This window comes from Streptosporangium heterodermiicola (genome assembly GCF_051390675.1).
Taxonomy (GTDB): Bacteria; Actinomycetota; Actinomycetes; order Streptosporangiales; family Streptosporangiaceae; genus Streptosporangium.
Genome location: NZ_JBPJSR010000001.1, coordinates 114,753 through 172,423, shown reverse-complemented (window position 1 = coordinate 172,423; position 57,671 = coordinate 114,753). Strand labels below are relative to the sequence as shown.

At 72.8% G+C, this 57,671-nt stretch carries 29 protein-coding genes (1 of these 29 only partly in view); 22 read left to right on the top strand and 7 right to left on the bottom strand.

The features are described 5' to 3' along the window. Positions 1-402 precede the first annotated feature (402 nt). The 5 genes from ACSC1Q_RS00600 (at position 403) to rfbC (ACSC1Q_RS00580) (ending at position 5,630) form a co-directional block, all read left to right on the top strand. The gene (locus tag ACSC1Q_RS00600; RefSeq protein WP_436756648.1) at positions 403-1,227 is read left to right on the top strand and encodes a hypothetical protein; all 825 of its coding nucleotides are present in this window, start codon (positions 403-405) and stop codon (positions 1,225-1,227) included. A gap of 13 nt (positions 1,228-1,240) precedes the next feature. Further along, complete coding sequence (locus ACSC1Q_RS00595) at positions 1,241-2,506, top strand: sensor histidine kinase (protein ID WP_436756647.1); 1,266 nt, start codon at positions 1,241-1,243, stop codon at positions 2,504-2,506. Further along, positions 2,503-3,168 carry a LuxR C-terminal-related transcriptional regulator gene (locus ACSC1Q_RS00590; protein WP_436756646.1) on the top strand — a complete coding sequence of 222 codons (666 nt, stop codon included), beginning with the start codon at positions 2,503-2,505 and terminating at the stop codon, positions 3,166-3,168. The genes ACSC1Q_RS00595 and ACSC1Q_RS00590 overlap by 4 nt, the downstream gene beginning before the upstream one ends. A 532-nt stretch (positions 3,169-3,700) precedes the next feature. Further along, positions 3,701-4,822 carry a DUF1996 domain-containing protein gene (locus ACSC1Q_RS00585; protein ID WP_436756645.1) on the top strand — a complete coding sequence of 374 codons (1,122 nt, stop codon included), beginning with the start codon at positions 3,701-3,703 and terminating at the stop codon, positions 4,820-4,822. A gap of 208 nt (positions 4,823-5,030) precedes the next feature. Further along, positions 5,031-5,630: a dTDP-4-dehydrorhamnose 3,5-epimerase gene (gene rfbC / locus ACSC1Q_RS00580; protein ID WP_436756644.1), complete on the top strand. Its 600-nt coding sequence runs from the start codon at positions 5,031-5,033 to the stop codon at positions 5,628-5,630. A 134-nt stretch (positions 5,631-5,764) separates the two neighbouring features. On the opposite strand, the gene rfbB is transcribed toward rfbC (ACSC1Q_RS00580), so the two are convergent. Beyond that, positions 5,765-6,748, bottom strand: a complete 984-nt coding sequence (rfbB, locus tag ACSC1Q_RS00575) for a dTDP-glucose 4,6-dehydratase (protein WP_436756643.1) — start codon at positions 6,746-6,748, stop codon at positions 5,765-5,767. Positions 6,749-7,128: 380 nt separating this feature from the next. On the opposite strand from rfbB, the gene rfbA reads away from it, so the two are divergent. Together rfbA and ACSC1Q_RS00565 are read left to right on the top strand one after the other, a co-directional pair. Continuing rightward, a complete protein-coding gene (gene rfbA, locus ACSC1Q_RS00570; protein WP_436756642.1) occupies positions 7,129-8,001 on the top strand; it encodes a glucose-1-phosphate thymidylyltransferase RfbA in 873 nt (290 codons plus the stop codon). A gap of 94 nt (positions 8,002-8,095) precedes the next feature. Beyond that, a complete protein-coding gene (locus ACSC1Q_RS00565) occupies positions 8,096-8,398 on the top strand; it encodes a DUF5988 family protein (protein ID WP_436756641.1) in 303 nt (100 codons plus the stop codon). A 110-nt stretch (positions 8,399-8,508) separates the two neighbouring features. Here ACSC1Q_RS00565 and ACSC1Q_RS00560 read toward each other — a convergent pair whose 3' ends face one another. Next, positions 8,509-9,198: a TetR/AcrR family transcriptional regulator gene (locus ACSC1Q_RS00560; protein ID WP_436756640.1), complete on the bottom strand. Its 690-nt coding sequence runs from the start codon at positions 9,196-9,198 to the stop codon at positions 8,509-8,511. A gap of 526 nt (positions 9,199-9,724) precedes the next feature. Here ACSC1Q_RS00560 and ACSC1Q_RS00555 point away from each other — a divergent pair. After that, entirely contained in the window at positions 9,725-11,251 is a 1,527-nt protein-coding gene (locus ACSC1Q_RS00555; RefSeq protein ID WP_436756639.1) for an MFS transporter, read from the top strand. A gap of 158 nt (positions 11,252-11,409) precedes the next feature. On the opposite strand, the gene ACSC1Q_RS00550 is transcribed toward ACSC1Q_RS00555, so the two are convergent. Then, on the bottom strand, positions 11,410-14,196 hold the full coding sequence (locus tag ACSC1Q_RS00550) for a helix-turn-helix transcriptional regulator (RefSeq protein ID WP_436756638.1): 2,787 nt from the start codon (positions 14,194-14,196) through the stop codon (positions 11,410-11,412). A 616-nt stretch (positions 14,197-14,812) separates the two neighbouring features. Here ACSC1Q_RS00550 and ACSC1Q_RS00545 point away from each other — a divergent pair. After that, positions 14,813-15,607: a thioesterase II family protein gene (locus tag ACSC1Q_RS00545; protein ID WP_436756637.1), complete on the top strand. Its 795-nt coding sequence runs from the start codon at positions 14,813-14,815 to the stop codon at positions 15,605-15,607. A gap of 592 nt (positions 15,608-16,199) precedes the next feature. Here ACSC1Q_RS00545 and ACSC1Q_RS00540 read toward each other — a convergent pair. The 3 genes from ACSC1Q_RS00540 to ccrA are packed head-to-tail and all read right to left on the bottom strand — an operon-like array spanning position 16,200 to position 19,453. Further along, on the bottom strand, positions 16,200-17,060 hold the full coding sequence (locus ACSC1Q_RS00540) for a 3-hydroxybutyryl-CoA dehydrogenase (protein WP_436756636.1): 861 nt from the start codon (positions 17,058-17,060) through the stop codon (positions 16,200-16,202). Continuing rightward, on the bottom strand, positions 17,057-18,076 hold the full coding sequence (locus ACSC1Q_RS00535; RefSeq protein ID WP_436756635.1) for a 3-oxoacyl-ACP synthase III family protein: 1,020 nt from the start codon (positions 18,074-18,076) through the stop codon (positions 17,057-17,059). Before ACSC1Q_RS00535 ends, ACSC1Q_RS00540 begins: the two co-directional genes overlap by 4 nt. Further along, positions 18,077-19,453, bottom strand: coding sequence for a crotonyl-CoA carboxylase/reductase (ccrA, locus tag ACSC1Q_RS00530; protein ID WP_436757220.1), 1,377 nt, complete (start codon positions 19,451-19,453; stop codon positions 18,077-18,079). It lies immediately after the preceding gene. A 1,465-nt stretch (positions 19,454-20,918) separates the two neighbouring features. Between ccrA and rfbC (ACSC1Q_RS00525) the strand changes: the two genes are divergently transcribed. From rfbC (ACSC1Q_RS00525) to ACSC1Q_RS00510, 4 genes are all read left to right on the top strand, one after another. Then, entirely contained in the window at positions 20,919-21,530 is a 612-nt protein-coding gene (rfbC, locus tag ACSC1Q_RS00525) for a dTDP-4-dehydrorhamnose 3,5-epimerase (protein ID WP_436756634.1), read from the top strand. A gap of 28 nt (positions 21,531-21,558) precedes the next feature. Beyond that, positions 21,559-22,683 (top strand): DegT/DnrJ/EryC1/StrS family aminotransferase, encoded by a 1,125-nt coding sequence (locus ACSC1Q_RS00520; RefSeq protein WP_436756633.1) that lies wholly within the window; start codon positions 21,559-21,561, stop codon positions 22,681-22,683. A gap of 244 nt (positions 22,684-22,927) precedes the next feature. Continuing rightward, the gene (locus tag ACSC1Q_RS00515; protein WP_436756632.1) at positions 22,928-23,827 is read left to right on the top strand and encodes a proline iminopeptidase-family hydrolase; all 900 of its coding nucleotides are present in this window, start codon (positions 22,928-22,930) and stop codon (positions 23,825-23,827) included. Between the two features lie 4 nt (positions 23,828-23,831). Then, complete coding sequence (locus ACSC1Q_RS00510; protein WP_436756631.1) at positions 23,832-24,782, top strand: ACP S-malonyltransferase; 951 nt, start codon at positions 23,832-23,834, stop codon at positions 24,780-24,782. Between the two features lie 96 nt (positions 24,783-24,878). Here the strand turns inward: ACSC1Q_RS00510 and ACSC1Q_RS00505 are convergent, their stop codons facing one another. Beyond that, entirely contained in the window at positions 24,879-25,127 is a 249-nt protein-coding gene (locus ACSC1Q_RS00505; protein WP_436756630.1) for an acyl carrier protein, read from the bottom strand. A gap of 264 nt (positions 25,128-25,391) precedes the next feature. On the opposite strand from ACSC1Q_RS00505, the gene ACSC1Q_RS00500 reads away from it, so the two are divergent. The 9 genes from ACSC1Q_RS00500 to ACSC1Q_RS00460 all read left to right on the top strand — a co-directional run. Next, positions 25,392-26,936: an AMP-binding protein gene (locus tag ACSC1Q_RS00500; RefSeq protein WP_436756629.1), complete on the top strand. Its 1,545-nt coding sequence runs from the start codon at positions 25,392-25,394 to the stop codon at positions 26,934-26,936. A 468-nt stretch (positions 26,937-27,404) separates the two neighbouring features. Then, positions 27,405-28,931: an AMP-binding protein gene (locus ACSC1Q_RS00495; RefSeq protein WP_436756628.1), complete on the top strand. Its 1,527-nt coding sequence runs from the start codon at positions 27,405-27,407 to the stop codon at positions 28,929-28,931. Further along, entirely contained in the window at positions 28,928-30,178 is a 1,251-nt protein-coding gene (locus ACSC1Q_RS00490) for a type III PLP-dependent enzyme domain-containing protein (protein ID WP_436756627.1), read from the top strand. The genes ACSC1Q_RS00495 and ACSC1Q_RS00490 overlap by 4 nt, the downstream gene beginning before the upstream one ends. 127 nt (positions 30,179-30,305) lie before the next feature. Continuing rightward, positions 30,306-43,451, top strand: a complete 13,146-nt coding sequence (locus ACSC1Q_RS00485) for an SDR family NAD(P)-dependent oxidoreductase (protein ID WP_436756626.1) — start codon at positions 30,306-30,308, stop codon at positions 43,449-43,451. A gap of 152 nt (positions 43,452-43,603) precedes the next feature. Then, positions 43,604-44,404 (top strand): ABC transporter ATP-binding protein, encoded by an 801-nt coding sequence (locus ACSC1Q_RS00480; protein ID WP_436756625.1) that lies wholly within the window; start codon positions 43,604-43,606, stop codon positions 44,402-44,404. Beyond that, positions 44,404-46,962, top strand: coding sequence for an ABC transporter permease (locus ACSC1Q_RS00475; protein ID WP_436756624.1), 2,559 nt, complete (start codon positions 44,404-44,406; stop codon positions 46,960-46,962). Before ACSC1Q_RS00480 ends, ACSC1Q_RS00475 begins: the two co-directional genes overlap by 1 nt. A 412-nt stretch (positions 46,963-47,374) precedes the next feature. Continuing rightward, the gene (locus tag ACSC1Q_RS00470) at positions 47,375-48,673 is read left to right on the top strand and encodes an activator-dependent family glycosyltransferase (RefSeq protein WP_436756623.1); all 1,299 of its coding nucleotides are present in this window, start codon (positions 47,375-47,377) and stop codon (positions 48,671-48,673) included. A gap of 144 nt (positions 48,674-48,817) precedes the next feature. Beyond that, positions 48,818-55,408, top strand: a complete 6,591-nt coding sequence (locus tag ACSC1Q_RS00465) for an SDR family NAD(P)-dependent oxidoreductase (protein ID WP_436756622.1) — start codon at positions 48,818-48,820, stop codon at positions 55,406-55,408. Between the two features lie 50 nt (positions 55,409-55,458). Continuing rightward, positions 55,459-57,671: the beginning of a type I polyketide synthase gene (locus ACSC1Q_RS00460; protein ID WP_436756621.1), read on the top strand. The gene runs 4,387 nt beyond the window's last position; only the first 2,213 of its 6,600 coding nucleotides appear in the window; its start codon is at positions 55,459-55,461; its stop codon lies off the right edge, out of view.

Sequence of the window (57,671 nt, the reverse complement as noted above, 5' to 3'; positions counted from 1 at the left end):
GTGAGCGGGAATCCGATGCGGGAATCCGATGAATGCCACGGAACGCCGATGTTACGCGTCCTCGGTCTCGTACGGCCGCCGGGGCGTGCCGGGCGGAATCGCGGACCGGCACCCTAGCAGCCCGTCCCGCCCGGACGACCAGGACGAAAGTCCCGGTTTCCGGAGCGGACGGGTCCCGGTTTCCGGACCGGGAGGGCCGGGGTGGGACCGGGTCGTAGAGCTCCCGTGAGAGGAGAGTGAGACGCGGTGAAAATGGTGTTTACTGCAGGTCTGCGCAGCGCGGACGGGACCGTCGCTCGTGGCGTGTCAGGGGACAGGAGGATCACCGTGGGAACAGGCCGCCGGGCGAATCGTGAACGCGGGTTCCCGGAGCGTCACCCCTGGGGCCGGCAGACGAGGTACGTGGCCCTCGCCGTCGCCGTGGGGGCCGTCGCGGTCGGGGTCCCGCCGCTGCTGATCCCCGAACAGGGCGGCCTTTTCACCGCGCGGCCCCGGAACGTCCCGTCCGGAGCGACCACGCCGCCGGCCCCGTCCCCGTCCCCGTCCGAGGAAGGCGCCGAACCCACCGCCGAACCCACCGCCGGGGGGCCCACCGCCGGGTCCACCGCCACGCCCGTGGTCTCCCCGAGCGCGTCGCGGAGCCCCCGGCCGGCCGTCCGGCCGGAGGCCTCGCCCACCGCGCGGTCCGTTCCCCGCTCCTCCGGTTCGCCGGGGCTCTCCTGCGCGGCCCCCGCCGGGTCCGGCTCGGGCGGCACCGTCGAGATCACCTCCGCCCGGCCCTCCTGCGCCGTCTACACCACCGTCCTGAGCACCGGGTGGCAGGCCCTCGGCACCGGGACGAACGTCACCCCCGGCCAGAGGCTGCCCGACGGCGAGCAGACCGCGATGAGGGTGCAGAAGAGGGTCAAGAAGCGGGAGGACCCGGCGACGGTGACGCTGCTCGCCTCCTCGCCGTTCACGGTCGGCCGGAACACCACGCTGCGCCTGCGGATCTTCGGCGGCAGGGAGTTCGGCACGATCCTGCGAGTCTCCGCCTCACCGTCCGCCGATCGCGCGGGCACCCGGACCATGGTGCTCGAAGCGCCCCCGCTCCGCTGGTCCAGCTTCACGCTGCGCGTCGGGGCGCTGTCCCCCGAGCGGCTGCGCCGGGTCGATCTGGCCATCGCCACCGACCAGATGCCGCAGGCGTACGAGTTCTTCGTCGACGACATCGTGTTCAGGGGCTGAGGGGGGCCGGACGGTGACACGCTTGCACGCCTACGCGGTGGACCCCGTGGTGGCGGCGGCGGCACTGTGCCGCGCGGTGATGCTGGGCCGCGCCGCGGTCGTGCTGACCGCGGCCGGAGCCGGCCTGCTGCTGGTGACCGACCGCTGGCGGGTGCTGGCCGTGCTCGCCGTGACCGTCCTCGCCACGGTCGCCGAGGTGACGGTACTGACCCGGTGGCAGGCCGTCGTGCGCAGGGCCCTGCCCGTGATCGCGGCCGACTGGCTCGTCGCCCTCGCCATCCTCGCGCTCAGCAAGGGCGGGATGGCCTACTTCTGCTACGCGGCGGGCTCGGCCGCCCTGGGGGGCGCTTTGCTGGGGATGCGGGCGCTGGCCATCTGGGCGGCCCAGGCCGCGTGCGGCTTCGCGGCCGCGGCCTGGGCCCTGCGGGAGAGCACGCCCCCGCCGGACGTCGCCGCCTTCGTGATGGCCTTCCCGATGACCAGCGTCCTCGCCGGGGTGGGCGGCGCGGTGGCCACCGCCGCCCTGGTCCGCTACATGGACCTGGCCGTGGAGGTGGTGGCCTCCGCCCAGCGCTCGGCGGCGGCCGACGAGCGCGCCCGGCTGGCGAGGGAGCTGCACGACTCCGTCAGCAAGACGCTGCGCGGGGTGTCCTTCGCGGCCCTCGCGCTGCCCTCCTCGCTGCGCCGCCAGCCCGCTCTCGCCGAGCAGCTCGCCGACACCGTCTCCCGGGGCGCGGAGGCCGCGGCCAGGGAGGCCCGGCAGCTGCTGGAGGGGCTGCGGAGCGACGTGCCCGACCAGGCGTTCGAGGACACGATCCACGGTCTGTGCCGCTCCTGGTCGCGCGACTCCGGTGTCGGCGCCAGGATCACCGCCGCCCGCTGCGACCCCGGGGTCGCGGTGCGCTACGAGGTCACCCGCATCCTGCAGGAGGCCCTGGCCAACGTGCAGCGGCACGCCGGCGCCCGGGAGGTCGTCGTACGGCTGACCCCGTTCGACGGTTTCCTGGAACTCACCGTCGCCGACGACGGCGTCGGCTTCCACGTCCCGCGCGAGCTGGGCGGGCTGCAGGCCCGCGGGCACTTCGGGATCGTCGGCATGTCGGAGCGGGCACGAGCCCTGGGGGGCTCGCTGCGCGTCGTGTCCGGCCCGCGCGGCGGTACCGTGGTGACGCTGCGGGTGCCGATCTCCGAGGACGGGCCGGACGCCGGCGAGTTCCCGCGCCGCGCGGTCTCTCCCGCCCCCTTCACGTCGCCGAACCCCGTGGAGCCGTCCCTGTGATCGACGTGCTGGTCGTCGACGACAACCCGATCGTCCGCGCCGCGATGTGCGCCTTCCTGGACGCCAGCGAGGGGGTGCGGGTCGTGGGCGAGGCGTGCAACGGCCACGAGGCGCTCGCCGCCGCCCAGCGGCTGAACCCGGCGGTGACCCTGCTGGACCACCGCATGCCGATCGCGGACGGGCTCTCCGTCCTGGGCGAGCTCGCCCTCCACACGACCGTCCTCGTGCTCACCAGCGACTCCGGGGAGGAGCTCATCACCGCGATGCTGCGCGGCGGGGCGCGCGGTTACCTGGTGCACGGCCAGTTCGACCCGCCGGACCTGCTCCGCGCGGTCCAGGCCGTCGCCGCCGGACGGGGCTGGCTCTCGCCCGCCGCCGCGTCCGTGGCCACCTCGCTCTTCCGCAGCCAGGCGGAGCAGGAGCGCGAGCAGCGCGAGCGCGCCGAGCGCCGTCGCGCGGCGCAGACCCGCTACGGGATCACCCGGCGCGAGCGCGACGTGCTGACCCTGCTCTCCCAGGGGCTGTCCAACGCCTCCATCGCGGTGCGCCTGGGGCTGACGGAGAAGACCGTCAAGAACCACCTCAGCCAGATCTTCGCCAAGCTCGGGGTGAGCAGCAGGACCGAGGCGGTCATCGTCTGGGCGGGGGACCCCCCGGCCTGACGCCCCGCCGGGCACGCGTCCGGGAAGCAGGCGTGGACCCAGGAGAAGGCGCGTACCCGGGAGGCGGGCGCGTATTTCTGAAGAGGCCGCGTACCCGGGAGGCGGTGCGCGCTTCGGAGGCGGGCGCGGGCCCCGGAGCGGGCATGTACTCCGGAGGCGGGCCCGGACCCGGGAAGTAGGCCGTGGTCATCGGCCGGACCGGGACCTTTGGCCCGGTTCGTAGCCTTCCGCTCGCCGTTAGCGTACGACCCGCCGCACGGGACGCCCGCTCACCGGACGCTCGCTCAGCCGGACGTTCGCTCAGCCGGACGTTCGCTCACCAGACGCCGCAGGGTGTCTCCGGTGATCGGCGGACCACGGGACGGTGATCGGCCGGCCACGGGACCGGGGCCGCGCGGCGGCCCCACGTTCCGCCGGAGGGCCCGCGAGCCCGCCGGGTGCCTCGTGTCCCGTGCCTTGTGTCCCGTGCTTCGTGTCCCGTGCTTTGTGTCTCGTACCTCGTACCTCGTAACAGTCATCCGAAAGGACCTTCATGGCCGACCAGAAGCGACGACCGGTTCGGGCCGCCGCCGATACGCCGGGTGCCTCCGAGTCCCGGGCCCTCGCGCCGCGGGGACGTCGCCTTGGCCGGATCGCCGCGGCCGCCCTCCTCGCCGCCGGTCTCGCCGTGGCGGTGAGCCCGCCGGTCCCGTCGCCGGACGCGGTCCTGGCCGCCGGGACGACGGAGCTGGCCGCCGCCGCGTCGCCCGCGTACCTCGCGAAGGGGGAGCGGGCGCCCGCGTCCCCGGCTCCCACTCCCAAACCCCCCGCGTCCCCGGCTCCTACCCCTAAGCCCACCGCGTCCCCGAGCCCGGCTAAGCCCACCGCGTCCCCGAGCCCGGCACCCTCCGGGCCGCCGCCGCGGGCGCAGTATCGGGAGTTCGCGGCGAATTGCACGATCTCGCATTATCTGCCGGACGACCCGATTGTTTATCCAGGTCTGGCGGGCGCGGCGCATAATCACACGTTCTTCGGCAACAAGGGGACGGACGCGGGATCGACGAACGCGTCCCTGGTTTCCGGGGTGACGAGTTGCCAGGATCCGAAGGACGGTTCGGCGTACTGGTCGCCGACGTTGTTGCGGGACGGTAAGCCGGTCAAGCCGGAGATGGCGACGATCTATTACAAGTCGGGTGTCTCGGATTACCGGACGGTGAAGCCGTTCCCGGCAGGGTTCCGGTTGATCGTCGGTGACACGAAGATGACGTCGGCCGCGGATTTCAAGGGTTACTGGAGTTGCGGCAACGCGAAGTCGAAGGATTTCCCGGCGTCGTGCCCCTCGGGATCGTCGTTGATCATGCGGCATCAGGATCCGAGTTGCTGGAACGGCACCGATCTCGACACCGCGAACCACAAGAGCCACGTGACGTACCCGGTGCGCGGGGTGTGCCCGGCGAGTCACCCGGTGGCGGTGCCGATGCTGGAGATGAAGATCCCCTACAAGCTTCCCGGGGGCAGGACCGAGGGGTTGTCGTTCTCCTCGGGGGTGAGCTACTCCTTCCACTACGACTTCATGAACGGCTGGGACCAGCAGCGCCAGGCGGCTCTGGTCAAGCACTGCGTCAACGGCGGACGTCAGTGCGACGGCGTCGGCTACGACCGGCACAAGCCGTGACCGGGGTCAGGTAACGCCGTCCCGACCGGCGCGGGGGTGTCACGCGGGCGCGTGACACCCCTGTTCGCGTCCGCAGATGAGGGGTTCCCAACGTGCGTACGGAACTGAAGACTCCGCTGGGAGGAGGCCCGCGGCGCCCACGGCCTCACCGTCGCACGCCATCCGCCCATCGGCGGGACGGGGCGTGATACCCCGGGAGGAGACAGCGATGAGCATGCGCCCGCTTGGCATCGAAGGTGCGTGGGTGTTCGAGCCGAAGGTGTTCCCCGACAGTCGCGGCAGCTTCCACGAGTGGTTCCACGGGGACGACTTCCGCGAGACCACCGGCCAGGGCCTGGCCCTCCTGCAGGCGAACCACTCCGTCTCCCGCAGGGGGACGCTGCGGGGCGTGCACTTCGCCGACGTCCCGCCCAGCCAGGCGAAGTATCTCAAGTGCGTCAGGGGAGCGGTCTTCGACGTGATCGTCGACATCCGCGTCGGATCGCCCACCTTCGGGCAGTGGGAGTCGGTCCTCCTGGACGACGAGCGGCACCGCGCCGTCTACATCTCCGAGGGGCTCGGCCACGCCTTCATGGCCCTCACCGACGACGCGACCGTGGTCTATCTCTGCTCCGAGGGGTACGCGCCCGGCCGCGAGCACGGGATCAACCCGCTCGACCCGGAGCTGGGGATCGAGTGGCCCGCCGGGGTGGAACCCCTGCTGTCGGAGAAGGACGCGGCGGCGCCGACCCTCACGCAGGCGCGGCGCGCGGGCATGCTCCCCACGTACGAGGAGTGCCTCGGTTTCTACGCCAAGCTCCGCGCCTGAGCAAGCTCCGCGCCTGAGCGTCGGCGCCCCCGTCCCCCCTGGTCCCGACCCGCTTCACTCCGCCCCGAGCCGGCAGCCGACGGCCCGGGGCGGAAGGTCTCACGCGAGGATCGTGAGGACAGCGAATACGGGGCTCAGCCGACGCCGGCCCCCGCCTTGAGGGGTTCCCACCAGGCGCGGTTGTCGCGGTACCAGGCCACGGTCTCGGCCAGGCCCGTCGTGAAGTCCTTGCGCGGGCGGTATCCCAGCTCGTCCTTGATCTTGGTCCAGTCGACCGAGTAGCGGCGGTCGTGGCCCTTGCGGTCCTCCACGTAGTCGATGCTGCTCTCCCCGGCGCCGAAGGCCTCCAGGAGGAGGCCGGTGAGCTCCCGGTTGTTCAGCTCGGTGCCGCCGCCGATGTTGTAGACCTCGCCGGGGCGGCCCCCCGCGCGGACCAGCTCGATGCCCCTGACGTGGTCGTCGACGTGCAGCCAGTCGCGGACGTTGAGGCCGTCGCCGTACAGCGGGACCTTCAGCCCGTCGAGCAGGTTGGTGATGAACAGCGGGATGACCTTCTCAGGGAAGTGGTGGGGCCCGTAGTTGTTGGAGCAGCGGGTCACCCGCACGTCCAGGCCGTGGGTGCGGTGGTAGGAGAGCGCGAGCAGGTCGCCGGCGGCCTTGGAGGCGGCGTAGGGGGAGTTGGGGCTCAGCGGGTCGGTCTCCGGCCAGGAGCCCTCGGCGATCGAGCCGTAGACCTCGTCGGTGGAGACGTACACGAAGGTCGCCAGCCCGCTGTGGAGCGCCGCGTCCAGGAGTGTCTGGGTGCCCACCACGTTGGTCAGCACGAACTCGGAGGCACCGAGGATCGACCTGTCGACATGGGACTCCGCGGCGAAGTGCACCACCTGGTCGTGCTCGGCCACGAGCTTGCCGGCGAGCTCCGCGTCGCGGATGTCGCCGTGGACGAACTCGAACCGGGCGTCGTCGCGGACCGGGTCGAGGTTGGCCGGGTTGCCCGCGTAGGTGAGCTTGTCCAGGACGGTGACCGTGTCCAGGCCGCCTGGACCGTCCGGGCCGAGAAGGGTGCGTACGTAGTGGGAGCCGATGAAACCGGCGCCTCCCGTGACGAGAATCCTCATCTGAGATCCACCTCGCTGTGGTCGCTGGGCGGGGGAGATCCGGCCCTGCGGCCGGGGGCGTCGCAGGGGCGGTGCCCTTCCGTGAATGCGCGGGTCCTGGAATTCCGGCACGCGCGTCGTATTCCGGTACGCGCGCCGTGGTTCGTTTTCCGGCCGTGATTCGCCATGGTGGAATTCCGGCCCGCGGCTTCGACTGTAGGGGCGGGATCCGATGCGAGAAACCCTGATTGCGCCGGTCAAATATTCGACGATAAGTAGGGGGACAGGGGCGCCGGTAGGGGGTTGATGGCGTTTATGCCCCCTGCGAGTCTTTCCGTTACCTGCCGGCTCGCCGCCCGATTGACCCTCACGCGCCGGCCTCGTCATGAAGGGCTTTTTCCGTGAAAGGTATCATTCTCGCAGGTGGTCACGGCACGAGGCTATATCCGCTGACGCTCGCGGTATCCAAACAGCTCCTGCCCGTGAACGACAAGCCCATGATCTACTATCCGCTGTCGGCGCTCATGCTCGCGGACATCAGGGAGATCCTGATCATCTCCACGCCGGCCGACCTGCCGCAGATCGCCCGCCTGCTGCGGGACGGATCGCACCTGGGCCTCGACATCACCTACGCCCAGCAGGACGAGCCGAGGGGACTGGCCGACGCCTTCGTCATCGGCGCCGACCACATCGGCGGCGACCCGGTGGCCCTGGCGCTGGGCGACAACATCTTCCACGGCAACTCCTTCTTCGACCTCCTCCAGGAGAGCGTCACCGACCTGGACGGCTGCGTGCTGTTCGGCTACCCGGTCAGTGACCCCGAGCGCTACGGAGTCGGGGAGACCGACGAGAACGGCATGCTCCTCTCGATCGAGGAGAAGCCGGCCAACCCCCGTTCCAACCGGGCGATCGTCGGCCTGTACCTCTACGACAACGACGTGATCGACATCGCCAAGAACCTCCAGCCCTCCGCCCGCGGCGAGCTGGAGATCACCGACGTCAACCTCACCTACCTCGAACGCGGCAAGGCGCGCCTGCGCGACCTGGGCAGGGGGTTCGCGTGGATGGACGCCGGAACGCCCGAGTCGATCCTCCAGGCCAGCCAGTACGTGCAGGTGCTGGAGAACCGGCAGGGGGTGCGGATCGCCTGCGTCGAGGAGATCGCGCTGCGCATGGGCTTCATCGACGCCGAGGCCTGCGACCGGCTGGGGGCCCAGCTCTCCACCTCCAGCTACGGCCGCTACGTGCGCGCCGTCGCCGCGGAGTTCCGCTGAGCCGTTCCGCGGCACGGGCGGCGCGGGAGCGGCCCCACCGGTCGCGGGCCCCGGCGGGTCACATCGGCCGAACACACCGACCGGAGGTATTCAGGTGAGCGTTTCCATCGGTTCCATCGACTCCATCGACCAGGGCGGCCAGGAGGGCGCGACGGCCGTCCCGGCACCGCCCGACCCGGCGTATGTGGAGGTCGTCCTCGAAGGCGGCCCCGTGGACATCCCGAGGACCGTCCGGGTCGACGAGGCGGTCTTCGCGTACGGGAAGATAAAGATCCCCAGGAAGAACGGCTACGAGCACTTCGAGCGCACCCTCACGCCGCCGGTTCCCGGCGACGCGATCCCCGAAGACGACGCGCTGGTTTTCCGGTGGACGACCCGCACGAAAATCGCCGAGTAGCCGGGAGGCGGGCCCGGCGCGGCGTCGTTCCCCGGTGGGGCGGCCCTCCGGTGAAGGCGCCCCCGGAGGGGCCGGAGCGGCTCGCGCCCCGGACCCCCGCCGGGCCGCCCCTATCTCGCCAGGTCGCGCATCGACCCCTGCTGCACGCCGTACGCCGCCCCCTTGTCGCGGTCCTCGATCAGGACGGCGAGACCGTCGAGAAGCCGTCGCAGGCTGAACTCGAACCACTTGTCGATGTCGATCGCGTCGCCCTGCTCCGCGTAGAGCCTGGACAGCATCGGGAACTGCCCGGACTCCAGGATCTCCAGCAGCATCGGTGTCTTGGAGGCGCGCCACTGCCTCGTCGTGACGCCGGTGCGGCGTTCGGCCTCCACCTCGTTCACCAGCAGCAGGGCCGCGCCCTGCACCTGGGCGCTCACCATGATGGCCACCCAGTGCATGGTGGTCGGGTCGAGGCCGAGGCCGTCCATCGCGCGCATCGCCCACTCGACGTCGGCGAGCACGTTGGGCCCGATCGGCGGCTGGGGGGTGGCGATGACCCGCAGCGCCCAGGGGTGCTTGGAGTACATTCCCCACTCCCGCCTGGCCGCGACCTCCAGCCTGGTGCGCCAGCCCCCGGGGACGGGAGAGGGGTAGGAGGTCTCGCCGAAGACGGACTCGACCATCAGCTCGACGAGCGCGTCCTTCCCCGACACGTAGCGGTACAGCGACATTGTGCCCGCGCCCAACTCGGCCGCGACGCGGCGCATCGACAGCGCGTCGAGCCCCTCGGTGTCGGCGATGTGAACGGCGGTGCGCACGATGCGTTCCGTGCTCAGGCCGCTCGGAGGTACGTAGTGCTCCGCCAGCCCCCCGGCGCCCCCGGCATGACCGGACGCGGCGCGGCCCCCGGAGCCGTTGCCGGACGAAGCGGTGGTGGTAGTGGTGGAAGGAGCGGGCGGAGTGGCCCGCTCGGCGGTGCGAACCCGGTAGGCCCGCGCTTGACAGGCACGGGAGCAGTATCGCGGGCGCCGCCCCCGTGGCGCGGCGTTCAAAGGCTTGCCGCACTGTGCGCACGTCAACATGTGGTCCTCGTCCGATTCCGGCCTAACCAGCTGTGTGACGAAATCCTAACACATGTTTTTTGTGACGTAATGAATGTCTCAGCGTGACGATATTTGGCCGTGAGGACGCGTTCTCCGATGCTGATCTGCCCGCCCTCTCGGTCGTTCAACTGCCGATTATTGTCTATGATCACAGTTCCCGGTGAATCATTGCGTGGGCCCAAGAATTGTGCGTACGATGTATGCACCTGACACCGTACGATGTACCTGAGGAGTTGTGCTCATGACACAGGGCGTAGTCACGGCCGGGCGGAGGGAGTGGCTCGGTCTGGCGGTGCTGGTCCTGCCCGTCTTGCTCATCTCCGTCACCGTCACCGTGCTGTACTTCGCGTTGCCCTTCCTCAGCGCCGACCTCACGCCGACCGGCTCCCAGCTGTTGTGGATCGTCGACATCTACGCCTTCCTGCTGGCGGGCCTGCTGATCCCGATGGGCACCCTGGGCGACAGGATCGGCCGCCGCAAGCTCCTGCTGCTCGGCGCCACCGCGTTCGGCATCACGTCGGTCGTCGCGACGTACGCCCCCAACGCCGAGCTGCTCATCGCGGCCCGCGCCCTGCAGGGCGCGGCGGCGGCGAGCCTGATGCCGCCCACCCTCGCGCTGATCCGCAACATGTTCCACGACCCGCAGCAGCGCCGGATGGCCGTCGCCATCTGGGCCGCCAGCTTCGCCGGGGGCAGCGTGCTGGGGCCGATCGTGGGCGGCTGGCTGCTGGAACGCTTCTGGTGGGGATCGGTGTTCATGATCAACGTGCCGGTCATGGCCCTGCTGCTGATCCTGGGGCCGATGCTGCTGCCGGAGTACCGCGATCCGAAACCGGGGCGGTTCGACCTGCTGAGCGCGGTGCTGTCGCTCGCGGCCGTGCTGCCGACGGTCTACGGGATCAAGCAGTTCGCCGCCGACGACTTCAGCCCCCAGGCGCTGCTCAGCGTCATCGTCGGGCTGGCGTTCGGCGTCGTGTTCCTGCGCAGGCAGCGGTCCCTGCCCGACCCCATGCTCGACCTGCGGCTCTTCTCCAGCCGGGGCTTCAGCATGTCCCTGATCACGAGCACGCTCTCGATCTTCGCCCTCGTGGGACTGTTCTACTTCATCGCGCAGTATCTGCAGATGGTGCTCGGGCTGCGGCCGTTCGTCGCGGGCCTGCTGACCCTGCCCGCCGCGGGCACCGCCCTCGTCGGCTCGATGCTGGCCGCCGTGGTCGCGCGATGGGTGCGCCCCGGATACATCATCGGCGCCGGCATGATGCTCGCCGCGGCCGGCTTCGCGGTGATGAGCCTGATCGAGGTCGACTCCGAGCGGTGGCTGCTCATCACCGGCCTGCTCCTGCTGGGGTCCGGGGTCGGGGCGGTGCAGGCGCTGGCCTCCGACATGATCGTCGCGGTGGCCCCGCCGGAACGCGCGGGCTCGGCGTCGGCGGTCATGGAGGCCTCCACCGAGCTGGGCGGCGCGCTCGGCATCGCGATCCTGGGCAGCATCGGCCTGGCCGTCTACAGCGAGGAGTTCGCCGAGGCGAACTCCGTGGCGCTGGCCGGGGAGGACGCCCGGGCGGCGCACGAGACCATCGGCGGCGCGCTCGGGGTGGCCGCCCGGCTGCCCGAGCAGGCAGGGGCGGCCCTGCTCGACGTCGCCCGCTCGGCCTTCACCAGCGGCATGCAGGTCGCCGCCATCCTGGGCGCCGTCATCATGGCACTGACGGCGGTCCTCGCCACGATCCTTCTCCGCTCGGTACAGGTGGACAGCCACACCGAGTGAACCGCCCGCCGCCCGCGCCCCCGGTCGCCCCCACCGGCGCGCGGGCGGCGGGCAGGTTCGATCGGGGAACGCCATGGAGGAACGCCGGGGGGCGACGGGTCAATCGAAAAAGCGCGGTTCCCCGGAATCCGGGAGAACCGCGCCCTGGCGTGAGCGGGTCAGGAGAACTGCGCCGGCAGGTCCCTGCGCCCCTTCACGTTGAGCTTGCGGTAGATGCGGGTCAGGTGCTGCTCGACCGTGCTGACGGTGATGTAGATCTTCCTGGATATCTCGCGGTTGGTGTAGCCCAGCGCGGCGAGGGAGGCGACGCGCTGCTCGGCGTCGCTGAGCACGTTCATCCCCTCCAGGCCGCCGGCGTTGTCGTAACCGTCGGTGTTGTGCCGTACGGCCTGCCGCAGCGGCTCGGCCTGGCACTCGCCGGCCACGCTGACGGCCCGGTGGCCGACCATCCGCGCCTTGTTGGGCTCGCCGAGTTCGGTGAGGGTGTGGGTGAGGTCGACCAGCGCGTAGGCCATCTCCAGGCGGTCGCCCGAGGCCTGGAGCATGTCGATCGCCTCCCGGAGCATCGACGGACGCTGCCTGAGGTCACTGGCCGCGGCGAGGAGGCGCTGCGAGATGCCCCTCGCCCTGAGCGAGTCACCGCTGGGCAGGTCGTAGGGTTCGTTCAGCAGGGCCCTGGCCTGTTCCCGCTGGTCCGTCTGGAGCAGCGCCGCCGCGGCCCCGTGACGCCACGGCACCAGGGCGGGCGTGTCCAGCCCCCACGAGCGCATCAGCCGCCCGCACGTGGAGAAGTCGTCGAGCGCGGCGTGCGAGTGGTTGGTCGCCAGATAGTAGTGGGCGCGGGCCTGCAGGTAGTAGAGCCCGAACCGGGTCTGGAAGATCGTTTCGGGTACGGGCCGCCTGAGGTGGTGCGCGGCCACGTCGTACTTGCCCATCTCGGTGTTGGCGCGGATCAGCACCGCCAGCGGCAGCCCGACGAGGACCCCCAGGCTCCGGGGCGGCACGATGTCCAGGGCCAGGCGCGCGTACTCCTCCGCGAGGACCAGGTCCCCCTGGCGGATGGCGATGCTCGCCCGCAGGGAGGCGAGCATCGCGCGCCAGGTGGGCGCGCGGTGCATCACCGCCTCCGAGTACATGACGTCGCACCAGGGCGCCGCTATGTCCGGGCGATCGGAGTAGATCAGGGCGAAGAGCGCGGACTCGACGGTCTCCAGGTTCGTGTCGTCCAGCGAGATGGAGTGCAGGACGCGTTCGGCGATCCCGAGCGTCCTGTCGTCGGGGCCGTCGCGCAGGACGGCCGCCAGCAGCGACGCGGCCTGCGCGTGCGGGCCGCTCCCGGTGGCCGTCCACGCCGTCCTCGCGGGGGGGACGGCGCCCGTGACGGTTCCCATGGCCGCGCCCGCGCCCGCGACCGCGCGGGTGCGGGAGAGGATGAGCGGGTGGGAGCAGGCCAGGCGCCGGTGGAGGACATCGAGCCACGCCGCCTCCTCGTCGGCTTCCGGCTCGGTGGCCAGCACGTCCATCTGTTCGAGGACCTCCACCGCCTCGTCGTGCCGCCCGTTCCAGAGCAGGTATCTCAGCAGCGCGTCCAGCTCCTGGAAGTCCAGTCCCTTCTGGCGGGCGGTCGCCATGAGCCGGTTGACGTGCCGGTTGGCGGCGGCGGGGTTGAGGCGCCACTCGGCCCGCGCGAGCATCGTCGTCGTCAGCGTGCGCTGCCGCTCGTCGTCGCACAGTTCGAGGGCGAGTTTCAGGCACCGCACCGCGAACTCGTGCCGGTCGTTCGTGAGCGCCTGCTCGGCGGCCTCGCGGAGCTCGGCCAGCGCCCAGGACTCCTGGAAGAAGTGGGACGCGCCGATCAGGTGCTCGGCGACCACCGTGGCGGCGGCCCCCTCGGCGTGCAGGAGTTGCGCGGCGCGCCGGTGCATTTCCTCACGGCTGTGCGGGTCGAGGTCGTCGAGTACGGCCTCGCGGGCCCTGGCGTGTCGAAAACGCAGGGAATCGAGGATGCCGATGACCCCGAGGCAATTCAGCGCCTGGTTCACCGTTGTCGTCGTGAGGTCGAGCAACTCGGCCAGAAGAGCCGGCAGAGCGTATTCCCCGAGGATCGCGAGGCCGCGGGCGACCATCAGCATGGTGGGGTCGCTACGGTGCAGGAGAGCGCGGACGGACCGTGAGAAAACGTCGGAGACGACGAGTTCCCCCAGGTCGCCGCCGCCCTTCACGGCGTCCTCCACCAATGCCTTGACCAGCAGGGGGTTACCCCCGCTGACCCTGTGGCACGCCGCCCCGAGTTTGACCGCCGCGGCGTCCCCCCTGGAATCGGATATTATCTTCACGACACTCTGCAAAGAGAAAGGCGCCAACCTGATGCGTTCGTAGTGGGGATGACGCATGAGGTCTATCTCAATATGGGGGTTCATTCCCTGAAGGCCCTCCGTGGCCGTCAGGACAATGAAGACGTTGGCGCTTTTCAATCTGTGCACGAAATTCAGCAGAAGCTGCCACGACATGGAGTCCGCGTATTCGACGTCGTCCACGGTGATGAGAACGGTGTTCGACTTGGAGAGTTCGAGAATGATGGCCCACAGGCCCTGGGTGACGCGGAGCCAGTCGGATTCGCCGGGACGCTCGCCCGGCGGTCTTCCCCCCGGTGCCGCGTCCTCGATGAGCCGCGCCGCCCGTGAGGCGTGGGCGATCGGCAGCGCCGCGTTGTGGAAGATCTGGCTCACCACGCCGAGCGGCACGTTCTGGTCGTTCTGCGAGCAGGTGGCGCTCAGCCAGATGACCCCCGAGTCGACGGCGCGCCGGCTGAAGGCGTACACCAGTTCGGTCTTGCCCGTCGCGGTGGGCCCGATGATCGTCGCGACGCGGCCACGGCTGTGCGTACAGTCCGTTAATAGATCGGTAAGAAACGTGATTTCACTATCGCGCTCGATTAATATCATCGGGCTCCCCGTTCGCCCCGGTGTCCCTAGATGAAAGCAGATGGTGGAACGACAACATCTGACGCATAAAGGCAGGACTCGGCGGGAACCTACCTTTGGTCAGGGGTGCTGTCAAGTTTTTCCCTCGCCGATGCCCCGGGACGGGAGGGAAGACGACCCGATGGATTTCATCACATGGGTAAGTGTGATTTCATCATTCCCCCTATGGCTAGTTTCATCACGGCATCGTGTATATGATGTCGGGGTGGCCCATATGCACCCAGCGAGATCATGTACTTCTCCTGCGAAAAATGCAAACCCCCTATCAACCCTTATGTGGGGAGCTGATTTAGGGGGTCGCATGGGCACGTTCCGCTGGATCCGCGCAGGTGGCTTTGGATATCGTGTCGCATGTCGGCGGCCATGTATTACCAATTTGTGATTGGCGGATCACGTTCGGTGGTGAATGAATCCGTGCGAATGACGGTGATCTGGATCACTCTTCTTCACACGCAATTGTGAAACGGATTCATGACTTCCGGGGTTCGTGACGGCCGAAATCGGTTGTTCGGAGATCGGCGCGGGGCCGGCGAACCGGCCGTGTGCCCGGCGGGGAAACTCAGAGTGGGACGGTGTCATGGACGACGTCAAGAGCGGTGACGACACGTGGATCCGGCGTCTCCTCTTCGGGCCGGCCGGGACCGAGGCGGCCGGCGCGCCGGCCGCGCTGGTGTGCTTTCCGCACGCCGGAGGGGCGGCCAGCTTCTATCTCCCGGTGGCCCGCCTGGCGCCGCCCGGCGTCGAGGTGCTCGCGGTGCAGTACCCGGGCAGGCAGGACCGGCGGGCCGAGAGGTGCCTGGACGACATCGGCGAGCTGGCCGACCGGATCGCCGACGCGCTCCAGGTGTGGACCACCCGCCCCCTGGCCCTTTTCGGTCACAGCATGGGGGCTCTCGTCGCCTTCGAGGTGGCCCGCAGGCTGCAGGAGCGCGGCACCGTGCCGCTGGTGCTGTTCGCCTCCGGGCGGCGGGCCCCGTCGATCCACCGTGACGAGCGGGCGCACCTGAGGCCGGACGACGGGTTCCTGGCCGAGCTGCGCGGGCTGGGCGGGACCGCCGCGAAGGTACTCGGCGACGACGACTTCATGCGGGCGGTGCTTCCCATGGTGAGAAGCGACTACCGGGCCGTCGAGACCTACCGCTACCGGCCGGGCCCGGGGCTGTCGTGCCCGGTCGTGGCCCTGTCGGGCACCGACGACCCGAAGGCGCGGCCCGGCGACGTGGGGGTGTGGCGCGACCACACGGAGGCCGGGTTCGAGATGCGGCTCTTCCCTGGCGGCCACTTCTATCTCACCGACCATGTCGAGGAGATCGTCGGCATCGTCGCCTCCCGCGTCTCCTCGGCCCTGGCCGCCGGACACCCGAGCCGCTGAGCCCGCCGCGCGGGCGCCGGGAAACGTTCCCGGCGCCCTGCGGAACGCCCTGTCGCCTCGTTGAGGCCCCCGTGGAAGGCCCTGTGAACGCCCTGTGGAACGCCGTGTGGCGGCGTGTGGCGGCGTGTGGCGGCTTGTGGTCGGCGTGTGGCTCATCACGGGCTCGTGTCCGTGGGGCGGCGCCTGTGACTCACGGGCTCGCGTCCACCTGACGGTGTGCGGCCTCCGTGCTCTCCGTGGTCTCCGTGCTTTTCGTGGTCTCTGTGTTCTTCATGGTCTTCGTGCTCTTCGTGTCGAAAGACGTTTTCCTCATTCCGTACACCGTCCACCCGTGTCGAAATGACTGTCATCGCGTCGGAACCGCTCCGGTGCCCGCGTCGAAATGTTTCCGCGCCGCCGCTCCCGGACGTCCTTCCCGGGGCCCGGGCCGGGTTCCTCGGGCCCGTGCCGTGTCCTGTTCCCGCCCTGTTCCGGGCCCTCGCCCGAGCGCCGAAGACGCGTCCACTCCGTTCATCTCGCGTTCACCCGGGAACGCGAGAACGGCGCCCGGACCGTGTCCGGGCGCCGTTCTCGGGGGTCGGAGGAGAGGAACCTACGTGTAGGTGTGGAACCCCCGGCCGGTCTTCTTGCCGAGGAGGCCGCCCTCGACCATGCGCAGCAGCACCGGCGGGGGCGAGTACTGCTGGTCCTTGAACTCCTCGTACAGCGCGCCGGCGATCGAGGCCACGGTGTCCAGCCCGATCAGGTCGGCGAGCTTCAGCGGTCCCATCGGGTGCGAGCAGCCCAGCACCATCCCCTTGTCGATCACGTCGGCGGTGGCGAAGCCCGTCTCCACCATCCGGATGGCGGCCAGCAGGTACGGGATGAGCAGGGCGTTGATCACGAAGCCCGCCCGGTCGGGGGAGCGGATCACCTGCTTGCCGAGCGTCCCGACCACGAACGCCTCGGCGCGGGTACGGGTCTCGTCGTCGGTGAGCAGCGACTCGATCACCTCCACCAGCGGCAGGGCGGGGACCGGGTTGAAGAAGTGCACGCCGATCACCTGGCCGGGGCGGTCGGTGGCCTTCGCCATCCTGATGATCGGGATGGACGACGTGTTCGACGCCAGGATCGCGTCCGGGTCCTCCACGATCTTGTCCAGCGCGCGGAACAGGTCGAGCTTGGTCAGCTCGTTCTCCGGTGCCGTCTCGAAGACGATCTGCCGGTCGCCGAGGTCACCGAGGTCGGTGGTGAAGGAGACGCGCTCCAGCGCGTCGCTCCGCTCCGCCTCGGTGATCACCGACTTGCGCAGGCCGTGGTCCAGGGACGCCTGCAGCCGCTGACGGCCGCGGGCCACCGAGGCCCCGCCGGAGACCGCGACCCGCACGTCGAGTCCCGCGCGGGCGCACACGTCGGCGATGCCGGAGCCCATGACCCCGCACCCGACGACGCCGACCCTGTGGATGTCGTTCATCTCGCCTCCAGGGGAGTGGTGGCCGACCAGCGGAGCAGGCTCGCGCCCGTCGCCATGCCACCGCCGAAACCGGCGAGCAGCACCAGGTCGCCGTCGCCGAGCATGCCCGACCGGTTGGCCTCGTCGAGTGCCACGGGCACCGAGGCGCTCCCGACGTTCCCGTACCGTTCCAGCGTGCGCGGGGTGCGCGCGCCGGTGAGTCCCGACCGCTCGATCAGCTCGTCCAGCAGGACCCCGTTGGCCTGGTGCGGGACGAAGGCGTCGACCTGGTCGAGCCGGTGGCCGGTGCCGTTCACCAGCTTCCTCAGCACGGGCGGGACGTTCTCCATCACGAAGTCCCGCACCCCGCGGCCGTTCATCCTGAAGTAGTGGTCGCCGGCCTCGACGGTCTCGTGCGAGGCCGGGAGCCTGCTGCCACCGGCCTTGACGTGGATGAGCCCGTGCGCCTCGCCGCGGCTCGACAGGTCGCAGGCGAGGATCCCGTACGGCTCGGGCACCGGGCCGACGAGGGCGGCACCGGCGCCGTCCCCGAACAGCACCGCGGTGCGCCGGTCGGTGAAGTCGAGGATGCGCGAGTAGATGTCGGCGCCCACCACCAGCGCGTACGCGTCGGGCCGGACCGCCAGCAGGGCCCGCGCGAGGGTGAGCGCGTACACGAACCCGCTGCACACGACGTTGATGTCGAAGCAGGCGGCGTTGTAGGCGCCGAGCGCGTTCTGCACCAGGTGGGAGGTGGGCGGCTGCGGGGAGTCGCCCGTCGAGGTGGCGACGATGATGTAGTCGACCCGTTCGGCGTCGAGGCCCGCCTGTTCGAGCGCGCTCGCCGCGGCCCGTGCCGCGAGGTCCGAGGTCGCCTCGTCCCGCGCGGCGTACCGGCGGAAGGAGATCCGGGTCTTGCGGTGGATCCACTCCGCGGTGGTGCCGGCGCGCTCCGTCAGCTGCTCGTTGTCGATCTCTTCCTTCGGAAGGTACGAGCCGGTCGCCAGAATCCCGGCGGTTCGCCTGGCCGTGGCCACCTATGCCCTCCCCGCGGCGAGGGGGGCGTCGAGCGGGAGGGCGGAGGCGGTGCCGGGCATCTCCCGCAGCGGGTTCAGCCTGGCCTCGCCGATCCTGGCGCGCGTCACGGGGTCGGTGACGCCGAGACCCGGTTCGGGGGCCATGCACAGCACGCCCACCTTGCCGAGGTGCCCGTTGGCCTGCACCAGCCGCGCGGCCTCGGCGACCTCCTCAAGCGGGTACACCGACGACAGCGTCGGCATCAGCTTGCCGAGGTCGAACAGCCGCAGGCACTCCCACAGCTCCTGGAGGTTCGCCGCGTGGCTGCCGACGATGCGCTTGAGGTTCATCCAGAGGTAGCGGTTGTCGAAGTGGTGGTCGTAGCCCGTGCTCGATCCGCACGTGACGACCACGCCCCCGCGCCGGGCCACGAACACCGAGATCCCGAACGTCGCGCGGCCGATGTAGTCGAAGACGATGTGCGGGTCCCCGCCCGCCCTCTCACGGATGATCTTTCCGAGGCGCCTGCCCAGCTCGATCGTCCGCTCCGGGGTGTTCGGGATGTCGTCGCCCATCCCGATCTCGTTGCGGTTGATGACGATGTCGCAGCCCAGCCGCTCCAGGGCCTCGGCCTTCGCCGCGGAGCCGACCACCCCCACCGGGATGCCGCCGCCGTTCTTCACCATCTGTACGGCGTACGCCCCGAGGCCGCCGGTTGCGCCCCAGATGAGGACGATGTCGCCCTGCTTCATGCTCGCGCCCTGGCGGCTGACGAGCATGCGGTAGGCCGTCCCCGCGCACAGCGTGATGGAGGCGGCCTCCTCCCAGGTCAGGTGGGCGGGCTTGGGGACGAGCTGGCTGGCGCGCGCCACCGTGTAGTGGGCGAGCCCGCCGAAGTTCGTCTCGAAGCCCCAGACGCGCTGCTCGGCGCCGAGCATGCCGTCGCCGTGCGTGCCCGGCTCCTGGTCGTCGACCTGGACCGGGCTGATCACGACGCGGTCGCCCACCCGCCAGCGGCGCACCCCGCTGCCGACCCGGACGACCACCCCGGCGGCGTCGGACCCCAGGACGTGGTACGGCAGGTCGTGCCGGGTGGCGAACCCGCCCGTGGCGCCGAACCGCTTCAGGAAGCTGAACGTCGGCACCGGCTCGAAGATCGCCGACCAGACGGTGTTGTAGTTGATCGAGCTGGCCATCACCGCGACCAGGACCTCGTCGGGCGCCAGCTCGGGCATCGGCACCCGCCCGACGCGCAGCGACTTGCGCACGTCCTTGTCGTCGATGTCGGTGAACATGCCGACGTCCTCGACCCGCAGGTGGGCGGCGAGATACTCCTCGGGGAGCGCGGTCCGCGCCAGCTGGTCGGGGGAGGCCCCGCCCAGCAGGGCCTCGGCCATCGGGTCCGCGGAGGGGACCGCCGGGTTCACCAGGCGGGGGAAGGGCGTGTCGGGGGAAGCGGCGTTCATCGGAATCCACCGGCTCCTTTCGGTGTGGTGGGCTTGCCTGCGGTGACAGCCGTCGGAGGACGGGCCCGTCCATGGTCGTGAAGCGGTCTCCGGAGGTGACCGGAGAGTTCGTGGTGCGGGAAGGCGGGTCAGAGGGGGGTGTTCCCGTGGCCGCCGTGTGCGGCGGGTGCGGCGGGTGCGGGGCCGAGGGCCCCGATGGTCCCGCGCCGGGGGCGCGCCGGGCCGGTCACCCGGTCACCTCGTCGCCGGCGCCCGATCACCCCGCCCCGCTCATGACGTCCATTCGAACTCGCGCTCCCGCCGGGTGCCCGGATGGCCGGAAGTCGACGCCATCATCCATTCCCGGGTGAGGCCGGTACGGTGAGAGGTGTGTTTCCTGGCACGTGGAACCCCCATCGAGAATGGGATACGAACGCGATCGGCCGCTGACGGCCGGGGATTTCAACGATGACAGGAATGAAAATAAGCCCTGTTCTACCCCGTCCATGGGGGAAACGCTATTGGGTGAAATGCTATATGTCAGCCACGGGTAACCCTTATCGCACCCCTAACGGATTTGTCCATCCCGGTGGCCCTCTTCCGCCCTCGGGACACCCCCCGGGGCCGCCGCTCCCGGTGCGGGGCGCGGCGGGTTTCCCCGCGGGTTTTCGCGCGGGTTCGCGCGGCGGGGAGAGATAGGGGAGAGCCGGGGGAGGCGGGGGCGGAGCCGGCCCGCCCGCCGGTGCCCGGTACCGGACCGGGCACCGGCGGGCCGCGGCCGCCGGCGCCCCCGCCCAGCTCACCACCGTTCCGGCGCCCGTGCGCGAGTGGCCCACCCCTCCTCGTTAAGGGGGGGTAGGGGGTTGTTCGCCGCTGTGCGGCTGACAACCATGAACGGTGTCGGCGAGAAAGGCACCGGACGCGGGACCCGGCCCGCCGAACCTCGGTGAAACACGTCCTCCCCACCCGCGGGCAGGTCCGGAAAGGCGGGCAACGGGAGTGTGATCGCCGGTGGCCGCGTTTTCCCAATTCCTGTGAACCGCGGCTCCGGATTACGCGTGCCGCGTTCTTCGTGCCCGTTCCCGGTGCGCGGGGGAAAGCAGTGCGCGGTTCTTCGTGCCCGTTCCCGGTGCGCGGGGGAAGGTGGTGCGCGGTTTTCGTGCGCTTTCCCGGTGTGCGCGTTCCCGGCGTGCGGGGGAAGGTGGCACGCGGTTCTTTCGCGTGCCGTACGGGCGGCGTGCCGACGGCGGCGCGACGCCCGGCGGCGTGTCCGGTGGCATGCCGCCGACGCGCCGGGCGGTGCGTGCGGCGTGCGCGGTGCGCGCGGTTCCCCGGACCTCCGGCCCGCCGGCGGCGCGGGCCACGTGCTCGCGGCACCCGTCACCGATACCCGGCAGCTCCCAGAAAGGTTTCGGACATGCAGATCCACCAGCTCGAAGTGGACGGCTCGTTCCTGGTCACCCCCCAGATCTTCTCGGACGATCGGGGGTTGTTCCTGGAGATCTTCAACCAGCCCGCGTTCCACAAGGCGATCGGCCATCCCCTCTCGGTCGCCCAGGTCAACTGCTCGGTGTCCCGCGCCGGGACGATCCGCGGCCTGCACGCCGCCTCCCTGCCCGGCCAGGCCCGCTACGTGACCTGCGCGCAGGGCGCCATCGTCGACATCCTCGTCGACATCCGGGTCGGCTCGCCCACGTACGGCAAGCACGTCGCGGTCCAGCTGACCGCGGAGAACCGGCACGCCCTCTATCTGGCCGAGGGCCTGGCGCACGGCTTCGCCCCGCTGACCGCGCACGCCACGGTCGTCTACCTGTGCTCCAGCACCTGGTCGCCCCAGGGGGAGATCCAGATCAACCCGCTGGACCCGGAGCTGGCGCTGCCCTGGCCGAAGCAGGACGAGTTGCTGCTGTCGGACAAGGACCGCGCCGCCCCGTCGCTGCGGGAGACCGCCGAGCTGGGGCTGCTGCCCTCGTACGCCGACTGCAGGGCCAGATACGCCGAGCTCGACGACTACGCCTTCACCGGATGACGACCCCGCGCAAACCCTGGAGCCAGTGATGATCCCATTGTTCAGCGTGTCGATGTCCCCCGAGGCCCCCGCCGCGGCCGCCCAGGTACTGGGCAGCGGCAGGATCGGCCAGGGCGCCAAGGTCGAGGAGTTCGAGAGGGCACTGGCCGAGAGGATCGGCAACCCCCGGGTGACCACGCTCAACAGCGCCACCGCGGGGCTGCAGCTCGCCCTGCACCTGGTCGCCGGTGACCGCAGCGCGGAGGGCGACCCCGAGGGCGAGGTGCTGACCACGCCGCTGACCATGGAGGCCACCAACTGGGCCATCCTGGCCAACCGGCTGCGCATCCGCTGGGTCGACGTCGACCCGGCCACCCTCAACGTCGACCTGGACGACCTGGCCCGCAAGATCTCGCCCCGGACGCGCGCCATCATGGTCGTGCACTTCGCCGGCTACCCGGTCGACCTCGACCGGCTCGGCCAGATCCTCGACGAGGCCGAGGCCAGGTTCGGCTTCCGGCCGGCGGTGATCGAGGACTCGGCGCACGCCTGGGGGGCCACCTACCACGGCACCCCGATCGGCGGTCATGGCAACATCGCCGTCTTCAGCTTCCAGGCCATCAAGCACCTGACCTCCGGCGACGGCGGCGCGCTCGTGCTGCCCGACGACGAGCTGCACCGGCGGGCCGGGCTGCTGCGCTGGTTCGGCATCGACCGCACGGCCGACCGGCTGCGCAACCCGCCCGACGTCACCGAGTGGGGCTACAAGATCCACATGAACGACATCAACGCCTCGATCGGGCTGGCCAACCTGGCGGCCGTCGACGGGGTCCTGGCCAGGCACCGCGACAACGCCGCCTTCTACGACCGCGAGCTCGCCGGGATCCCCGGGCTGGAGCTGACCGAGCGGGCCGGTGACCGGGAGTCGTCCTTCTGGATCTACCCCATGAAGGTGGAGGACCGGGAGTCGTTCATGAAGCGCATGGACGACGCGGGCATCATGGTCAGCAACGTGCACGAGCGCAACGACCTGCACACCTGCGTCCGCGACTACTCCGCCCTGCTGCCCAACCTCGAACGCGTCGCCCCGCGGATCGTCTGCGTGCCCGTCGGCTCGTGGGTCACCGACGAGCAGCGCGAGCACGTCGTCGCCACGATCAGGAAGGGCTGGTGACGGTCCTTCCGCCCGCGAGGCCGGGCGCGCGAGGGCGCCCGGCCCTCCGCGGCCTCCGGGAGCCGAGGCCCTGCCGGGGCCGCCGTTCCCGGCGAGCCCCGCATCGGCCGGTCGTCTCCGACGGCACCGGCACTCGTACAGACATCGGCATCGGCACTGACACCGGCACTGACACCGGCACAGACATCGGCATCGGCACTGACACCGGCGCCGGTACGCGGCAGGCCCGGTGAGGGAGGTTCACATGTCCATCGCCCCCAGCGTCAAGGGAACCCTGGCGTTCGGCGAGCACAAGACCTGGTACCGGGTGACCGGTACGCCCGGGTCCGGGCGGCCCGCGCTGGTCGCCCTGCACGGAGGGCCGGGCAGCACGCACGACTACCTGGTGGGCCTGGCCGCGCTCTCCGAGGCGGGCTGGCCCGTCGTCCACTACGACCAGCTGGGCAACGGCGGCTCGACCCACCTGCCCGGCGCGGACGCGGGCTTCTGGACACCCCGGCTGTTCCTCGACGAGCTGGACAACCTGCTGCGCGGCCTGGGCGTGGACGACGACTACGTGCTGTTCGGCCAGTCGTGGGGCGGCCTGCTCGCGGCGGCGCACGCCTCCGCCAGGCCGGAGGGACTGCGCGGCCTGGTGGTCGCCAACGCGCCCGCCTCGTACCCGCTGTGGCTGAGCGAGATGCGGGTCCTGCGCGACCGGCTGCCGCCAGGCGTCGACGACACGCTGCGCCGGCACGAGGCCGCGGGCACGACGGACTCCAAGGAGTACTTCGACGCCATGATGGTCTTCTACAACCGCCACGTCTGCACGCTGGACCCGTGGCCGCGCGAGTTCCTCGCGACGTTCATGGAGATCTACAACAACCCCGCCGTCTACTACGCGATGAACGGGCCGAGCGAGTTCCACGTGATCGGCTCGCTGCGCGACTGGGGGGTGGTCGACCTCCTGCCCGACATCGAGGTGCCCACCCTGGTGATCTCCGGCCGGCACGACGAGGCCACCCCCGTCACGGTGCGTCCGTACGCCGACCTCATCCCCGGTGCGCGCTGGGAGATCTTCGAGAACTCCAGCCACACGCCGCACCTGGAGGAGCCGGAGCGCTTCACCGCGGTCATGACCGAGTTCCTCAAGAGTTTGGGATAGCCATATGGAGACCGGCGCCAAGGCCGCCACCGCGATCGTCTTTCCCGGGATGGGCCCCACGAAGTTCACCGACGTCGCGGCGTTCATGCTCGACAACCCCTCCGCGCGGCGGCTGGTCGCGCTCGCCGACGACGCGCTCGGCTACTCGCTGACCGGCCGCTTCCGCGACTCGGGCGACGACTACACCGAGGCGGCGCAGGTCGCGTTCATGGTCAACTGCCTGGCCCTGGCCGACTGGGCCGGCCGGGAGCTGGGCATCGAGCCCGAGGTGTGCGCGGGCCCCAGCTTCGGCGGCAAGGCCGCCGCGGCCTACTCGGGGGCGCTGTCCTTCGAGGACGCCGTGCGCATGACCGCCGGGCTGGCCCGCGTCACCGAGGAGTACTTCGCCCGCGAGCACACCGACATCGTCACCCACTCCTTCGTACGCGTCCCCGAGCCCAGGCTGCGGGAGCTGCTGGCGGAGCTGGACGGGTACGGCGAGTGGCACGACCTGTCCTGCCACATCGACCACGACTTCCACATGCTGTCGCTGCGCGAGGGGCGGGTGGAGTGGCTGCAGGAGCGGATCCGCTCGGTCGGCGGCCTCTCGCTCTACACGATGCGGCCCCCGATGCACTCGGCCGCGTTCGAGCCGCTGCGGAGGAAGGCGGCCGAGGAGGTCCTCGACGGCCTGAGCTTCGCCGACCCCCGCCTGCCGGTCGTCGACGACCACGACGGGACGGTGCTGACGACGGGGGAGCAGGTGCGGACGATGCTGCTCGACGGCTTCGTGCGGGCGCTGCGCTGGCCCGACGTGGTGGCCGCCCTGCGGAGGCTCGGTGTGGCCAGGGTCTGCGTCGCCGGTCAGGACAGCCTGTTCGGGCGGGTGCCGGTCACGAAGAGGAACTTCACCGTCGTCCCGGTGAACCCACGGGTGGCGATGGCGCCGCAGCCGGCGCGGCCCTCCGGTGCGTGAGGTGAGCGGCTCACCGTACTCGTCCAGCTCGTCCAAGGGGATCCGTCCAGGAGGGGCCCGCGGGTCCGGGGGGACGTGCCCGCGGGCCCCGGCGGATCACGCGACGGGCCTGAGCATCCCGGACAGGGTCCTCCAGAGCGTCCCGGGGGTCTCGAAGGTCTCCATGGTCAGCGCGTCGTCCTGGAACCGCACGCCGTACTCCTCCTCCAGCGTGGCCAGCAGCTCGACGATGGCGAGCGAGTCGAGCCCGAAGCCCGCCAGGCTGCCGTCCTCGCCGAGCTTCTCCTCGGGGGGCAGAAAGGGGAGCTGCCGGCGCAGGATCTCCTCGAAACGATCGTCCCACATGGCAATCGATTTCCCTTCTCAACGGTGGTCGCGATGAGGGGGCGCGCGAAAAAGAACGGCAACCTGGGTCGCGTTTCTCGGAATTCGCCCCTGGGGCGGCGCCCGTATCGGGCACTACTGCGGATTCAGCCCCTCTTCCGCTGAATGTAGCGCGCGCCCGCGCCGGTGTCCACCATTCCAACCGGAATTCGCGGAGTTAATCCGGTGTTTTCCGCGAGGTGTATCCGAACATTTATGGGCGCTCATCGAGATCCGAGGACGGAAATGAACACAGAAACCTCCCACGCGCTCTACTCGCGTTTTCTGCGCGGTCTGGAGGCGTCCCCAGAGGGGGTGGCCTTCCGCGTCGGCGGCACCGCCGTCACCTACGCCGAGGCCCACCGCTCCGCGCTGCTGTGGGCGGGGGCGCTGCTGCGCGCCACCCCCGCCCCGCCCCGGGCCGTAGGGGTGCTCGCCGCCAAGGGCGCCACCTCCTACGTCGGCATCCTCGCCGGCCTGTTCGCCGGGGTGACCGTCGTGCCGCTGCAGCCGGACTTCCCCGCCGCCCGTACCCGGCAGATGATCGAGGCCGCCGGGATCTCCGCGCTGGTCGTCGACGACCGGGGCGCGGCGCGGGCCGCCGAACTGCGGGCCGGGGGGCTGGACGTCGCGGTCCTGGACCCGGGGGCCGCCGCCCCCGACCCCGCGCACGCGCTCGCGCGCCCCCGCCCCGTCGACCCCTCCGACGTGGCGTACGTGCTGTTCACCTCGGGGTCCACCGGCCGTCCCAAGGGGGTGCCGATCACCCACGCCAACACCGCCCACTACTTCGCCTTCCTCGACCGGCGCTACGACTTCACCCCCGGGGACGTCTTCTCGCAGACCTTCGACCTGACCTTCGACTGCGCGATGTTCGACCTGTTCTGCGCCTGGGGCGCGGGGGCGAGCGTGGTCGTCGTACCGCCGCACGCCTACCGGGACCTGCCGGCGTTCCTCGCCGAGCAGGGCGTCACCGTGTGGTTCTCCACGCCGAGCGCCATCTCGATGGTCCGCAGGACCAGCGGCCTCCAGCCGGACGCGCTGCCCGGCCTGCGCTGGAGCCTCTTCGCCGGAGAGGCCCTGAAGTGCGCCGACGCCGCCGACTGGCAGCGGGCCGCGCCCTCCTCCACGCTGGAGAACCTCTACGGGCCGACCGAGCTCACCATCACCATCACCGGTCACCGCTGGGACCCGGAGACCTCGCCCGGTCTGGGCGTCAACGGCATGTCGCCGATCGGCGCCGTCAACGACGGGCACGACCACCTGCTCCTGAACGACCGGGGCGAGGCCGACCCCGACGAGGGCGAGCTGTGGATCACCGGGCCGCAGACCACCCCCGGCTACCTCGACCCCGCCGACGACAAGGGCCGGTTCGTCGAGCGCGACGGGCGTACCTGGTACAACACCGGCGACCGGATCCGCCGCGCGCCCAACGGCGAGCTGGTCTACCTGGGCAGGGCCGACGCCCAGGTGCAGGTCCAGGGCTGGCGGGTGGAGCTCGCCGAGATCGACCACGCCCTCTGCCTGTGCGACGGGGTCGAGGACGCGGTGACCGTGAGCGGCACCATCAACGGGGTCACCGAGCTGGTCGTGTTCTACACCGGGAGGCCCTCGCGCCCGGCGGACCTCGCCGCCCGGCTCCGCGACATCCTGCCGCCGGGCATCATCCCCCGCCACTACTGGCACATGGACGAGCTGCCGCTGAACCCCAACCGCAAGGTCGACCGCCTCGACCTGCGCGGCCGGGCCGCCGACCTGCTCGTCAACGGGGGAAGGTCGCGGCCCGCGTGACGCGGCCCGGAGCCGGTACCGGTGTCCTCACCGGCACCGGTACCGGTTCGCGCTCCGATCCCGATCCCGATCCTGATCCCGGTACCGGTTCGCGTTCCGGCCCCGGCATCGGTCGCGGCACGGGGTCCCGCTCCGGCTCCAATGCCGGTCGCGGCCTCGAATCCGGCAGGCCCACGACCTCGAATCCGCGCGCCCGCGGCGCCGGGGTTTCCGCAAAGGCCCCCCGTAAAGGCACCCCGCGAAGACCTCCGCAAAGGCGCCCCGTGAAAGCGCCCCCGAAAAGGGACCCCAGAAAGGGACCCCAGTGCCGGAACGCACCCCCCGGACTCTTAGGGGGGCGTAGGGGGTAGGGGTCGCGAGGAAACCCGAGGTAACGTTTCCGTGGATTTGTCTGGTCCAATCGTGAAGTAAATGAATGGGCCGCCGGAAATAATTCCCTTTTTCTTTTCCAGGGACGGGAGAGTCACGTTGGACGGCTTGATTCCCGGGGCGCCGCCCCTGCGGTCGGATCTCATACACAATCTGCTGGACGACGCCGCGGCCGCGAGGCCCGTCGACGCCGCGGTCCGCGACTCGCGGGGCGGCTGGGACTACCGGCGGGTCGAGGAGCTCAGCCACGCCTTCGACGGCTGGCTCGCGGCCCGGGGGGTCGGCCACGGTGACCGGGTCATCGTCCAGCTCCCCAACCGGCGGGAGATGGTCCCGATCGTCTACGGCGTCTCCAGGCGCGGCGCCATCCTCGTACCGCTGAACCCCGGCATGAAGCCCTTCCACCTGCGGTCGGTCCTGGAGGACTCCGGGCCCGCCCTGATCATCGGCTCCGGGGAGTCGGGCGAGGCCGTACGGGACCTCGCCACCGTGCCCGTGCACGACATCGACGAGATCTGGGCCGAGGTCGAGGAGCGGGTCGGCCTGCCCGCCGGGCACGAGCCGGTCAAGGTCGTGCCTGAGGACGTCGCGATCCTCATCTACACCTCGGGCAGCACGGCCGCGCCGAAGGCGGTCGTGTGCCCGCACGCGCGGGTCGTCTACGCCGCCTCCGCCATCAACGCGGTGCTCGGCTACCGGCCGGGCGACGTGGTCTTCTGCCGCCCGCCGATGTCCTTCGACTACGGCCTGTACCAGATCTTCCTGTCGGCCCTCGGCCACGCGGAGCTGGTGCTGGCCGGCGACGGGCCCGACCTGGTGCTGCTCGCGCAGATCCGCGACTGCGGCGCGACCGTCGTGCCGGTCGTTCCCTCCCTGGGCTCGATGATCGCGACGCTGGCCAGGCGCGCCCCCGGCTCCACGCCCGCCGTGCGGATGTTCACCAACACCGGCGCGGCGCTGCCCGCCGCGACCATCGACAGCCTGCACGAGTCGTTCCCCGGGGCGCGGGTGGTCCGGATGTACGGCATCACCGAGTGCAAGCGCGTCACGATCATGGAACCGGAGCTGGACCGGGAGCGCCCCGGCGCGTCCGGCAGGCCGCTGCCGGGCACCCGGGTGCTGATCCTGGACGGCGAGGGCCGCCCGCTGCCCGCCGGGGAGATCGGGGAGATCGTCGTCGCCGGGCCGAACGTGATGGCCGGCTACTGGCGCGACCCGGTGCTGACCGCGCGCGCCTACCGCCCCGACCCGGAGACCGGAGAGGCGCGCCTGCACACCGGCGACTACGGCCGCCTCGACGAGGACGGCTACCTCTACTTCCAGGGGCGCCGCGACGACATGTTCAAGCGCAAGGGCACCCGGATGAGCACCGTGGAGATCGAGGCCGCCGCGATGGACGTCCCCGGCGTCCGGGCGGCGGTGGCCCTGCCCCCCGACGAGGACCGCGACCTCGTGGTGTTCGTCGAGAGCGACCTGGCACCCCACGCGGTGCTGCGCGAGCTCGCCCTGCGGCTGGAACCTCCCAAGGTGCCCGCCGCCTGCCACGTGCTGGAGAAGTTCCCCCTCACCCTCAACGGCAAGAACGAGCGCAAGCAGCTGACGCTGCTGCTGGAGGACGCGCGATGAGCAGGAACGCCGATCTCGTCGCCCAGTACGGCTCCCCGCTGTACGTCTACGACCTCGACCGCGTGACGGCCGCCAGGGACGCCCTGCTGTCCTCGCTGCCGGAGAACTTCAAACTGTTCTTCTCCTTCAAGGCCAACCCCCACCCGGAGATCGCCCGCGCGCTGCGCGGCGACGGCGAGCGCGGCTGCCTGGCCGAGATCAGCTCGACCGGGGAGCTGACCGCCGCGCTGGAGGCCGGTTTCCGCGGCTCCCAGATCCTCTACACGGGCCCCGGCAAGACCTACGAGGAGCTGCGGACCGCGATCGGCGCCGGGGTGAACTCGTTCTCCGTGGAGTCGCCCACCGACCTGCAGCACGTGGGCGAGGTGGCGACCGAGCACGGCGTGGTGGTCGACTGCCTGCTGCGGGTCAACAGCGCCACGTCGAGCGCGGCCACCAGCATCAGGATGACCGGCACGCCGTCCCAGTTCGGCATCGACAGCGAGACGCTGCCCGAGCTGATGCCCGAGCTGAGCGCGGTGCCCGGCACCCGGCTGGCCGGGGCGCACCTGTTCTCGCTGAGCAACGCCAAGGACGAGGAGAGCCTCGTCGGGGAGTTCCGCCACACCATCTCGGTCGCCGCGAAACTCCAGCGGGAGACGGGCCTGCCCATCCGCCTCCTGGACATCGGCGGGGGCTTCGCCGCCCCTTACCTGTCGCCGGGGGAGCGTCCCGCGTACCCGAACCTCCGCGCGGAGCTGGAGGTCATCCTCGACGAGCACTTCCCGCACTGGCGCGAGGGCGTCCCGGAGATCGCCTGCGAGTCCGGCCGCCACCTGGTCGGGGACTCCGGCGAGCTGCTGTGCACCGTGGTCAACGTCAAGGAGAGCCGGGGCCGCAAGTTCGTCATCCTCGACGCCGGTATCAACACCCTCGGCGGCATGTCCGGCCTCGGGCGGCTGCTGCCGGTGTCCGTGCGGCTGGACGACGAGGCCCTGCCCGAGGGGGCCGGCCCGGACGGCCCGGACGGGCTGGAGGTCGCGACCCTGGCGGGCCCCCTGTGCACCCCGGGCGACCTCCTCGGCAAGAACGTGCGGCTCCCGGTGCTCAAGCCCGGCGACGTGGTGAGCATCCCCAACGCCGGGGCGTACGGGATGACCGCGAGCCTGCTGATGTTCCTCGGGCGCCCCGCGCCCGCCGAGGTCGTCACGCGCGGCGGCGAGGTCGTGTCCGCCTCCCGCGTCGAGTTCGTCCGGAAGTACAGCTGACCCAACCGGGCGCGCGGCCGGGGTCCGGCCGCGCGGCCCGGCGGGGCCGTCCCGCGCCAAGGCGGGCGGCTCCGGCGGATTTCGAAGATCGATACGGCTTTTTCACACGACGACGTGGAGTGGACGGATGAGCGAGTCCGAGCAGTTCGTTTCTGGCACCTCCGGCGCGGCGGGCGGCGGGCGGGGAGAGGCCTCGGCGTTCGAGTTCCCCCGCGCGGACCTCCCCGCGGAACGGCAGCTCGGCTTCCTGGTCGAGCTCGTGCACGACCTGACGGTCGAGATCCTGCGCACCGTGCTGCCGTACGCGCCGGACGTCGTCGACCCCCACCAGGCGTTCCAGGAGATGGGCTTCGACTCGCTCGCCGCCGTCGAGCTGCACGACCGGCTGGCCGAGACGATCGGCGCGGAACTGCCGATGACGCTCGCCTTCGACCACCCCACCCCCGCCGCCGTCGCCGTGTACCTGTTCACCGAGGTCTACGACATGGCCGCCGAGGAGACCTCCGAGGTCCGCGCGACCGTCGGCTCCGACGAGCCGATCGCCATCGTCGGCATCGGCTGCCGCTACCCGGGAGGCGTCGCCACCCCCGAGGAGCTGTGGCGCATCGTCACCGAGGGCGCCGAGACGACCACCGGGTTCCCCGTCGACCGGGGCTGGGACCTTGAGCGTCTCTTCGACGACGACCCGGAGAAGTCCAACACCACCTACGCCCGCGTCGGGCACTTCCTGCACGACGCCGCCGAGTTCGACCCCGACTTCTTCGGGATCAACCCGCGCGAGGCCGTCGCGATGGACCCGCAGCAGCGGCTGCTGCTGGAGACCGCGTGGGAGGCCTTCGAGCGGGCCGGCATCGACCCGCGCTCGCTGAAGGGCAGCCAGACCGGCGTGTTCATCGGCGCCGAGCCGCAGGACTACGGCCCCCGGCTGGACAAGGCCCCCGGCGAGATCGAGGGCTACCTGGTCACCGGCAACGCCACCAGCGTCGTGTCGGGCCGCATCGCCTACTCCCTCGGCCTGGAGGGGCCGACGCTCACCGTCGACACCGCCTGCTCCGCCTCCCTGGTCGCGATCCACCTCGCCTGCCAGTCGCTGCGGACGGGCGAGACCCCCCTGGCCCTGGCCGGCGGCGTGACCGTGATGTCCACCCCCGGCACCTACACCGCGTTCAGCAAGCAGCGCGTGATCGCCGCCGACGGCCGCTGCAAGGCGTTCTCCTCCTCCGCCGACGGCACGGGCTTCTCCGAGGGCGTCGGCGTCATCGTGGTCGAGCGGCTGTCGGACGCGCTCCGCAACGGCCACCCCGTGCTGGCGGTCATCCGCGGTTCGGCGATCAACCAGGACGGCGCGAGCAGCGGGCTGACCGCGCCGAACGGGCCCTCCCAGGAGCGGGTCATCCGCCAGGCGATGGCCAACGCCGGTCTCACCAGCGGTGACGTCGACGTGGTCGAGGCGCATGGCACCGGTACCAAGCTGGGCGACCCGATCGAGGCGCACGCCCTGATGGCCACCTACGGGCGCGGCCGGGGCGACGCCCCGCCGCTGCGGCTGGGCTCGATCAAGTCGAACATCGGCCACACCCAGGCGGCGGCCGGTTCCGCCGGTGTGATCAAGATGGTGATGGCGATGCGGCACGGCGTGCTGCCCCGCACCCTGCACGTGGACGCGCCCTCCCCGTACGTCAACTGGTCCCTCGGCGCGGTCGAGCTGCTGACCGAGGACCTTCCCTGGGACAAGGACGGCGCCCCGCGCCGGGCCGCGGTGTCCTCCTTCGGCGTCAGCGGCACCAACGCGCACGTCATCCTGGAGGAGGCCCCGGCCGCCGACCCCCTCCCCGAGCCCGGCGTTCCCGTCGCGGTGCCGGTGGCGGTCCCGGTGGCGCTGTCGGCCAGGAGCGAGCCGGCGCTGCGGGCCCAGGCCGCGCGCCTCGCCGCCCACCTGGAGGACCGCGAGGACCTCGACCTCGACCTCGCCGGCCTGGTCGACCTCGGGCACTCGCTGCTGACCACGCGGTCGACGTGGGACCACCGCGCGGTGGTCGTCGCGTCCGGCCACGACGAGCTGCTCGCCGGACTGGCCGCGCTCGCCGAGGGCGAGGCCGCCCCCGGCGTGTTCGAGGGCGTCGCCCCCGCCGGGGTGCGCCCGATCTTCGTCTTCCCCGGCCAGGGGTCCCAGTGGACCGGCATGGCCGTGGAACTGCTCGACTCCTCCCCGGTCTTCGCGCGCAAGATGGAGGAGTGCGCGGCGGAGATCGAGACCTACGTGGACTGGAAGCTGCTCGACGTGCTGCGCGGCGCCCCCGGCGCGCCCACCCTGGAGCCGCTGGAGGTCGTCCAGCCGGTGCTGTTCGCGGTGATGGTCTCGCTCGCCGCGCTCTGGGAGTCCCACGGCGTCAGGCCGGCCGCCGTCGTCGGCCACTCGCAGGGCGAGGTCGCCGCCGCGTACGTGGCGGGGGGCCTGTCGCTGGCCGACGCCGTCCGCGTGATCGTGCTGCGCAGCCGCCTGTTCGCCGAGACCCTGCTGGGCAGGGGCGGGGTCGCCGCCGTCGCGCTGCCCGCCACCGAGCTCGAACGCCGCCTCGCCCACTGGCACGGCAAGCTGTCCGTCGGCGGCAAGAACGGCCCCTTCTCCTCGACGGTGGTCGGCGACTCCGACGCGCTGGCCGAGCTGGTCGCCCAGTGCGAGTCCGTCGGCGTGCGCGCCCGCGTCGTGGCCTCCTCGGTCGCCTCGCACTGCGCCCAGGTCGACCCGCTGCGCGAGCGCCTGCTGGAGATGCTCGCCCCGGTCTCCCCGAGGACGGGCGACATCCCCTTCTACTCGACGGTGACCGGCGGCCTGCACGACACCGCCGGGCTGAACGCCGAGTACTGGTTCTGCAACGCCCGCTACCCCGTCGAGTTCCACCAGGTCGTCCAGACGCTGCTGGCCGACGGGCACCGCGTGTTCCTGGAGTCCAGCCCGCACCCGGTGCTCGCGATGAGCGTCCAGGACGCGGTCGACGAGGCAGGGGCCGACGCCTTCGCCTTCGGCTCCCTGCGCCGCGACGAGGGTGGCCCGCGCCGCTTCCTCGCCTCGCTCGCCGAGGCCCACGTCCGCGGCCTCCCGGTCAGCTGGGACCCGGTGTTCGGCCCGTACGGGCCGCGCCGGGTCGAGCTGCCCACGTACGCCTTCCAGCACCGGCGCTTCTGGCTGGACGCCGGGACCTCCGGCGGTGACGTCACCTCGGCCGGGCTGACCGCCGCCGACCACCCCCTCCTGGGCGCGGCCGTGATGCTCGCCGACTCCGACGGGGTGCTGTTCGCGGGCAGGCTCTCGCTCCAGACCCACCCGTGGCTCGCCGACCACGCCGCCTCCGGCACGGTGCTGCTGCCGGGTACGGCGTTCGTGGAGCTGGCGGTGCGCGCCGGTGACCAGGTGGGGTGCGGGACGGTGGACGAGCTGACGCTGGAGGCGCCGCTGGTGCTGACGGGCGGCGGCGGTGTCCAGGTGCAGGTGTCGGTGGGCGCCCCGGACGAGACGGGCAGGCGCCCGGTCGCCGTCCACTCCCGCCCCGAGGACGCCCCGCTCGACATCCCCTGGACCCGGCACGCGACCGGCTTCGTGGCCGCGCCCGTGTCCCCCGAGGTGTTCGACCTCATCGAGTGGCCCCCCGCGGGCGCGACGGCGGTGGACCTGGACGGCCTGTACGAGAGGCTGGCGGGCCAGGGCTACGGGTACGGCCCGGTTTTCCAGGGGTTGCGGGCGGCGTGGCGGCGCGGCGACGAGGTCTTCGCCGAGGTCTCCCTGCCCGAGGGGATGGGCGCGCAGGCCGAGCGCTTCGGCGTCCACCCGGCGCTGCTGGACGCCGCCCTGCACGCCGAGTCGCTGCTGGACGGCGCCGCCGACGGGGTGAGCCTGCCCTTCGCCTGGTCCGGGGTCTCCCTGTACGCCACGGGCGCCGCCGCCGTGCGGGTACGGCTGTGGTCGGACGGCCCCGACACCGTCTCGCTGCGGCTGGCCGACCCCTCGGGGGCCGCCGTCGCGTCGGTACGGTCACTGGTCTCGCGGCCGGTCTCCTCCGGGCAGCTCGCCGCCGCGGCCACCTCCCACCACGACTCGCTGTTCCGCCTCGACTGGACCGTACTGCCCGTGGTGGAGGCACCCGGGGAGAGCCGGGCCGTCCTGCTCGGCCCCGACGCGCACGGCCTGCGCGCGGCCGGTGCGGTGGCCGGCGGGTTCGAGGACCTGGACGCGCTGGCGGATTCGGGCGTGGTCCCCGACCTGGTGTTCGTCTCCTTCGGGCCTCTCGATGGCGAGGGTGTCGCGGAGGGAGTGCGGACGGCGGCGTACCGGGCGCTGGCGGTGGTGCGGGAGTGGCTGGCCGAGGAGCGGTTCGGGTCGGCGCGGCTCGTCGTGGTGACCCGGGGCGCGGTCGCGGCCGGGCCGGGCGAGGACGTCCGCGACCTGGCGAACGCCCCGGTGTGGGGCCTGCTCCGCTCCGCCCAGTCGGAGAACCCCGACCGCGTCGTGCTGCTGGACCTCGACGAGGAGGACGCGCAGGCCGGAACCCTGCTCGCCGCCGCGGGCTCCGGCGAGCCCCAGCTGGCCGTCCGGGCGGGCCGGGTGCTGGCCGCCCGCCTGGCGCGGGCCGCGTCCGGTGGCGGGCTGGTGCCTCCGGCGGGGGTGGCCGAGTGGCGGCTGGACGCGCCGGTCAAGGGAAGCCTGACGGACCTGACGCTGGTCCCGGCCCCCGAGATGGGCCGGGCCCTGGAGCCCGGCGAGGTGCGGGTCTCCATCCGCGCCGCCGGGCTCAACTTCCGGGACCTGGTCGTCACCCTGGGCATGGTGCCCGAGAACGACGAGCCCATCGGCGGGGAGATCGCCGGTGTGGTGCTGGAGGTCGGTTCCGGGGTGGCGGACCTTTCACCGGGTGACCGGGTGTTCGGCCTGCTGGACGGGGCGTTCGGCCCGGTCGGGGTGACCGACAGGCGGCTGCTGGCGCCGATCCCGGAGGGCTGGACCTTCGAGCGGGCCGCGGCCCTCCCGGTGGTCTACCTCACCGCCTACTACGGGCTCGTCCGGCTGGGCGGTCTCGCCTCCGGCGAGTCGGTGCTGGTGCACGCCGGTGCCGGTGGGGTGGGCATGGCGGCGGTGCAGCTGGCCCGGCACTTCGGGGCGGAGGTGTTCGCGACGGCGAGCCCGGCCAAGTGGGAGGTGCTGCGGTCGCTGGGCCTGGACGACGAGCACATCTCCTCCTCCCGCGACCTGGACTTCGAGGAACACTTCCTGCGGGCCACGGAAGGCCGGGGCGTGGACGTGGTGCTCAACTCGCTGGCCCGCGAGTTCGTGGACGCCTCCCTGCGCCTGCTGCCCAGGGGCGGCCGGTTCCTGGAGATCGGCAAGACCGACCTGCGTACCCCCGAGGAGGTCGCCGCCGCGCACGCCGGGGTCGACTATCTTCCGTACTCGCTGATGGAGGCCGGGTTCGACGGCCTGCGCGACATGTTCTCCGAGGTGCTCGACCTGTTCGGGCGCGGGGTGCTGCGGCCGTTGCCGGTGCGGTCGTGGGACGTGCGGCGGTCGGCGGAGGCGTTCCGGTTCCTGTCGCAGGCGCGGCACGTGGGCAAGATCGTGTTGACGATGCCGCAGGTGTTCGGCGCGGACGGCACGGTGCTGGTGACCGGTGGTACGGGCACGCTGGGTGGTTTGGTGGCCCGTCACCTGGCGGGTGCGCATGGGGTGCGTCATCTGGTGCTGACCAGCCGCCGGGGCCGGGAGGCCGAGGGGGTGGCGGAGCTGGAGGCCGAGCTGAACGCGCTCGGCGCGCGGGTGACGGTGGCCGCGTGCGACGTGGCCGACCGGACGGCACTGGCCGCGCTGCTGGCGCAGATCCCGGCCGACCGCCCGCTGACCGGAGTCGTCCACACCGCCGGAATCCTCGACGACGGCGTCATCGAGACGCTCACCCCGGAGCGGGTGGACGCGGTGCTGCGGCCCAAGGTGGACGCGGCGTGGAACCTGCACGAACTCACCCGCGACCTCGACCTGTCCGCGTTCGTCATGTACTCCTCGGCCGCCGGGGTCTTCGGCGACGCCGGACAGGGCAACTACGCCGCCGCCAACAGCTTCCTCGACGCGCTGGCCGCGCACCGCAGGGCTCACGGCCTGGCCGGGGTCTCGCTGGCCTGGGGCTTCTGGAACCAGCGCAGCGGCATGAGCGCGCACCTGGGCGACGCCGACGTCGCCCGCATGGAGCAGTCCGGCGCCCGCGGCCTGTCGTCGGAGGAGGGGCTCGCGCTGTTCGACGCCGCCGCCGCCGTCGACGAGGCCCTGCTGGTGCCGATCCACCTCGACCTCGCCGCCCTGCGCGGCGCGAACGGCACGCCGCCCGCACTCCTGCGCGGCCTCGTCCGCGCCCCCGCCCGCCGCGAGGTGACGGCGCCCGCGACCTCCGCCGCTGGAGGCTCCCCCCTGCTGCGCCAGCTGACCGGCCTGCCCGAGGCCGAGCGCGAGCGCGTGCTCGTCTCCCTCATCCGTACGCAGGCCGCCACCGTGCTCGGCCACGCCGACGCCGACTCGGTGCAGTCGGGCCGCGCCTTCAAGGAGCTCGGCTTCGACTCGCTCACCGCCATCGAGCTGCGCAACCGGCTCAACGCCGCGACCGGGCTGCGCCTGCCTGCCACCCTGGTCTTCGACTACCCGACCCCCGTCGCGCTGGCCGGGCACCTCATGGGCAGGCTGCTCGGCGCGGGCGTCCCCGCGCGGGCCGCGGATCCGCTCGTGCGGGCCGCCGCGCCGGTGGACGACGACCCCATCGTGATCGTCTCCATGAGCTGCCGCTACCCGGGCGGCGTCGACTCGCCCGAGGCGCTGTGGAGGCTGCTGGAGGAGGGCGGCGACGCCATCTCGGACTTCCCCGCCAACCGGGGCTGGGACCTGGACCGGCTCTTCGACCCCGACCCCGCCAGGCACGGCACCAGCTACGCCAGGGGCGGCGGCTTCATGCACGAGGCGGGCGAGTTCGACGCGGGCTTCTTCGGCATCTCGCCGCGCGAGGCCCTCGCCACCGACCCGCAGCAGAGGCTGCTGCTTGAGGCGGCCTGGGAGGTGCTGGAGCGCGCGGGCATCGCCCCCGACGCTCTCAAGGGCAGCTCGACCGGCGTGTTCGTCGGGGCGTCGAGCACCGGCTACGCCACCGGGCTCGCCACGCTGCCCGAGGGCGTCGAGGGCTACCTGCTCACCGGCAACTCCAGCTCGGTGATGTCGGGCAGGGTCGCCTACGTGCTCGGCCTGGAGGGACCCGCCGTCACGGTGGACACCGCCTGCTCCTCCTCGCTGGTGGCGCTCCACCTCGCCTGCGACTCCCTGCGCCGTGGCGAGAGCACTCTCGCGCTGGCCGGAGGCGTGACGGTGGTCTCCACCCCCGAGCTGTTCGTCGAGTTCAGCCGCCAGCGCGGCCTCGCCCCCGACAGCCGCGTCAAGTCCTTCGCCGACGCCGCCGACGGCACGGTGTTCTCCGAGGGCGTCGGCATGGTCGTCCTGGAGCGGCTGTCGGACGCGCGCCGCAACGGTCACCCGGTGCTGGCGGTGGTGCGGGGCAGCGCGGTCAACCAGGACGGCGCGAGCAACGGCCTGTCGGCGCCGAGCGGCCCCTCCCAGCAGCGGGTCATCCGCCAGGCGCTGGCCAACTCCGGCCTCTCGCCCGCCGACGTGGACGCCGTCGAGGCGCACGGCACCGGCACCACCCTGGGCGACCCGATCGAGGCCCAGGCCCTGCTCGCCACCTACGGCGAGGGCCGGCCCGAGGACCGGCCGCTCTGGCTGGGCGCGATCAAGTCCAACCTCGGCCACACCCAGTGCGCCGCGGGCGTCGCGGGCGTCATCAAGATGGTGCTCTCCATCCACAACAACCTGCTGCCCAGGACCCTGCACGTGGACGCTCCGACGTCCCACGTCGACTGGTCGGCGGGCGCGGTGTCGCTGCTGACCGAGCCGGTCGAGTGGCCGGAGAACGGCCACCCGCGCCGCGCGGGAGTCTCCGCCTTCGGCATCAGCGGCACCAACGCCCACCTCATCATCGAGCAGCCCCCCGCCCCTGCCGGGGACGCGGAGCCGGTCGGTACGCCCGAGGTGGAGACGGCGGCGCTGCCGCTCCTGGTGTCGGCGCGGAGCGAGGAGGCGCTGCGGGCGCAGGCCTCCCGTCTGGCGACGTTCCTGGAGGAGCGCGGGGACCTGGACCTGCTGGACACCGCGTACTCGCTCGCGACGACGCGGGCGGCGCTCGACCATCGTGCGGTGGTGGTGGGCGGGGATCGTGCGGGGGTGGTGCGTGGGTTGTCGGCTTTGGCCGAGAACGGTTCGACTCCGGGTGTGGTGCGGGGCCGGGTGGGTGATGGCCGGTTGGCGGTGTTGTTCTCGGGTCAGGGTTCGCAGCGGGCGGGGATGGGCCGGGAGTTGTCCCGGTTGGTTCCGGGGTTCGCGGTGGTGGTGGAGGAGATCTGCGGTCACTTCGAGGGGTTGCTGGAGCGGCCGTTGGGTGAGGTGCTGTTCGCGGAGGCGGGCTCTGAGGCGGCGGCGTCGCTGGATCGTACGGTCTACACGCAGGCGGCGCTGTTCGCGGTGGAGGTGGCGCTGTTCCGGGTTTTGGAGGGGTGGGGGGTGCGGGCGGATTACCTGCTGGGGCACTCGATCGGGGAGTTGGTCGCGGCGCATGTGGCGGGGGTGTTGTCGCTGCAGGACGCGTGCGCTCTGGTGGCGGCGCGGGGCCGGTTGATGCAGGCGCTGCCCGAGGGCGGCTCGATGGTCGCCCTGCAGGCTGGCGAGGCCGAGGTGCTGGAGGTGCTGTCGTCCGTTGACGCCGGCGGGACCCGGGTGGGGATCGCCGCGTTGAACGGCCCGACGTCGGTGGTGGTGTCCGGTGATGAGGACGCGGTCGCGGAGGTGGCGGAGCATTTCGGTGGTCTGGGGAGGAAGAGCCGTCGGCTTCGGGTGAGTCACGCGTTTCATTCGCCGCGGATGGAGGCGATGCTGGCGGACTTCCGGGCGGTGGCCGAGAGGGTGTCCTACGCTCCGGCGCGGGTCGCGGTGGTGTCCAACGTGACGGGTGCGTTGGCGGGGGAGGAGTTGGGGACGGCGGAGTATTGGGTGCGGCATGTGCGTCAGGCGGTGCGGTTCGCCGATGGGATCGCGGTGCTGGAGGCGGCGGGGGTGGGGACGTTCGTGGAGGCGGGTCCGGACGCGGTGTTGTCGGCGATGGGCCAGGAGTGCCTCACCGCCAGCGCGTCGGCGATGAACGGTTCCGGCACGGAGTCCGGGGCCGTGTTCGTGCCGATGTTGCGGCGTGATCGTGGCGAGGTGTCGGAGTTGGTCGCGGCGCTGGGCGCTCTGCACGCCCGGGGGGTGGCCGTGGACTGGGAGGCCTTCTTCACCGACGCGGCGAGCGCGGCGGGTGTGGAGGTGCCGCGCAGGGTGGAGCTGCCCACGTACGCCTTCCAGCACCGCCACTACTGGCTGGAGACCGGCGGCCTCACCGGTGACGCGACCGGCCTGGGCCAGGTCTCCGCCGAGCATCCCCTCCTGGGCGCGGTGGTGGCGCTGCCCGAGTCCGGCGGCGCCGTGCTGACCGGGCGGGTCTCGCTGAGCAGCCACCCCTGGCTGGCCGACCACACCATCCTGGACAACGTCCTTGTACCGGGCACGGCCTTCGTCGAGCTGGCGGTCCGCGCGGGAACCCAGGTCGGCTGCGAGGCCGTCGAGGAACTCACCCTGGAGGCCCCGCTGGTCCTGACCGGCAGGGACGGCGTCGCGCTCCAGGCGGTCGTCGGCGGTGCCGACGACTCAGGGCGCCGCCCCCTGTCACTGTACTCGCGGGCCGGGGCCGGCGACGAGCCGTGGACCCGGCACGCCACCGGTTTCCTCGCCCCCTCGGGGGCCGACGGGTCCGCCGGTGACTTCGACCTCGCCGCGTGGCCGCCGCCGGGCGCCACCCCCGTCGACCTCACCGGCCTGTACGAGCGGCTGGCCTCCGAGGGGGCGGGCTACGGCCCGGCCTTCCAGGGGCTGCGCGCCGCCTGGAGCCGGGACGGCGAGGTGTTCGCCGACGTCGCGCTGCCCGAGAACGTCGCCGCCGACGCCTCCCTGTTCGGCATCCACCCGGCGCTGCTGGACGCCGCGCTGCACGCCATCGAGCTCGGCGGGCAGGCCGCGCCCGACCAGGCGGTCGAGCTGCCGTTCGCCTGGAGCGGCGTCGCGCTGCACGCCACCGGCGCCTCGTCGGTCCGGGTACGGGTCTCCAGGGACGCCTCCGGCACCGCCTCGCTCCAGGTGGCCGACGTCACCGGCGCCCCGGTGGTCACCATCGGGTCGCTGGTCATGCGACCCGTCTCCGGCGACCGGCTCGGCGCCGCCCGCGACACGGTCCGCGAGTCGCTGTACCGGGTGGACTGGACGGCCGTGCCCGCCGTCGCGGGCGGCGGGGAGTGGGCCGTCCTCGGCACCGAGGACGGCGAGCTGGGCAGGTCCCTGCGCGCCGCCGGGCTCGACGCCACCTTCGTCGGCGGTCTCGACGCGCTGCGGGCCATGCGGTCCAGGCCGGGGACCGTGCTGGTCTCCACCTGGGAGGACAGGGCGGGATCGGAGGAGACCGAGCCCGAGGCGGCGCGCGCCGCGACGCTCCGCGTCCTCGACCTGCTCGGCGCCTGGCCGGCCGACGACCGCCTCGCCGGGACCAGGCTCGCGGTGGTGACCCGCGGCGCGGTCAGGAGCGGGTTCGGCGACGGCCCGCCCGACCTCGCGCAGGCACCCCTGTGGGGCCTCGTCCGCGCGGCGCAGGCGGAGAACCCCGGCCGGTTCCTGCTGGTCGACGTGGACGGCACCGACGCCTCCCACCGCGCGCTGCCCGCCGTACTGGAGGCCGGGGAGCCCGAGCTGGCGCTGCGTGACGGGCAGGCGGTGGCGCCGCGCCTGGCCAGGGCGCGGGCGGCGGGCATGCTGGAGCCGCCGTCCGGCGCGCGGGCCTGGCGCCTGGAGGTGACCACGCAGGGCACGCTGGACAACCTGGCGCTGGCCCCGTGCGACGCCGACGAGCGCCCGCTGGAGCCCGGCCAGGTGCGGGTGGCGATCCGCGCCGGTGGCCTGAACTTCCGCGACGTCATGATCACTCTCGGCATGTATCCCGGCAGGGCCGACCTGGGCGCCGACGCAGCCGGGGTGGTCACCGAGGTCGGGCCCGGCGTCACCGGCCTCGCGCCCGGCGACCGCGTGATGGGCCTCGTCGACGCGGGCTTCGGCCCCTACGCGGTGGTCGACCGGCGCATGGTCGTGCCGATCCCCGCGGGCTGGACCTTCGCCGAGGCCGCCGCGGTGCCCGCCGTGTTCGCCACCGCCTACTACGGCCTCGTCGACCTCGCCGGTCTCAAGGAGGGCGAGTCGGTGCTGGTGCACGCGGCGGCCGGCGGCGTCGGCATGGCGGCCGTGCAGCTGGCCAGGCATCTGGGCGCCGAGGTGTTCGGCACCGTGAGCGACGGCAAGCGGGACGCGCTGCGGGCCCTGGGCGTCGCCGACGACCGCATGGCCTCCTCCCGGGACCTGGACTTCAAGGGCCGCTTCCTGGAGGCCACCGGCGGGCGCGGCGTCGACGTCGTCCTCAACTCGCTGGCCCGCGAGTTCGTGGACGCCTCCCTGGACCTGCTGCCGCGCGGCGGCCGGTTCGCCGAGATGGGCAAGACCGACGTGCGGTTCGCCGAGGAGGTCGCCGCGGAGCATCCCGGCGTCTCCTACCGGGCCTTCGACCTCTCCGACGCCGGCCCCGACCGGACCGCGGAGATCCTGGCCGAGCTGGTCCGGCTGTTCGAGCGCGGGGCGCTCACCCCGCCGCCGGTCCGCAGCTGGGACGTGCGGCACGCCCCCGAGGCGTTCCGGTTCATGGCGCAGGCCAGGCACGTCGGCAAGCTCGTGCTCACCGTGCCCGTCCCCCTCGACCCCGAGGGCACGGTGCTCGTCACCGGCGGCACCGGAGGGCTCGGCGCCCTCGTCGCGCGGCACCTCGTCACCCGCCACGGTGCCCGCCACCTCCTGCTGGCCGGGCGGCGGGGCATCGAGGCCCCGGGCGCCGAAGGGCTCCGCGACGAGCTGGCCGGGCTGGGAGCCGAGGTCACCGTCGCCGCCTGCGACGTCTCCGACCGGGACGCCCTGACGGCGCTGCTCGCCGGTCTGCCCGCTAGCCACCCGCTCACCGCGGTCGTCCACACGGCCGGGGTCGTGGCCGACGGCGTCGTCGGTTCCCTCACGCCCGCCCAGGTCGACACCGTCTGGCGGCCGAAGCCCGGCGCCGCCTGGCACCTGCACGAACTCACCCGCGGCCTCGACCTGTCGGCGTTCGTGCTGTTCTCCTCCTCGGCGGGGACGCTGGACGGCGCCGGGCAGGGCAACTACGCCGCCGCGAACGTCTTCCTGGACGCGCTGGCCGAGCACAGGAGGGCCGCGGGCCTGCCCGCGGTCTCCCTGGCCTGGGGCATGTGGGCGCCCGAGGTCGGCGGCATGACCGCCCAGCTGGGCGAGGCCGACCTGCGGCGCGTACGGCGCTCCGGCCTGCTGCCGCTGACGGCCGAGACCGGGCTGGCGCTGTTCGACGAGTCGCTCGTCCTCGGCGAGGCCGCGCTGGCGCCCGTCCGGCTGGACCTGGCGGCGCTGCGCTCGCGCGCCGACGCGCCACCGGCGATGCTGCGCGGCCTGGTCGCGGCCAGGACCAGGCGGGTGGCCCGCGAGGCCGCCCCGGCCCCGGCCGAGCAGTCGCTGCAGCAGCGGCTGGAGTCGTTGTCGGCCTCCGGCCGCGACCGCCTGCTGCTGGACCTGGTGCGCACCCACGTCGCCGCCGTCCTGGGCCACGAGGACGGGGACGCCGTCGACGCGCTCCGGCCGTTCAAGGAGCTGGGCTTCGACTCGCTGACCGCGGTGGAGCTGCGCAACCGGCTCGGCGCCGCCACCGGGGTGCGGCTGCCCGCGACCCTCATCTTCGACTACCCGACCCTGGCCTCGGTCGCCGACCACATCAGGACGGAACTGGTCGCCGACGAACCGCCCGCCACGACGCTGGAGGCGGAGCTGGCCCGGCTGGAGCACGCGATGGAGAGCGCGGCGCCCGACCCGGCGGAGCACGAGAGGATCGCCGGCCGGCTGCGCGCGCTCACCTCCAGATGGCTGGAGACACGCGGCGGGGAGACGGTGCGGGCGGGCGCGCCCGAGCTGGGCTCGGCGACCGCGGACGAGCTCTTCGACATCCTCGACAGCGAGCTGTGACAGGTTTCGACCTGGGTCGGCCCCCTCGCGCCTCGCGCGAGGGGCTCCTGCCCCGGGACCACCGCGCCCTCACAACCACCCACCGCAGGGATGAGCGTTATGGGCCCTCAGACCGATATGCAGGCCACCGCTCGATGATTACGCTTCGCCTCATGGACACCGAATGGACGAACACGGAGGGTAAGGGAGTCGACGAGATCGTCAGGCTTGACTCGGTACGCAAGACCTACCGGAGCGGGACGGGCGCCGTCGTCGCGCTGGGCGGTGTGACGATCGGCTGCCCGCGCGGCAGTCTCACCGCGATCATCGGGCCGTCCGGGTCGGGCAAGAGCACGCTGTTGCAGTGCGCGGCCGGTCTCGACCGGCCCACCTCGGGAACGGTCCTCCTGGGCGGCGAGGAGCTCAACGGGCTCGACGAGGCGGCGTTGCTCAGGCTGCGCCGCGACCGGATCGGTTTCATCTTCCAGACGTTCAACCTGCTTCCCGCCCTGGACGTGGAGGAGAACGTCACCCTGCCCCTCACCCTCGCGGGCCGGACGGCCGACCCCTCGCTGCTCGTCGACGTGATGCGCAGGGTGGGGCTCGTCGACTACATGCGCCACCGGCCCTTCGAGCTGTCCGCCGGCCAGCGCCAGCGGGTCGCCGTCGCCCGCGCCCTGGTCGCCCGCCGTGAGGTGATCTTCGCCGACGAGCCGACCGGGGGGCTGGACGCCCGCGCCGCCGACGAGGTGCTCGGCCTGCTCCAGGAGGCGGTGCGCGAGAGCGGGCAGACGGTCCTGATGGCCAGCCACGACCCCCTCGTCGCCTCCTACGCCGACCGCGTCGTCTTCCTCTCCGGCGGGCGTGTCGTCGACGAGCTGGACCTCCCGGTGGACAGGGCGGTGATCCAGCGGATGACCTACCTCGGCATCTGGGACAGGCCGCCCGGCACCGACGGGGGGAACGCGAGCTGATGTGGCGCCTCGCCCTGCGCACGCTGGCCTTCCGCAAGGACGCCTTCGCCGCGCTGTTCACCGCGATGTTCCTCGGCGCCGTGATCATCTCGGCGGCGGGGGCGCTGATGGAGACCGGTGTGCGCGAGGTGGTGCCGCCCCAGCGCCTGGCCGGGGCCCCGATCGTGATAGCCGGAGACCCCTCCTACGCGCTACCCAAGGCCGACCCCCGTGACGACGACACCGACTGGACGCGCCTGACCGAGCGCGTACGTCTCGGCACCGGCCTGCTCGACACGGTGCGGGCCGTTCCCGGGGTGGGCCAGGTCATCGGCGACCTGTCGTTCCCCGTCGCCGTCCTGCGGGGGGAGCGGCCCGCCGGCACCGGGCACGACTGGAGCTCCGCCGTGCTCGCGCCGTACGAGCTGAGGGCGGGCACGGCACCGGCCGGGCCGGGCGACGTGGTGCTCGACTCCGTGCTCGCGGGGCGTTCCGGCGCGCGGCCTGGCGACCGCGTCGAGGTCGCGGTCGGCGGCGTCGCGGAGACCTACCGGGTGACCGGTGTCGCCGCGCCCGCGGGCGGCCGGGTGGTCGCCGGGGCCGCGATGTTCTTCTCCGCGCCCGACGCGCGGCGGCTGGCGGGCCACCCGGGCACGGTCGACGCCGCCGCCGTCCTGCCCGCGCCGGGGACCGGCGCCGGGGCGCTCAGGCCGCGCGTCCAGGCCGCGCTGCGCGGCCAGGCCGCGGTGGTCCTGACCGGGGACGACCGCGGGGTCGCCGAGTTCCCGAGCGGAAGGGAGGGCGGCGAGAACCTCGTCGTCATCTCCGGGGTGACCGCCGGGATGACGCTCATGGTCACCGTGCTCGTCGTGGCGGGCACCCTGCGCATGTCGATCGGGCACCGCAGGCGGGAGATGGCGCTGCTGAGGGCGATGGGCACGCCCCCGGCGCGGATCCGCCGCATGGTGTTCGGCGAGGCGATGACGGTCTCGGCGGTCGCCGTCGTGCCGGGCTGCCTGGTCGGCCCCTATCTCGGCCACCGGCTGTTCCTGCGGCTGGTCGACGACGGGGTGGTCCCCGGGGTGATGCCGTTCCAGCAGGGCTGGATCCCCGTCCTGGCCACCGCCGTCACCTGCCTGCTCGCCGCCGCGGCCGCGACGTTCCTCCCGGCCAGGCGGGCGTCGCTCGTCCCGGCCGTCGACAGGCCCGCGGACGCCGTGCCCCAGGGGCGCAGGCTCGGCCCGGTCCGGTCGGCGGTCGCCCTGCTCTGCCTCGGCGGGGGCGCCGCGCTCGCCGTCTCGGCGGCGGTGACGCCCCGCCCGCCCGCGGTGAGCGCCGTCTTCCTCGCCGTGTTCACCCTGGCCGTGGGGCTGACCCTGGCCGCCCCCCTCATGACGAGCGTGATGACCGAGGTGCTCCGCCACCCCGTACGCGCGGTCTTCGGCCAGATGGGGCACCTCGCGATCCTCAACGCCAGGGCGCGGACCGTCCGGGTGGCCGCCGCGACCACGCCCATCATGCTCATCACCGGGATCGCCCTGTCCAACGTCTACCTGCAGACGACCCCCGCCGACGCGGCCGAGCGCGCGTACGTCAGCAGCCTGCGCGCCGACGCCGTGCTCACCGCGGAGTCCGGCGGGCTGGCCGCCGGGCTGCTCGACCGGGTCCGGTCGATGCCCGGCGTCGCGGGGGCGTCGGAGTTCGTCACCGGCACCGCGTTCCTGGAGAGCCCCTACGACGCCTGGCAGAGCGAGGACGGCTGGCCGGTCCAGGGGGTCACCGCGGAGGCCGCCGGGCTCGTCACGGCGTTCAGGCTCACCGCCGGCACGCTCGCGGAGCTGCGCGGCGACACCGTCGCGCTGGCCGAGGGGCACGCCAGGCAGCTCGGCCGGGGTCTCGGCGACACGGTCGGGATGCGCCTGGGCGACGGGCGCGTGGTCGGCCTCAGGGTGGTCGCGCTGCTCGCGGCGAAACCGGGCGCCGAGACGATCCTGATGCCCGCGCGGCTGCTGGCGGCGCACACCACGGCAGGCCTGCCGCCCCAGATCCTCGTGCGCTCGGCCTCCGCCGCCGACGTCCCCCGGGTGACCGCCGCGCTGGCCGGGTCGGTCAGGGCCGTGCCGGGGCTGCGGGTGACCGACGCCGGCGTGCTGTCCTCGGTGGGCACCGAGCGGCAGCGGACGCGGGGGTGGGTCGACTGCCTGTTCACCGGGATCACGCTCGCCTTCGTCGTGATCTCGGTGATCAGCACCCAGGCGGCCGGCGCGGCGCGGCGGCGCAGGGAGTTCGGGCTGCAGCGGCTCGTCGGCTCCAGCCGGGGGCAGGTCCTGCGGATGATGGGCATCGAGGGCGTCCTGGTCGCCGTCATCGGCGTCGTGCTCGGCACGGTGGTCTTCGTGCCCGCCCTGCTGCCCTTCACCATCGCCGTCAGCGGCTCCCCGCTGCCCTCGGGGCCGGTGTGGCTCTACGTCATCGTGGTCTGCTCCGCGGGACTGTCGGCGCTCATGGGAGCCCTGTCGCCCGCCTGGGTCGCCACCCGCTCGCGGCCCGTGGTGGCCGTCCGTCCCGCCGACCCGTAGGGGGAGACCCCTTCCGCGCCGGGGCGCCTCCCCAGAGGGGGCGCCCCGGCGCGTTTTCGCGCGCCCCCACACCCCCTGACCTGGCCGTGCCGCCCCGGCGGCGGCGCCGCCGCGGGGCCGGTCCCGGCCTTTCCTCAGGGGAGGCTGAGGGGTGCGCTAGGGGTCGGTTTCACCGTAGGGGCGTAGGTAGCGTGCTCATTGATTCAGCGTGGAAAACGGTGGACGGAAACGGACGGATCAGCTTCTCCGCCCATGACGGACGGACCAGCTTTCCCGGCCGTGACGGACGGGCCTGCTTCTCCGGCCGTTCCGGAAACCGTGAAACGCCGCCGCGAGGTACGAGAGCGAGTCCGCCGGCCCCGCGGCAGGCATCTGATAGATCGTGCCGCTTGATCATTCGGAGGAAGTCTTCATGCGTGTCCTGTTCACCATGCACGCCGCCGCCGCCCATCTCTTCCTCGTGGTGCCCATCGCGTGGGCGATGAAGGCGGCGGGTCACGAGGTCGTCGTCGCCGTCCAGCCGGACATCGTCGACGACGTGACCAGGACCGGCCTGACCGCGGTGCCGGTGGGGGAGCCGTCCAACATCGCCGAGCGGCTGGCGAGCATCCCCGCCGACCAGCAGATCTTCGGCTCCGGCTACGACATCGCCGAGGAGCGGCCCGAGGTCCTCACCTACGAGTACGTGCGCGACTGCACGGCCGCCTTCGCCTCCCCCCTGGCACTGGACCTCATCACCGACGACTCCATGTACGACGACATGGTCGCCTTCTGCCGGGAGTGGCGGCCCGACCTGGTGGTCTGGGACTCGATCACCTTCCCGGGGCCGGTCGCGGCCCTCGCCTGCGGCGCCGCGCAGGTCCGCTCGACCTTCGGCAGGGACCACTGGGGGCGGATGCGCTCGCTGTTCCTGCGGATGAGGGCGGAGCGGCCCGAGGCAGGCGACGAGGACCCGGTGGCCGACTGGGTCACCGCCAAACTGGCCAGGTACGGCTGCGCGTTCGACGAGGACGTCATCCTGGGCCAGGCCACCATCGACTCGATGCCGGTCTGGACGCGCTTCCCCGTCGAGCACGACTACCTGCCCGTCCGCTACGTCCCCTACAACGGCCCGGCCGTCGTCCCCGACTGGCTGCGGGCGAAGGCCCCCGGGCGGCCCAGGGTCTGCTTCACCCTCGGGGTGTCCGGCCGCGACATGTGGGGCGGGAACGGCAGCATCGGGGCCGCCGACCTGTTCGAGGCCGTCGCCGACCTCGACGTCGAGGTGGTCGCGACCCTGAACGCCGACCAGCTCGACCCGGACCTGAAGGTGCCCGACAACGTGAGGATCGTCGACTACGTCCCGCTCAACTCGCTGCTGCCCACCTGCTCGGCGATCGTCCACCACGGTGGCACCGGGACGTTCGGCACCTCGATGGCGCACGGCGTGCCGCAGCTCGTCGTCCCCGCGAAGCTCTACGACGAGGGCGGCATGGCCAAGCAGCTGGCCGAGGAGGGCGCCGGCCTGGTCGTCCAGCCCGAGGACCTCTCGACGCGGACGCTCAGGGAGAACCTCCAGAGGCTGCTCGGGGAGCCGTCGTTCCGGGAGAACGCCGCCCGGATCAGGCGGGTGGCCGAGGCCACCCCGACGCCGCACGACCTCGTGGGCGACCTGGAGGAACTGGTCGCCCGCCACCGGGCGGGGACCGGCTCGCCCGCCGCGGCCGGCTGAACCTCCCTTCCCGCGCGACGCCGGTTACCGGCATGCCGAACACGGGCCGCCCCACGACGGGGGCGCCCGTGCCCATATCGCCTCAGTCCGCGGTGCGCGACGCGACCGGACGAGGCCCCCGAACGGTCTGACAGGGGTGACGTGGTGGAGAACGAAGGCAAACTTCTCGACTATCTGCGGCGGGCGACCGCCGACCTGCGGGAGGTCCGTCAGAGGCTGAAGGACGCCGAGCGCAGGGAGACCGAGCCCATCGCCGTCGTCGGGATGAGCTGCCGGTTCCCCGGCGGCGCCGACACCCCGGAGGCGCTGTGGCGGCTGCTGGCCGAGGGCGGTGACGCCATCTCGTCCTTCCCCGACGACCGGGGCTGGGACGTCGAGGACCTCTACGACCCCGACCCCGACCGTCCGGGCAAGAGCTACACGCGCTCCGGCGGCTTCCTGCACGACGCCGCGCGGTTCGACCCGGCCTTCTTCGGGATCAGCCCCCGCGAGGCCGTGGCGATGGACCCGCAGCAGCGGCTGCTGCTGGAGACCGCGTGGGAGGCCTTCGAGGACGCGGGCATCGACCCGGTGTCCGCGCGGGGCACCGCCGTCGGCGTCTACACCGGCGTCATCTACCACGACTACGGCTCCCGGGCCAGGGTCGTCCCCGACGACCTCGGCGGCTACATCGGCAACGGCAGCGACGGCAGCGTCGCCTCCGGGCGGGTGGCCTACGTCCTGGGCCTGGAGGGCCCCGCGGTCTCGGTGGACACCGCGTGCTCCTCGTCCCTGGTCGCGCTCCACCTGGGGATCCAGGCGCTGCGCCAGGGAGAGTGCGCGATGGTCCTGGCCGGGGGAGTGACGGTGATGTCCACCCCGAACACCTTCGTCGAGTTCAGCCGCCAGCGCGGCCTGTCCGCGGACGGCCGGTGCAAGGCCTTCGCCGCCGCCGCGGACGGCACCGGCTGGGGCGAGGGCGCGGGCATGCTCCTGCTGGAACGCCTCTCCGACGCCCGGCGCGCGGGACACCCCGTGCTGGCCGTCATCCGCGGCTCGGCGATCAACCAGGACGGCGCGAGCAGCGGGCTGACCGCGCCGAACGGCCCCGCGCAGCAGCGGGTCATCCGCCAGGCCCTGGCCAACGCGCGCCTGTCCGCCGCCCAGGTCGACGCGGTCGAGGCGCACGGCACCGGCACCGGCCTGGGCGACCCGATCGAGGCCCAGGCGCTGCTGGCCACGTACGGTCGGGAACGCCCCGAGGGCAGGCCGCTGCGGCTGGGCTCGATCAAGTCGAACATCGGCCACACCCAGGGCGCCGCGGGCGTCGCCGGTGTGATCAAGATGGTGCTGGCGATGCGGCACGGCGTGCTGCCCCGCACCCTGCACGTGGACGAGCCCTCCCCGCACGTCGACTGGTCGGCCGGGGACGTCGAGCTGCTCACCGCCGCCGAGCCCTGGGAGGCCGGTGGCGCCCCGCGCAGGGCCGGTGTCTCCTCCTTCGGCGTCAGCGGCACCAACGCGCACGTCATCCTGGAGGAGGCCCCGCCACCCGCGCCGGAGAGCGCTGACGACGAGGACGGCGTTCTCGGCGCCTTCGGCGGAGGCTCCGCGCCGGTGGTGCCCTGGGTGATCTCCGGCAAGGGCGAGGAGGCGCTGCGGGCCCAGGCCGGACGCCTCGCGGCCCACGTGGACGCGGACGCCGGGCTGTCGCCCGTCGACGTCGGCCACGCCGCCGTCGCCTCCCGTACGGCCTTCCCGCACCGCGCCGTGGTGGTCGGCGCCGACCGCGACGAGCTGCTCGCGGGCGTGCGCGCCGTCGCCGCGGACGAGGTCGCGCCGAACGTCGTACGCGGCGTCGCGACCCCCGGCCCGAGGGTGGTGTTCGTCTTCCCCGGGCAGGGAGCGGCGTGGGCGGGCATGGCCGTCGAGCTGATGGACTCCTCCCCGGTGTTCGCCGCCCGGATGGCCGAGTGCGCCGACGCGCTGGCGACGTTCGTCGACTGGAAGCTCGTGGAGGTGCTGCGCGGCGAGCCCGGCGCGCCGCCGCTCGGACGGGTGGACGTGGTCCAGCCCGCGCTGTGGGCCGTCATGGTCTCGGTGGCCGAGCTGTGGCGCTCGTACGGTGTCGAGCCCGACGCCGTCGTCGGCCACTCGCAGGGCGAGGTCGCCGCCGCCTGCGTGGCGGGCGCGCTGTCGCTGGAGGACGGCGCCCGGGTGGTCGCGCTGCGCAGCCTCGCCATCGGCGAGGAGCTGTCCGGCCAGGGGGAGATGATGGCGGTCGCGCTCCCGGCCGACCGGATGCGGGAACGGCTCACCCCCTGGGGAGACCGGATCGCGGTGGCCGTGGTGAACGGCCCCGGCTCCGTGGTGCTCGCCGGTGAGACGGAGGCCCTGGACGAGCTGCTGGAGCAGCTGGTGGCCGAGGGCGTCCGCGCCAGGAAGATCCCCGTCGACTACCCGTCGCACTCGGCGTACGTGGAGCCGCTCAGGGAGCGGATCCTGGCCGACCTGGAGGGCGTCGCGCCCCGGTCGGTCGAGGTGCCCTTCTACTCCACGGTGACCGGCGAGCCGGTCGACACCGCGGGGCTGGACGCCGGTTACTGGTACACCAACCTCAGGCGGCAGGTGCGCTTCGACGAGGCCACCCGCGCGCTGGTGCGGGAGGGGTACGGGCTGTTCGTCGAGATCGGCCCGCACCCGGTGCTCACCGTGGGCGTCCAGGAGACCGTGGAGGCCGCGGGCGGCACCGCGGTCGCCGTCGGCTCCCTGCGCCGCGACGACGGCGGGATGAACCGGTTCGTCACCTCGATGGCCGAGGCGTACGCGCACGGGGCGCCGGTGGACTGGGAGTCGCTGTTCGCCCCCCACGGCCCCCGGCCGGTGAAGCTTCCCACGTACGCCTTCCAGCGCGAGCGCTACTGGCTGGACGCCACCGACGCGGTCGACCTGGCGTCCACCGGCCTGACCGCGGCCGGTCACCCGCTGCTCGGCGCGGCGGTGACGCTGGCGGGCACCGGCGCGGTCCTGCTGACCGGGCGGCTGTCGACGCGCTCGCACCCGTGGCTCGCCGACCACGCCGTGGCGGGCACGGTGCTGCTGCCGGGCACGGCGTTCGTGGAGCTGGCGGTGCGCGCCGGTGACCAGGTGGGATGCGGGACGGTGGACGAGCTGACGCTGGAGGCGCCGCTGGTGCTGACGGGCGGCGGCGGTGTCCAGGTGCAGGTGTCGGTGGGCGCCCCGGACGAGACGGGCAGACGCCCGGTCGCCGTCCACTCCCGGCCGGAGAACGCGTCCGGGGACGCCGGGGACCTCGGGGACGACACGGACGAGCCCTGGACCCGGCACGCGACCGGCTTCCTCGTCGCCGAGCTCGCCGGGGTCGCCGGGCTTCCCGCCGAACCCTTCGACCTGGCCGCGTGGCCCCCCGCCGGTACGACGGCGGTGGACCTGGACGGCCTGTACGAGAGGCTGGCGGCCCAGGGGTACGAGTACGGCCCGGTTTTCCAGGGGTTGCGGGCGGCCTGGCGGCGCGGCGACGAGGTCTTCGCCGAGGTCTCCCTGCCCGAGGACGCGCGCAGGGAGGCCGGGAGGTTCGGCCTGCACCCGGCGCTGCTGGACGCCGCCCTGCACGCCGAGTCGCTGCTGGACACCGGATCCGGCGAGGTGAGCCTGCCGTTCGCCTGGACCGGGGTCTCCCTGCACGCCGAGGGCGCCGCCGCGCTGCGGGTGCACCTGTCGTCCACCGGCGCCGACACGGTCTCGCTCCGGCTGGCGGACGTCTCGGGGAGCCCGGTGGCCTCCGTGGAGTCCCTGCTGTCACGCCCCCTCCCGGCGAACCGGCTGCCCACCGCGGCCGACACCCGCCGCGACTCGCTGTACCGCGTGGACTGGACGGCGCTGCCGGCCGCCGAGATCCCCGCCGGGCACCGGTACGCGGTGCTGGGCGCCGACGGGACCGGGCTGGCCGACGCCCTGCGCGCGGCCGGCGCGGTGGCCGAGGGGTTCGAGGACCTGGCGGCGCTGGCGGATTCGGCTGTGGTGCCCGACCTGGTGTTCGTCCCCTTCGCGCCGCTCGACGACGAGGATGTCGTGTCCGGGGCGCGGACGGCGACGCATAGGGCGTTGTCGGTGGTGCGGGAGTGGCTGGACGGGGAGCGGTTCGGGTCGGCGCGGCTCGTCGTGGTGACCCGGGGCGCGGCCTCCGTGCACGGCGGTGACGTCACCGACCTGGCGGGCGCCACGGCCCTCGGCCTGCTGCGCGCCGCCCAGGCGGAGAACCCCGGCCGCCTCCTGCTCGTCGACCTCGACGAGGGCGCCGGGGACGCGGGCGCCGCGCTGCTCGCAGCGACGACCGCGGACGAGCCGCAGACGGCCGTACGGGAGGGGAAGGTGTGGGCGCCGCGCCTGGCGCGGGCCGCGTCCGGTGGCGGGCTGGTGCCTCCGGCGGGGGTGGCCGAGTGGCGGCTGGACGCGCCGGTCAAGGGAAGCCTGGCGGACCTGGCGCTGGTCCCGCACCCCGCCTCCGGCAGGGAGCTGGAGCCCGGCGAGGTGCGGATCTCCGTCCGCGCCGCCGGGATGAACTTCCGCGACGTCGTCGTGGCGCTCGGCATGGTGCCCGAGCGCGACGTGCCGATGGGAGGCGAGGGCTCCGGCGTGGTGCTGGAGGTCGGTTCCGGGGTGGACGACCTGGCTCCGGGTGACCGGGTGTTCGGCCTGCTGGACGGGGCGTTCGGCCCGGTCGGGGTGACCGACAGGCGGCTGCTGGCGCCGATCCCGGAGGGCTGGACCTTCGAGCGGGCCGCGTCCGTGCCCGGCGTGTTCCTCACCGCCTACCACGGTCTGAGGCACGTGGCCCGCCTCCAGCCCGGCGAGTCGGTGCTGGTGCACGCCGGTGCCGGTGGGGTGGGCATGGCGGCGGTGCAGCTGGCCCGGCATCTCGGGGCGGAGGTGTTCGCGACGGCGAGCCCGGCCAAGTGGGAGGTGCTGCGGTCGCTGGGCCTGGACGACGAGCACATCTCCTCCTCCCGCGACCTGGACTTCGAGGGGTACTTCCTGCGGGCCACGAACGGCCGGGGCGTGGACGTGGTGCTGAACTCGCTGGCCCGCGAGTTCGTGGACGCCTCCCTGCGCCTGCTGCCCAGGGGCGGCCGGTTCGTGGAGATGGGCAAGACCGACATCCGCGACGCCGCCGCGACCGGCGAGGCGTACCCCGGGGTCGAGTACGCGGCCTTCGACCTGATCGACTCCGGCCCCGGCCACATCCGGCGGATGCTGGAGGAGATGCTCGACCTGTTCGGGCGCGGAGTGGTCAGGCCGTTGCCGGTGCGGTCGTGGGACGTGCGCCGGGCGCCGGAGGCGTTCCGGTTCCTGTCGCAGGCGCGGCACGTGGGCAAGATCGTGTTGACGATGCCGCAGGTGTTCGGCGCGGACGGCACGGTGCTGGTGACCGGTGGTACGGGCACGCTGGGTGGTTTGGTGGCCCGTCATCTGGCGGGTGCGCATGGGGTGCGTCATCTGGTGCTGACCAGCCGCCGGGGCCGGGAGGCCGAGGGGGTGGCGGAGCTGGAGGCCGAGCTGAACGCGCTCGGCGCGCGGGTGACGGTGGCCGCGTGCGACGTGGCCGACCGGACGGCACTGGCCGCGCTGCTGGCGCAGATCCCGGCCGACCGCCCGCTGACCGGAGTCGTCCACACCGCCGGAATCCTCGACGACGGCGTCATCGAGACGCTCACCCCGGAGCGGGTGGACGCGGTGCTGCGGCCCAAGGTGGACGCGGCGTGGAACCTGCACGAACTCACCCGCGACCTCGACCTGTCCGCGTTCGTCATGTTCTCGTCGGCCGCGGCCGTGCTGGACGGGGCGGGCCAGGGCAGCTACGCCGCCGCCAACGCGTTCCTCGACGCGCTGGCCGCGCACCGCAGGGCCCACGGCCTGGCCGGGCTCTCGCTGGCCTGGGGCTTCTGGAACCAGCGCAGCGGCATGACCGGCCACCTCGCCGACGCCGACGTGGAGCGGATGGCCCGCTCAGGACTGGTCGGCCTGTCGTCGGAGGAGGGGCTCGCGCTGTTCGACGCCGCCGCCGCCGTCGACGAGGCCCTGCTGGTGCCGATCCACCTCGACCTCGCCGCCCTGCGCGGCGCGAACGGCATGCGGTCGGCGCTCCTGCGCGGCCTCGTCCGTACCCCCGCCCGCCGGGTCGTCAGGGCCGCGGGAGGCGCCGCCCCCACCGCGTCCGGGCTCGAACAGCGCCTGGCGGGGCTGTCAGGGGAGGAGCAGCTGGCCGCGCTCGTCAAGATCGTCTGTGCCGAGGCCGCCGGGGTGCTCGGGCACGCGAGCGTGGACTCGGTGGAACCCGAGCGGGCGTTCAAGGAGCTCGGCTTCGACTCGCTCACCGCCGTCGAGCTGCGCAACCGGCTCGGCACCGCGACCGGGCTGCGCCTGCCGACCACCCTCGTCTTCGACTACCCCACCCCGAGCGTTCTCGCCGAGCACATCAGGGACGAGATCGCCCCGCCCGCCGCCGACCCCTCCGCGTCCGTGCTCGCCGAGGTCGACCGGCTGGAGACCCTCCTGTACGCGGCGGGCGGCGGGGACCCCGTCAAGATCACAGCCCGGCTGCGGGCGCTGATCCGCAAGTGGGACGACACGCACGGCGGCCCGGCGGAGGCCGATTCCGCGCCCGAGCAGGACTTCGAGTCGGTCACCGACGACGAGCTCTTCGCGGTCCTCGACGGGGAACTCGGCACCTCCTGATGGCGCATCCCATGACGAATCCCTACTGCCCCGAGGCTGGTTGACGTCCGATGGCGAATGACGACAAGCTGCGTGACTACCTCAAGCGTGCCACCGCGGACCTGCAGCACGCACGACGCCGCCTGCGCGAGGCGGAGGCCAGGGACCGCGAGCCGATCGCGGTCGTGGCCATGAGCTGCCGCCTCCCCGGCGGGGTGAACAGCCCCGAGGAGCTCTGGCGGCTGGTCGCGGACGGCGAGGACGCCATGTCGGGCTTCCCCGGCGACCGGGGCTGGGACCTGGACCGGCTCTACCACCCCGACCCGGACACCCCCGGCACCACCTACGCCCGCGAGGGCGGGTTCGTCGCCGACGCCGGCGGTTTCGACGCGGGCTTCTTCGGGATGAGCCCCCGCGAGGCGCTGGCGTCCGACCCGCAGCAGCGGCTGCTGCTGGAGACCTCGTGGGAGCTGCTGGAGCGGGCCGGCATCGACCCCGCCGAGGTGAAGGGCAGCCGGACGGGCGTGTTCGTCGGCGCCGCCTCCAGCGGGTACGGCGTCGGCCAGGGCGCCTTCCCCGCCGGTGTCGAGGGTCACCTGCTGACGGGCACCTCCACCGCCGTCATGTCCGGCCGGATCTCCTACACCCTCGGTCTCGAGGGACCGGCGGTGACCGCCGACACCGCCTGCTCGTCCTCGCTGGTGACCCTGCACATGGCGTGCGAGTCCCTCCGGCGGGGCGAGTGCTCCATGGCCATCACCGGCGGCGTCACCATCATCTTCACTCCCGAGATCTTCGTGGAGTTCAGCCGCCAGCGCGGCCTCGCCCAGGACGGCCGGGTCAAGGCCTTCGCCGCCGCAGCCGACGGCACCGCCTTCTCCGAGGGGATCGGCCTGCTGCTGCTGGAACGCCTGTCGGACGCGCGCCGCAACGGCCACCCGGTGCTGGCGGTGGTGCGGGGCAGCGCGGTCAACCAGGACGGCGCCAGCAATGGCCTGTCGGCCCCGAACGGCCCCTCCCAGCAGCGGGTCATCCGCCAGGCACTGGCCAACTCCGAGCTGGTACCCGCCGACGTGGACGCCGTCGAGGCGCACGGCACCGGCACCATGCTCGGCGACCCGATCGAGGCCCAGGCCCTGCTCGCCACCTACGGCCAGGACCGCCCGGCCGACCGCCCCCTGTGGCTCGGCTCGGTGAAGTCGAACATCGGCCACACCCAGGCCGCCGCCGGGGTCGCGAGCGTCATCAAGGTCGTGATGGCCCTCCAGCGCGGCCTGCTGCCCAGGACCCTGCACGTCGACGAGCCCACCCCGCACGTCGACTGGTCGGCGGGCGCGGTGTCGTTGCTCACCGAGCCGGTCGAGTGGCCGGAGAACGGCCACCCGCGCCGGGCGGGAGTCTCCGGGTTCGGCATCAGCGGCACCAACGCCCACGTCATCATCGAGCAGGCCCCCGCCGACACCGACACCGAGGTCGAGGCCGACAGCGGCCTGCCCGCCCCGGCGACGGAGCTCGCCGGGGAGGTGCCGCTGCCGGTCGTGGTGTCGGCGCGCGGCGAGGAGGCGCTGCGGGCGCAGGCCTCCCGTCTGGCCGCGTTCCTGGAGGAGCGCGGGGACCTCGGGACGCTGGACGTCGCGTACTCGCTGGCCACCGGCAGGTCCGCCTTCGACCATCGTGCGGTGGTGGTGGGCGGGGATCGTGCGGGGGTGGTGCGTGGGTTGTCGGCTTTGGCCGGGGGTGATCCGGTGTCGGGTGTGGTGCGGGGCCGGGTGGGTGATGGCCGGTTGGCGGTGTTGTTCTCGGGTCAGGGTTCGCAGCGGGCGGGGATGGGCCGGGAGTTGTCCCGGTTGGTTCCGGGGTTCGCGGTGGTGGTGGAGGAGATCTGCGGCCACTTCGAGGGGTTGCTGGAGCGGCCGTTGGGTGAGGTGCTGTTCGCCGAGGCGGGCTCTGAGGCGGCGGCGTCGCTGGATCGCACGGCCTACACGCAGGCGGCGCTGTTCGCGGTGGAGGTGGCGCTGTTCCGGGTTTTGGAGGGGTGGGGGGTGCGGGCGGATTACCTGCTGGGGCACTCGATCGGGGAGTTGGTCGCGGCGCATGTGGCGGGGGTGTTGTCGCTGGGGGACGCGTGCGCTCTGGTGGCGGCGCGGGGCCGGTTGATGCAGGCGCTGCCCGAGGGCGGTTCCATGGTCGCCCTGCAGGCTGGCGAGGCCGAGGTGCTGGAGGTGCTGTCGTCCGTTGACGCCGGCGGGACCCGCGTCGGGATCGCCGCGTTGAACGGCCCGAC

Bases quoted from the DNA above. Each gene is read 5' to 3' on its own strand.
- ccrA (WP_436757220.1), bottom strand. From the start codon at position 19,453: ATGGCCGAGGCCCTGCTGGGCGGGGCCTCCCCCGACCAGCTGGCGCGG.
- ACSC1Q_RS00490 (WP_436756627.1), top strand. From the start codon at position 28,928: ATGAGCAGGAACGCCGATCTCGTCGCCCAGTACGGCTCCCCGCTGTAC.
- ACSC1Q_RS00510 (WP_436756631.1), top strand. From the start codon at position 23,832: ATGGAGACCGGCGCCAAGGCCGCCACCGCGATCGTCTTTCCCGGGATG.
- ACSC1Q_RS00585 (WP_436756645.1), top strand. From the start codon at position 3,701: ATGGCCGACCAGAAGCGACGACCGGTTCGGGCCGCCGCCGATACGCCG.
- rfbC (WP_436756634.1), top strand. From the start codon at position 20,919: ATGCAGATCCACCAGCTCGAAGTGGACGGCTCGTTCCTGGTCACCCCC.
- ACSC1Q_RS00480 (WP_436756625.1), top strand. From the start codon at position 43,604: ATGGACACCGAATGGACGAACACGGAGGGTAAGGGAGTCGACGAGATC.
- ACSC1Q_RS00485 (WP_436756626.1), top strand. From the start codon at position 30,306: ATGAGCGAGTCCGAGCAGTTCGTTTCTGGCACCTCCGGCGCGGCGGGC.
- ACSC1Q_RS00505 (WP_436756630.1), bottom strand. From the start codon at position 25,127: ATGTGGGACGATCGTTTCGAGGAGATCCTGCGCCGGCAGCTCCCCTTT.
- ACSC1Q_RS00470 (WP_436756623.1), top strand. From the start codon at position 47,375: ATGCGTGTCCTGTTCACCATGCACGCCGCCGCCGCCCATCTCTTCCTC.
- ACSC1Q_RS00555 (WP_436756639.1), top strand. From the start codon at position 9,725: ATGACACAGGGCGTAGTCACGGCCGGGCGGAGGGAGTGGCTCGGTCTG.
- ACSC1Q_RS00545 (WP_436756637.1), top strand. From the start codon at position 14,813: ATGGACGACGTCAAGAGCGGTGACGACACGTGGATCCGGCGTCTCCTC.
- ACSC1Q_RS00550 (WP_436756638.1), bottom strand. From the start codon at position 14,196: ATGATATTAATCGAGCGCGATAGTGAAATCACGTTTCTTACCGATCTA.
- rfbC (WP_436756644.1), top strand. From the start codon at position 5,031: ATGAGCATGCGCCCGCTTGGCATCGAAGGTGCGTGGGTGTTCGAGCCG.
- ACSC1Q_RS00540 (WP_436756636.1), bottom strand. From the start codon at position 17,060: ATGAACGACATCCACAGGGTCGGCGTCGTCGGGTGCGGGGTCATGGGC.
- ACSC1Q_RS00515 (WP_436756632.1), top strand. From the start codon at position 22,928: ATGTCCATCGCCCCCAGCGTCAAGGGAACCCTGGCGTTCGGCGAGCAC.
- ACSC1Q_RS00475 (WP_436756624.1), top strand. From the start codon at position 44,404: ATGTGGCGCCTCGCCCTGCGCACGCTGGCCTTCCGCAAGGACGCCTTC.
- ACSC1Q_RS00520 (WP_436756633.1), top strand. From the start codon at position 21,559: ATGATCCCATTGTTCAGCGTGTCGATGTCCCCCGAGGCCCCCGCCGCG.
- ACSC1Q_RS00500 (WP_436756629.1), top strand. From the start codon at position 25,392: ATGAACACAGAAACCTCCCACGCGCTCTACTCGCGTTTTCTGCGCGGT.
- rfbB (WP_436756643.1), bottom strand. From the start codon at position 6,748: ATGAGGATTCTCGTCACGGGAGGCGCCGGTTTCATCGGCTCCCACTAC.